The sequence below is a fragment of the Pseudomonas sp. ANT_J28 genome, assembly GCF_008370005.1.
Lineage (GTDB): Bacteria > Pseudomonadota > Gammaproteobacteria > Pseudomonadales > Pseudomonadaceae > Aquipseudomonas > Aquipseudomonas frigoris.
Genome location: NZ_VOBM01000021.1, coordinates 57,158 through 104,996 on the forward strand (window position 1 = coordinate 57,158; position 47,839 = coordinate 104,996).

The window sequence follows — 47,839 nt, forward strand, 5'->3', positions numbered from 1 at the left end:
CAGGTGCGGGAAGCTTGGAGTGCGAATCCGGGTGCGGTAGCTCATGGTGCCGCCATCGCTCGTCAGGTAATAACTGTTGATGCCCTTGGTCGCTTCGATCATCTGGAAGGATTCGTTGGCCGGCATGACCGGGCCCCACGAAACTTGCAGGAAGTGCGTGATCAGGGTCTCGATGTGCTGCAGGGTGCGCTCTTTCGGTGGCGGCGTGGTCAGCGGGTGATCCGCCTTGTACGGGCCTTCCGGCATGTTGCGCATGCACTGCTCGATGATCTTCAGGCTTTGGCGCATTTCTTCGACACGCACGATGCAACGGTCGTAGGCATCGCCATTGGCCGCCAGCGGCACTTCGAATTCGAAGTTCTCGTAACCGGAGTACGGGCGAGCTTTACGCAGGTCGAAATCGCAACCGGTCGAACGCAGGCCGGAACCGGTGACGCCCCATTCCAGGGCTTCTTTGGTGTTGTAGGCGGCGACGCCGATGGTCCGGCCCCGCAGGATGCTGTTGTCCAGTGCGGCTTTCTGGTATTCGTCCAGACGCTTTGGCATCCACTCGATGAAGTCTTTCACCAGTTTTTCCCAGCCGCGCGGCAGGTCGTGAGCGACGCCACCGATGCGGTACCAGGCCGGATGCAGACGGAAGCCGGTAATGGCTTCGATCACCGTGTACGCCTTCTGACGGTCGGTGAACGTGAAGAACACCGGGGTCATGGCGCCGACGTCCTGGATGTAAGTCCCCAGGAACAGCAGGTGGCTGGTGATCCGGAAGAACTCGGCCATCATGATACGGATGACGTCGACCTTCTCAGGCACCTTGATGCCGGCCAGCTTCTCGACCGAGAGCACGTACGGCAGGTTGTTCATCACGCCGCCGAGGTAGTCGATACGGTCGGTGTACGGAATGAAACTGTGCCAGGACTGACGCTCGGCCATCTTCTCGGCACCACGGTGGTGGTAACCGACGTCCGGTACGCAATCGACGATCTCTTCACCATCCAGCTGCAGAATGATGCGGAACGCACCGTGCGCGGAAGGGTGGTTAGGGCCGAGGTTGAGGAACATGTAGTCCTCGTTCGCACCGGAACGCTTCATGCCCCAGTCTTCAGGCTTGAAGCGCGCGGCTTCTTCCTCAAGCTGTTGCTTGGCCAGGGTCAGGCTGAACGGGTCGAACTCGGTGGCGCGGGCGGGGAAGTCCTTGCGCAGCGGGTGACCTTCCCAGGTCGGCGGCATCATGATGCGGGTCAGGTGCGGGTGACCGGCAAAGTTGATGCCGTACATGTCCCACACTTCACGCTCGTACCAGTTGGCGTTCGGCCAGATGCCGGTCACGGTCGGCACGCTGAGGTCGCTCTCGGACAAGGCGACCTTGATCATTACGTCACTATTACGTTCGATCGACATCAAGTGATAGAACACAGTGAAGTCGGCGCCGCTTGGCAGCCCTTGACGCTTGGTGCGCAGACGCTCGTCCACGCCGTGCAGGTCATAGAGCATGACGTACGGCTTGGGCAGGTTACGCAGGAAGGTCAGGACTTCGACGAGTTTGGCACGGGCAACCCAAAGCACCGGCATGCCGGTGCGGGTAGGCTGGGCGGTGAACGCCTCGGGGCCAAAACGGTTGTTCAGTTCGACGACCACATCCTGGTCGTCTGCCTTATAAGGCGGGATGTACAGAGCACTGCCTGTAGTCATGGTTATTTATCGCTTTCGGTCAACGTAAAGAATGAAGCCAGTGTCTCGTTCTATAAAAGAAGCAGATCTGGATCAGACTTCGTCGGGGCTGCGCAGGTTGGTGACTGCGATTCGCTGTTCGCGGCGCTGTTCCTTTTGCGAAGGCATCTCGGCGCGGTATACGCCTTGATCGCCGACGACCCAGGAAAGCGGACGACGCTCCTGTCCAATCGACTCTTGCAAGAGCATCAAGCCTTGCAGAAAAGCTTCAGGGCGGGGCGGGCAGCCAGGCACGTAGACGTCCACGGGCAGGAACTTGTCCACCCCTTGAACGACAGAGTAGATGTCGTACATGCCACCGGAGTTGGCGCACGAACCCATGGAGATAACCCATTTAGGTTCGAGCATTTGCTCGTAGAGACGCTGAATGATCGGCGCCATCTTGATGAAGCAGGTACCGGCGATAACCATGAAATCCGCCTGACGCGGCGATGCCCGGATAACCTCTGCGCCAAAGCGCGCGATGTCATGGGGCGCCGTGAAGGCGGTGGTCATTTCCACGTAGCAGCACGAAAGACCGAAGTTGTACGGCCACAGGGAGTTCTTGCGCCCCCAGTTGATCGTGCCGTTAAGCACGTCTTCGAGCTTGCCCATGAAAATGTTTTTGTGGACTTGATCTTCTAACGGATCGGAAACGGTTTCCCGTTCGCCAATCGGATACTGCTCGTTAGGAGCATCGGGGTCGATCCTGGTGAGATTGTATTGCATTGCCAAAGCCTCATTGTTTCAGCTTCGCCTGCCGCTTGCGACGAGCTTCCGGAGCCCAGTCAAGGGCGCCCACTCGGAACAGGTAGACAAGACCTGCCAACAGAATTGCTATGAAAACGAGAGCTTCGACGAATCCGGTCCAGCCGCTTTCGCGGACGGACACAGACCAGGCAAAGAGAAAGAGGGCTTCGATATCGAAGATCACGAAGAGCATCGCGACCAGATAGAATTTGGCTGAGAGCCGCAAGCGGGCGCCACCTGTAGGCAGCATGCCGGATTCGAACGGTTCGTTTTTGCTGCGGCCCCAGGCTTTTGACCCGAGGAGGCTGGAGACGCCGAGCATGAAGGCGCAGAGGCCGACAACGCCCAGAAGGAAAATGGCAAAGCCCCAGTTGTGGGCCATGAGTCCTGTCGCTTCGGGCATGCTGGTAATCCTTAACAGAGAGCAAAGGTCTCTGAGCTTGAAAAGAAACAAAGCAGTGACGATATGTCGCAGCAATCAATCCCGCTGATTTTATGGCACAACACCGTGCAAGTAAAATTCCAATAGCGAAATTATTTATAGGAATAAGGACATAGCGCACCTCCAAAACCCTGTAGCCCATGCGTTTCGGGCATTTGCCGGCTTTTCATCAATTATGTTTTGTAGGGAATGTAACGAACATAGTTGTGGTCAAATGATAATCAATATTGTTTGAGGTGGTTTTTAAACTGTTTAACGGGTGGGTGGCCAGAAAGTTGTCATATATGCGCGTTACTGCAAGTAGCGCTCGGGGTAGTTTTACCTTCTTTTCCTGATCGAAAAACTGCTCTGGATCAATGATTTTCTCGCGGTTATCTGATCCATGTGGGAGCGAGCTTGCTCGCGATGGCGGCCGTCCAGTCGCAGTTGTACTGACTGACATTCCGCTATCGCGAGCAAGCTCGCTCACACAGGGTTCGGCGGTGGTTGTTGAGTCGCAGGCAAAAAAAACGCCCCGAACCAGTCGGGGCGTCAGATGTGCGGCGTTGCGGTTAGCTTTCTATTCGGTCCGCAACGGCCGTTTGCTCAGGTGAAGCAGATCAGTGGAACTGTTCTTCTTCAGTCGAACCGGTCAGCGCGGTTACCGAAGACGAGCCACCTTGAATCACAGTGGTCATGTCGTCGAAGTAGCCGGTGCCCACTTCCTGCTGGTGAGCCACGAAGGTGTAACCCTTGGCAGCGTCAGCGAACTCTTGCTCTTGCAGCTTCACGTAGGCAGTCATGTCGTTACGGGCGTAGTCGTGCGCCAGGTTGAACATGCTGTGCCACATGTTGTGAATGCCGGCCAGGGTGATGAACTGGTGCTTGTAACCCATGGCGGACAGTTCGCGCTGGAACTTGGCGATGGTTGCGTCGTCCAGGTTTTTCTTCCAGTTGAAAGAAGGCGAGCAGTTGTACGACAGCAGTTGGTCCGGGTATTCCTTTTTGATCGCTTCAGCGAAGCGACGAGCCTCGTCCAGATCCGGCTTGGCAGTTTCGCACCAGATCAGGTCGGCGTACGGCGCGTAAGCCAGGCCGCGAGCGATCGCTTGGTCGAGACCGGCGCGCACTTTGTAGAAGCCTTCCTGGGTACGTTCGCCAGTCACGAACGGCTGGTCGTACGGGTCGCAATCGGAAGTCAGCAGGTCGGCTGCGTTAGCGTCGGTACGGGCCAGGATGATGGTCGGAGTACCGGCAACGTCAGCCGCCAGACGAGCAGCGGTCAGCTTCTGTACAGCTTCCTGGGTAGGAACCAGTACCTTGCCGCCCATGTGGCCGCATTTTTTAACGGAAGCCAGTTGGTCTTCGAAGTGAACGCCGGCGGCGCCTGCTTCGATCATGCTCTTCATCAGCTCGTAAGCGTTCAGTACGCCGCCGAAACCGGCTTCAGCGTCCGCCACGATTGGAGCGAAGTAGTCGATGTAGCCCTCGTCGCCCGGGCCTTTGCCGGCTTTCCACTGGATCTGGTCAGCGCGACGGAACGAGTTGTTGATGCGCTTGACCACGGTTGGAACCGAATCCACCGGGTACAGGGACTGGTCCGGGTACATCGATTCGGCGGAGTTGTTGTCCGCAGCGACTTGCCAGCCCGACAGGTAGATCGCCTGGATACCGGCTTTAACTTGCTGTACAGCCTGGCCGCCGGTCAGGGCGCCCATGCAGTTGACGAAATCTTTCTCAGGACGGAAGGACGGCTTGGCGCCCTGGGTTACCAGGTTCCAAAGCTTCTCGGCGCCCAATTTTGCAAAGGTGTGCTCAGGTTGAACCGAGCCACGCAGGCGGACGACGTCAGCAGCGGAGTAAGCGCGTGTCACGCCTTTCCAGCGTGGGTTTTCAGCCCAATCTTTTTCGAGGGCTGCAATTTGCTGTTCGCGTGTCAGTGCCATGGAGATAAACCTCGTCGCATAGGTCTGGGGTGGAAAATTCCTGCTCCTGCCAATTACGCATTTCAAAGGGGCGTAAAAGGCTGCTCGCTGACCAGAAGCTTAGGTGGTCAAGTCGGATTCGGCGGGGATGGCGACGGGATGAACGATGGGCTCGAGGGGAAGTGAGCAGGTAAGGGCGGACTGGCGAGCGCATTCGGGCGTCGTGGGCCTTGGTACGAACTTCAGTGTGGAGCCGGGTTACCTAATTACGCTTCCGTCCCTCGGGACAACTTCGTTCCAGTCGGCAACCTCGTCAAACACACCTTGTGGGCGGTACAGACACGAAGCGGCTCGCGGGGTAGGTGCGAACGGCGCCTCGAAGGCCCTTGCCAGGACCCCTGATTAGCGGGAGCGAGGCCATCATGCCTTTGCTTTTTTGTATCGTCAAACGTTTTGTAGTGCTTTTTTTTAAGCACTACATCTTTGGTCTAATACGACTAATCAGTCAGTTTTCGGTGGTTTAGTCCAAAGTATCGACTTTCACCCGCAGGGTCATGTCATCGCGGCCCTGAGTCGAGTAGCTGCGGGTCTGGCCCTGTTTGTCGGCCTGAGTCTGGCGGTTCACGCCGGCCAGGGTGATCCATTCGCCCAGTCGCCCCGTGACAGTTGTGTCGGTACTTTGCACATTCACTACATCGGGACGTTCCTGGCTCATGCGGTCACGATTGGTGCTGATCGCAAGGTGAACGATGTCGCCGGTAACGCTGGCCGTGACGTAGAAACCCTGGGTGACGTTGCGGTATTCGGTCTGGCTTCGCAGATCGCCGTAGGAATCGGTCTGAGTGCTGGTGAGCGGAACGCTCTGGCCGACCTGGATCAGTGCCGGAGCCCCTTCGCTGGCCTGGATCTGCTGGATCCCGCCGTCACGGCTGTCGGTGCTGCGGTTGATGATGCGGGTCTGACTTGGATTGGCGCCATTTACCGAGTAACCCTGATCGCCCTGGAAGTTGTTCTCGTTGGTGTCGACAGTGATCAGCAGGCGCTTGGCGGCGACGTCGAGTTGGGAAATCAGGGTCTTAAGTTCGTCGATCTTGCGCTGATCGGCGTTGACGATTAGTTGATTTCCGTAGGCGCTGACCTGGCCGTCCTTGCCGATGAAATTCTGCGCCATCGGCAGCATGTCGTCGCTGGTGCGGTAGTTCAGCGGCACGATCTCGGTGGCGGCGATGACCGAAAAACCACAGGTCAGCAGCAGCGTGGTGAGCAGGGTGCGTAGGGACATATCCGTTATCTCCGACATCTTGAAGTGTTGATATTGCCAGTTTGTCGGCCCGGCGTGGGGCAAGTTGAATCGTAGACAGCAAAACGCCCCGGCATCCGAGGATGGCGGGGCGTTTTGTGGTGTTCTCGAGGTCGCCATCGCGGTGTCAGGCCGAGTGCCTTACCATGTCCACATGCGGAATGCCTGCTTCCAGGAATTCCTCACTGACCAGGCTAAAGCCCAAACGCTCATAGAACGCCGTGGCTTGTACCTGTGCGCTCAGCATCTGCTGCTTCAGCCCGCGCTTATCGGCTTCACCGATCACCGCTTGCATCAGCGCATCGCCTACTTTCAAACCGCGCCAGTCCTTGAGCACCGACACCCGGCCGATGTGTCCATCGGGCAGCAGGCGGGCAGTGCCAATCGGAAAATCGCCTTCGAAAGCGAGGAAATGCACCGCTGTAGCGTCATCGGCATCCCATTCCAGTTCAGGCGGAACGGATTGCTCGGCGATGAACACCGTCTCACGAATGCGCCGTATCTCGGCGATATCCTTCTGCCAGTCTGCGACACGAACGTGGATTTTATTCATCAGCAAACCCCAGGCTGCCTTGTTTGACCAGCTCGCACAGCAAGCCGCGGCCGTCTTCGTCGCTCAACCAGTCACCGAGGTTGTCTGTGTGCAGGGCGTCAGCGGCGCAGATCAGCTTCAGCAGTTCGCGCAGTTTGCCCGGCAGGTAACGGCTCTGGCCGCTGGCGAACAACAGCAAGTCGTCATCGACTTCGGACCAGGCCATGCGTGCGCTAGGGTTGCGGATCAGCACGGCGCCTTGTTCGAGGCTGGCGAGGAAGTCTTCTTCTTCGATTTCTTCCGGGCCGACTACCAGTTCCGGGTAGCGCGGCTCGGTCATGTACTGGCCGAACCAGGTCAGCAGCAGGCGCTCGTCGCTCATGTGCTCGGCCAGCAAAGCTTTCAGGCGATCAAGGGCGTCGTGCTGAATCTGGTGCGGATCGACCGCCGGCAGGGCATCGGCGTCGGTGTAGCGCTCTTCGTCAGTCAGGAACTGGCTGAGGAAGTCGGTGAAGTGAGTCAGCACTTCAGAGGCGCTCGGCGCGCGGAAGCCGACCGAGTAGGTCATGCAGTCATCAATCGCGACGCCGCAATGGGCCAGGCGCGGCGGGAGGTAGAGCATGTCACCCGGTTCCAGAACCCACTCATCGGTGGCTTCGAAGTCGGCGAGGATGCGCAGGTCCGCGTGTGGCAGCAGCTTGCTCTCGGAATCGCACATCTGGCCGATTTTCCAGTTGCGCTTGCCGTGGCCTTGCAGCAGGAACACATCGTAGTTATCGAAGTGCGGGCCGACGCTGCCACCTGGGGCGGCGAAACTGATCATCACGTCATCGACGCGCCAGCTCGGCAGGAAGCGGAAGTTTTCCAGCAGCTCAGCGACTTCCGGCACGAATTGGTCGACCGCTTGAACCAGCAGGGTCCAGTCGCGTTCCGGCAATTTGCTGAATTCGTCTTCGGCGAACGGGCCGCGGCGCAATTCCCAGGGGCGTTCGCCGTGCTCGATCACCAGGCGCGATTCGACTTCTTCTTCCAGCGCCAGGCCGGCCAGTTCGTCGGCGTCGATCGGGCTTTCGAATTCAGGAATCGCCTGACGGATCAGCAGGGGTTTTTTCTGCCAGTAGTCGCGCAGGAATTCGCGCGCCGTGATGCCGCCCAGAAGTTGAAGAGGAATGTCAGGATTCATGTGTAACCTATTGAAAAAATGCACTTTTCAGACGGGAATAAAAACGCCCGGCGCTGCCGGGCGTCTCAAACGGGTAAAGCGGTCGATCAGATGCGCTTGGCTTGCTCTACAGCGTTACCGATGTAGTTCGCCGGGGTGAGCAGTTTCAGCTCGGCCTTCGCGGCGGCTGGCATGTCCAGACCGTCGATGAAAGTTTGCAGTGCTTCAGGGCTGATGCCCTTGCCACGGGTCAACTCTTTCAGTTTTTCGTACGGGTTTTCGATGTTGTAGCGACGCATCACGGTCTGGATTGGCTCGGCCAATACTTCCCAGCACGCGTCCAGGTCGGCAGCAATCTTCTGGGCGTTGAGCTCCAGTTTGCTGATGCCCTTGAGGCTTGCTTCGTACGCGATCACGCTGTGGGCGAAGCCGACACCGAGGTTGCGCAGGACGGTGGAGTCGGTCAGGTCGCGCTGCCAGCGGGAAATTGGCAGCTTGCTCGCCAAGTGCTGGAACAGTGCGTTGGCGATGCCCAGGTTGCCTTCGGAGTTCTCGAAGTCGATCGGGTTGACCTTGTGCGGCATGGTCGACGAACCGATTTCGCCAGCGATGGTGCGCTGTTTGAAATAGCCCAGGGAGATGTAGCCCCAGATGTCGCGGTCGAAGTCGATCAGGATAGTATTGAAGCGTGCGATCGCGTCGAACAGCTCGGCGATGTAGTCGTGCGGTTCGATCTGCGTGGTGTACGGGTTGAAGCCCAGGCCCAGCTCGTCTTCGATGAAGGCGCGGGCGTTCTCTTCCCAATCGATCTCAGGGTAGGCCGACAGGTGAGCGTTGTAGTTGCCGACTGCGCCGTTGATCTTGCCCAGCAGCGGAACGGCAGCGACTTGAGCGATTTGACGCTCCAGACGGTAAACCACGTTCGCCAGCTCTTTGCCCAGGGTGGTCGGCGAAGCCGGTTGACCGTGGGTGCGCGACAGCATCGGCACGTCAGCGAAACGGATGGCCAGTTCGCGGATGGCTTCGGCAGTCTGGCGCATCAGCGGCAGCATCACGTCATCGCGGCCTTCGCGCAGCATCAGGGCGTGGGACAGGTTGTTGATGTCCTCGCTGGTGCAGGCAAAGTGGATGAATTCGCTGACAGCAGCCAGTTCCGGCAGCTTGGCCGCTTGCTCTTTGAGCAGGTATTCGATGGCTTTGACGTCGTGGTTAGTGGTGCGCTCGATCTCTTTGACGCGCTCGGCGTGCTCCAGAGCGAAGTTTTCCGCCAGGGTGTTCAGCACAGCGTTGGCTTCGGCGGAGAACGCCGGCACTTCGCTGATACCAGGGTGAGCGGCCAGGCGCTGGAGCCAGCGCACTTCAACCAGAACGCGAGCACGGATCAGGCCGTATTCGCTGAAAATTGGGCGCAGGGCCTGGGTTTTGCCGGCGTAGCGGCCGTCAACAGGGGAAACCGCAGTGAGCGAAGAAAGCTGCATGGGGTGTTCTCGGACAGTCGGGCAACGAAATGGGGCGCGTATCATACATGAAAAATTCCGCCGGTCCGTTGCCAACTGACCAGCGTCTTACGCGTTACAAATTACAAAAGGTCTTGCGGGCGCGGTTCAGCTGCTGCGCATCAGCGGGTAAAGCTCTTTCAGCAACTTGCGACGGCTGATCACCAGCTGCCAGCGATGACCGCCCAGCTGCCGCCACAGGCGCGCCGATCGAATCCCGGCCAGTAACAGGGCGCGGATTTTCGAAGCGTTGCTCGGTTGCTGCAGGTTGCGCATGTCGCCATGGACCTGAATTCGCTGGCGCAGGGTGCTCAGGGTGTCCTGGTACAGCGCACCGCACGCTGCAATGACGTTTTCGTGAGCCGGACCGAAGTGCTCGACCTGGGACTGAATCTGCGGCAAACGCTTGCCGATCTCGTCCAGCATGTCGTTGCGCTTGGCCAACTGACGCTCCAGGCCGAGCATCGCCAGCGCATAGCGCAGCGGCTCGCGCTGAAGGGTGCTTGGGTCACGTTCCAGGGCGCCGATCAGTGCGCGGTAACCTTCACGCAGATTGATGTCGTCGCCGCCGTAGACTTCCAGGGTGTCCTTGGGGTCGCGAATCAGCAGGCTGCCGAGCATGCACGTCAGGCCGGCTTCGGCGGTCTGGCCGGTCTTGGCGATCTTGTCGACCAGCACGGCGGCGAGGAACACGCCGCCCAGTGCCGTCAGTTGCTCCTGAGTCGGGCTCATTGCTGCTCGCCTTGAGGAGTACCCTTGCTTGTCCACGGTTCGGCAATTTCAATCACGCCGCCGCCGAGGCAGATTTCGCCGTCATAGAACACCACGGACTGGCCAGGGGTAACCGCGCGTTGCGGGTCATCGAAGGTTGCGCGGTAGCCGGTGGCGGTCTTTTCCAGCGTGCAGGGTTGATCGCTCTGGCGATAGCGGACTTTGGCGGTCAATCGGCGTGGTTCGCTCAGGTCGATCGGGTTGACCCAATAGATGTCCGAGGCGAGCAGGGCGCGGGAGAACAAGTACGGGTGATCATTGCCCTGGCCAACGATCAATTCGTTGTGTTCCAGGTCCTTGATCAGCACGTACCACGGCTCGTCACCGGCGTCTTTCAAGCCGCCGATGCCCAGGCCCTGACGCTGGCCGATGGTGTGATACATCAAGCCGTGGTGACGGCCAATGACTTCACCTTCGGTGGTCTTGATCTCGCCTGGCTGGGCCGGCAGGTATTGTTTGAGGAAGTCGCTGAAACGGCGCTCGCCGATAAAGCAGATCCCGGTGGAATCTTTTTTCTTCGCGGTGGCGAGTTCGTGTTTCTCGGCAATCGCGCGCACTTCGGGTTTTTCCAGCTCGCCGACCGGGAACAGGGTCTTGGCAATCTGTTCACCGCCGACGGCGTGCAGGAAGTAGCTCTGGTCCTTGTTCGGGTCCAGGCCCTTGAGCAGTTCGGTGCGGCCATCGATGTCGCGGCGGCGCACGTAGTGACCGGTGGCGATCAGGTCGGCGCCGAGCATCATGGCGTAGTCGAGGAACGCCTTGAACTTGATCTCGCGGTTGCAGAGGATGTCCGGGTTCGGCGTGCGACCGGCCTTGTATTCGGCCAGGAAGTGCTCGAACACGTTGTCCCAGTACTCGGCGGCGAAGTTGGCGGTGTGCAGCTTGATGCCAATCTTGTCGCACACGGCCTGGGCGTCCGCCAGGTCATCCATGGCGGTGCAGTATTGCGTTCCATCGTCTTCTTCCCAGTTCTTCATGAACAGGCCTTCCACCTCATAACCCTGCTCGATCAGCAGGAGAGCGGAAACGGAAGAGTCCACGCCGCCGGACATGCCGACAATGACGCGCTTCTTTTGTGTGTCAGAAGGGGCTGGATCACGCATAGGGATTCAATGAGTGTCTTGAAAAAGGACGCGATTCTAACAGGCCGAAGCCCGCAAGGCTAAAGAGAAGGGCGGATCAGTTCGAGGCCGAAGAGTTTGCCGTCCAGATAATCATCAATACAGCGGATGATCAGCTCACTGCGCCAGTTTGCGCGCTGTGCCAGCAGTTCGTCACGCGTCAGCCATTTTGCGCCGACGATGCCGTCGTCCAGCTGATAGTCGGGGTGATGCTTGAGCGGTTTTGCGGTGAAGCAGACCCGCTGATAAGTCACGCCATTGCTCGGGGCGGTGTAGAGGTAAATGCCCACCACGCCGGTCGGCTCGACGTCCCAGCCGGTTTCCTCGAGGGTTTCGCGCACGGCGGCCTCGATCAGGGTTTCGTCCGGGTCCAGATGGCCGGCGGGCTGGTTGAGCACCGTTCGTCCGCCCTTGGATTCTTCGACCATCAGGAAACGGCCGTTGTCTTCGACGATGGTGGCGACGGTGATGTGGGGTAGCCAATCCATGAAGCTTCCTCGATTTTCTATGTTGGAACAAAGATCAATGTGGGAGCGGTGTTCACATTGGATGTGTGCCAGAAACAGAAACCCCGGCGCAGGGCCGGGGCTTCTTTGCATCCTTACAACCTTAAACCAGCGCAGCGATCGCGGCGTTGAAGGTGTTGCTTGGGCGCATGGCCTTGCTGATCAGCTCGGCATTGGCGTGGTAGTAACCGCCGATGTCCACTGGCTTGCCCTGAACGGCGTTGAGCTCGGCAACGATGGTTGCTTCGTTCTCGGTCAGGGTCTTGGCCAGTTCGCCGAACTGCGCTTGCAGTGCAGTGTCTTCGATCTGGGCCGCCAGGGCCTGAGCCCAGTACAGCGCCAGGTAGAAGTGGCTGCCGCGGTTGTCGATGTTGCCGACTTTGCGCGATGGCGACTTGTTGTTGTCCAGGAACTGGCCGGTGGCCTGATCCAGGGTCTTGGCCAGCACCAGCGCTTTAGGGTTGTTGTATGTAACACCCAGGTGCTCGAGGGAAGCGGCCAGAGCCAGGAACTCACCCAGGGAATCCCAACGCAGGAAGTTCTCTTCCAGCAGTTGCTGAACGTGCTTCGGTGCCGAACCGCCGGCGCCGGTTTCGAACAGACCGCCGCCGTTCATCAGCGGAACGATCGACAGCATCTTGGCGCTGGTGCCCAGTTCCATGATCGGGAACAGGTCGGTCAGGTAGTCGCGCAGTACGTTGCCGGTCACCGAGATGGTGTCCTTGCCTTCGCGAGTGCGACCCAGGGTGAACGCCATCGCGTCGACTGGCGACATGATGCGGATGTCCAGGCCGGACGTGTCGTGATCCTTCAGGTAAGCCTGAACTTTCTCGATCACAACGCCATCGTGAGCGCGCATTGGGTCCAGCCAGAAGATCGCTGGAGTTGCGCTTGCGCGAGCACGGTTGACGGCCAGTTTGACCCAGTCCTGGATCGGCGCGTCTTTGGTCTGGCACATGCGGAAGATGTCGCCGGCTTCAACGGACTGTTCCAGCAGGGTGCGGCCAGCGCCATCGGAAACCCGAACCACGCCGTTGGCCTTGATCTGGAAAGTCTTGTCGTGCGAGCCGTACTCTTCGGCTTTTTTCGCCATCAGGCCAACGTTTGGCACGCTGCCCATGGTGGTAGGGTCGAAGGCGCCGTGCAGCTTGCAGTCTTCGATCACCGCCTGGTAGATGGTGGCGTAGCAGCGATCTGGGATCACAGCCTTGGTGTCGTGCAGCTTACCGTCAGTGCCCCACATTTTGCCGGAGTCACGGATCATCGCTGGCATCGAGGCGTCGACGATAACGTCGCTCGGCACGTGCAGGTTGGTGATGCCTTTATCGGAGTTGACCATGGCCAGCGACGGACGAACGGCGTAGACCGCCTGGATGTCCGCTTCGATCTGCGCTTGCTGCTCAGTCGGCAAAGCCTTGATGCGAGCGTACAGGTCGCCGATGCCGTTGTTCAGGTTGAAGCCGATCTGCGCCAGCACTTCAGCGTGCTTGGCCAGTGCGTCTTTGTAGAACTCGGCAACGATCTGGCCGAACATGATCGGGTCGGAGACCTTCATCATGGTGGCTTTCAGGTGAACCGACAGCAGCACGCCTTTGGCTTTAGCGTCTTCGATCTCGGCAGCGATGAAGCTGCGCAGAGCGTTTTTGCTCATGACCGCGCAATCGAGGATCTCACCGGCTTGTACGGTGGTTTTTTCTTTCAGGACGGTGGTGGTGCCGTCTTGAGCGATCAGTTCGATTTTGACGGCGTCAGCGGCGTCGATCAGGGCAGCTTTTTCGCTACCGTAGAAATCGCCGGTGCTCATGTGCGCGACGTGGGACTTGGAGTCCGCAGCCCAGGCGCCCATTTTGTGCGGGTGCTTGCGCGCGTAGTTCTTGACCGATAGCGGTGCACGACGATCGGAGTTGCCTTCGCGCAGAACCGGGTTTACGGCGCTGCCCTTGATCTTGTCGTAACGCGATTTGGCGAGCTTGTCGGCGTCGCTGTTCACGGTTTCCGGGTAGTCCGGCAGTGCGAAGCCCTGGGCTTGCAGTTCTTTGATCGCGGCGATCAGTTGCGGAACCGAAGCGCTGATGTTCGGCAGTTTGATGATGTTGGCTTCAGGCGTAACGGCCAGGTCGCCCAGTTCGGCGAGGTGGTCGGCTACGGCTTTGTCACCCAATTGCTCGGGGAAGCTGGCCAGGATGCGCCCTGCAAGAGAGATATCGCGGGTTTCCACGGCGATATCAGCGGAGGCGGTGAAGGCCTCTACGATAGGCAACAGTGAATAGGTGGCGAGGGCTGGGGCTTCGTCGGTGAAGGTATAGATGATCTTCGAGCGGGTGGGCATATTCGGATTAACTCTCTCTTCTTTGCTAAAGCGTGCGCAGAAACTCGAGGGGCGCCGGGTAAGCGCGTTCGTTCAAAGCCATCCATGAGCCGAATGTCGAGGTTTGTGCGCGGTGATGTTGGGTGCATCAGTCGAGCGGCAAGCAGGTGGGCTGCGATAACAGCCCGGCTTTTTCAGGCCCAAAGCCTCGTAATAGAGAGGTCGGCCGTCGTGACTCTGTGGTCAGCGGGCGGCATTATACATAGGTAGCTGGCAATCTGCCGATGGTTCATAGGCAACGATTGTCGTCCATTGGTCTAAAGGTCGCAGGGGCGAGTGGGGCGTAGAGTCTTGCACCGTGCTTGAGTTTGGCGCTTTTCCCTTTGCTTTCAGGCTTGTACGCCGCGAACTGTGCAGCTTTGCGGCAGATGGTTGGAACATAGGGTTTGCGTGCCGATTTAACTGGGGTACGCTCGAACGAAGCCAGATGTTCAATCCAAACAATGGAGTTCAGCATGGGATACAAGAAGATTCAGGTTCCAGCAGTCGGCGACAAAATCACCGTCAACGCGGACCATTCTCTCAATGTTCCTAACAACCCGATCATCCCCTTCATCGAAGGCGATGGTATTGGCGTTGATATCAGCCCGGTCATGATCAAGGTTGTCGATGCTGCTGTTAAGAAGGCTTACGGCGGCGAGCGCAAAATTTCCTGGATGGAAGTCTACGCCGGGGAAAAAGCGACTCAGGTTTACGATCAGGACACCTGGCTACCTCAGGAAACCCTGGACGCGGTCAAGGATTACGTGGTTTCCATCAAGGGCCCTCTGACCACCCCGGTCGGTGGCGGCATTCGTTCCCTGAACGTGGCCCTGCGTCAGCAACTCGACCTTTATGTCTGCCTGCGCCCTGTGCGCTGGTTCGAAGGCGTGCCTAGCCCGGTCAAGAAGCCAGGCGACGTCGACATGACGATCTTCCGTGAGAACTCGGAAGACATCTACGCCGGTATCGAGTGGAAAGCCGGCTCGCCGGAAGCGACCAAAGTCATCAAGTTCCTTAAAGATGAAATGGGCGTCACCAAGATCCGTTTCGACGAAAACTGCGGTATCGGCATCAAGCCGGTTTCGCTGCAAGGCACCAAGCGTCTGGCGCGAAAAGCGCTGCAGTATGTGGTCGACAACGACCGTGACTCGCTGACCATCGTGCACAAAGGCAACATCATGAAGTTCACCGAAGGTGCCTTCAAGGAATGGGCCTACGAAGTGGCGGCTGAAGAGTTCGGCGCGACCCTGCTCGATGGCGGTCCTTGGATGCAGTTCAAAAACCCGAAAACCGGCAAGAACGTTATCGTCAAAGACGCCATCGCTGACGCCATGCTCCAGCAGATCCTGCTGCGCCCGGCCGAATACGATGTGATCGCGACCCTGAACCTGAACGGCGACTACCTCTCCGACGCCCTGGCGGCGGAAGTGGGCGGTATCGGTATCGCACCGGGTGCCAACCTGTCTGACACCATTGCGATGTTCGAAGCGACCCACGGTACTGCGCCTAAATACGCTGGCAAGGACCAGGTCAACCCGGGTTCCCTGATCCTGTCCGCAGAGATGATGCTGCGTCACATGGGCTGGACCGAAGCGGCTGACCTGATCATCAAGGGCACCAACGGCGCAATTTCCGCCAAGACCGTGACCTATGACTTCGAACGTCTGATGGAGGGCGCGAAACTGCTGTCTTCGTCCGCGTTTGGTGATGCGCTGATTTCGCACATGTAAGCGAAATCCAGGTAATACGCTCTCAAGCCTAAAAAAAGCCGCCCGACTCAAGTGATTGAGTCGGGCGGCTTTTTTATGACTGGATGGTAAGTACGATCTCAGGCCGTAACGGTCTGTTCACCAGCGGGAGCGGTGACTGCCTGAGCATCAACAGGTGCGCTGATGTTCACGGCATGCAGGCCTTTTGGGCCCTGAATGATCTCAAAGACGACGGCTTGCCCGGCTTTCAGGGTTTTATAGCCGTCCATCTGGATGGCCGAGTAGTGGGCGAACAGATCTTCGCTCTTGCCTTCCTCATTGATGAAGCCGTAACCCTTGGCATTGTTGAACCATTTGACCTTGCCGCTGACCTTGACGCCTGACATACCCATATCCCTCTGCAACAGACTCCATCACTGGAGTATCATCCAGTTCATCCGCAGTCATTTCCTGGAAATAAGATTGACTCCGCGGACCTTTTTTACCCACTGTGGGCTCTATTGGTTGTAACACCGTTTTGCCGATAGTCAAGGTGACCAGGCATTCGGAGTTGAAATCGACGATGGCCGCCCCCACCACTGTATTCGCACAACTGACGAACCTTTCTTTCCATGCATGCAATCAGCCAGATTCGACTAACATTCAATCAGGATCGCCCGACTCTCCAAAAAGATCATCCGGAGGAACACGACGACGATTCCGCAGGCATTGCTGTTCAGGAGGCCAAGCCTGCTTTACAGGCGCCGCCGATGTACAAGGTGGTTTTGTTTAATGATGACTACACACCGATGGATTTCGTCGTCGAAGTGCTCGAGGTGTTTTTTAACCTGAATCGCGAGCTGGCGACCAAGGTCATGCTGGCCGTCCACACAGAAGGACGGGCAGTATGTGGAGTGTTTACCCGCGACATCGCCGAGACTAAGGCCATGCAGGTCAACCAGTACGCCAGGGAAAGCCAGCATCCGCTACTCTGTGAAATCGAGAAGGACGGTTAATCGCCGACCACTTGGGTATGAGGTGAAGCTATGTTAAACCGCGAGCTCGAAGTCACCCTCAATCTTGCCTTCAAGGAGGCTCGATCGAAACGTCATGAATTCATGACCGTCGAACACCTCCTGCTGGCCCTATTGGACAATGAGGCTGCCGCCACCGTTTTGCGTGCCTGCGGCGCAAACCTCGACAAACTCAAGCACGATCTGCAGGAGTTCATCGACTCCACCACGCCATTGATCCCCGTTCATGACGAGGATCGTGAGACCCAGCCAACCCTGGGCTTCCAGCGTGTTCTGCAACGTGCTGTCTTTCACGTACAGAGCTCGGGCAAACGCGAAGTGACTGGCGCCAACGTACTGGTCGCGATCTTCAGTGAGCAAGAGAGTCAGGCAGTGTTCCTGCTGAAACAGCAGAGCGTTGCGCGCATCGATGTCGTCAACTACATCGCACACGGCATTTCCAAAGTGCCGGGGCATGGCGATCACTCTGAAGGTGAGCAAGATATGCAGGACGACGAGGGCGGTGAGTCTTCTTCTTCAGGCAATCCTCTGGATGCTTATGCCAGCAACCTCAACGAGCTCGCGCGCCAGGGTCGTATCGATCCATTGGTAGGCCGTGAGCTGGAAGTCGAGCGCGTCGCGCAGATCCTGGCGCGTCGTCGCAAAAACAATCCGTTGCTGGTGGGTGAGGCAGGCGTGGGTAAAACCGCGATTGCCGAAGGCCTGGCCAAGCGCATTGTCGACAACCAGGTGCCGGACTTGCTGGCCAACAGCGTGGTCTATTCCCTCGATCTGGGGGCCTTGCTGGCCGGTACAAAATACCGCGGCGATTTCGAGAAGCGCTTCAAGGCGTTGCTCAATGAGCTGAAAAAACGTCCGCAGGCGATCCTGTTCATCGACGAAATCCACACCATCATTGGTGCGGGTGCCGCTTCCGGTGGGGTCATGGATGCCTCGAACCTGCTCAAGCCGCTGCTGTCGTCGGGTGATATCCGTTGCATCGGTTCGACCACGTTCCAGGAATTCCGCGGGATCTTCGAGAAGGATCGGGCCCTGGCTCGGCGCTTTCAGAAGGTCGATGTGTCGGAGCCGTCGGTGGAAGACACCATCAGCATCCTGCGCGGCCTGAAAGGGCGTTTCGAAACGCACCACGGCATCGAATACAGCGATGAAGCGTTGCGTGCGGCGGCTGAACTGGCCTCGCGGTACATCAATGACCGGCACATGCCGGACAAAGCCATTGACGTCATCGACGAGGCGGGCGCCTACCAGCGCCTGCAGCCGATCGAGAAACGCGTGAAACGCATCGAAGTGCCTCAGGTCGAGGACATCGTTGCGAAAATCGCGCGGATTCCGCCCAAGCACGTCAATAGCTCTGACAGAGAGTTGCTGCGTAACCTTGAGCGTGACCTGAAGCTGACGGTATTTGGCCAGGATGCCGCGATCGACTCGTTGTCGACCGCGATCAAACTGTCCCGTGCCGGCCTCAAGTCGCCTGACAAGCCAGTCGGATCGTTCCTGTTCGCAGGGCCGACCGGTGTCGGTAAAACCGAAGCGGCGCGTCAGCTGGCCAAGGCATTGGGCATCGAACTGGTTCGTTTCGACATGTCCGAGTACATGGAGCGCCACACTGTATCGCGTCTGATCGGTGCGCCTCCAGGCTATGTCGGCTTCGACCAGGGCGGTCTGCTGACCGAAGCCATCACCAAGCAGCCTCACTGCGTGCTGTTGCTCGATGAGATCGAGAAGGCGCATCCGGAAGTCTTCAACCTGCTGCTGCAGGTCATGGACCACGGTACGCTGACCGATAACAATGGGCGCAAGGCGGACTTCCGTAACGTGATCGTCATCATGACGACCAACGCCGGTGCCGAAACGGCCGCTCGCGCTTCGATCGGTTTCACCCATCAGGACCACTCGTCCGATGCGATGGAGGTGATCAAGAAGAGCTTCACGCCAGAGTTCCGCAACCGTCTGGACACCATTATCCAGTTTGGTCGCCTCAGTCATGAGGTCATCAAAAGCGTGGTGGACAAGTTCCTTACCGAGCTTCAGGCGCAGCTGGAAGACAAACGCGTGCAGCTGGAAGTGACGGACGCGGCGCGCAGCTGGCTGGCAGCGGGAGGCTACGACACGGCAATGGGTGCTCGACCAATGGCGCGTTTGATTCAGGACAAGATCAAGCGTCCGCTGGCGGAAGAGATTCTCTTTGGCGAACTGGCCGACCATGGTGGTGTGGTTCACATCGATCTCAAGGACGGCGAGCTGACCTTCGACTTCGAGACCACGGCTGAAATGGCCTGACGGTTGTTGCTGTAAAGCAAAAGGCGCCTTCGGGCGCCTTTTTTATGCTTGAGATTTAGGTGTATATCCGTTGCTGCGGTAACGGCTACTTAGGGTTTCGCCCTGGGGGCATCGCCTCCGGTTGGCTTCGCTTCAACCTCCTCTCGATGTGTTCGACTGCGTCGAACGGCGCTGCGCACCTGCCCCCCCAGATGAATACCTCCACTCAGCCTCCCGATATAGGGCGGGCAAAGCAAGATCAAGAGCTGCAGGCGAGCTGACGCTCGGCCTGTTGAGTGGTGGAGGGCGGGTGTACACCCATCCCCTGTAGGAGCTGTCGAGTGAAACGAGGCTGCGATCTTTTGATCTTGCTGTGGCTGTGGCTTTAGATCTTGATTCTGCTTTTGATCTCTCGCCCCTTCGGCAGGCCGAGCGTAGGTGTTCATCAGGGGGTTAGGCGCGTAGCGCCGTTCGGCGAAGCCGAACACATCGAGAGGAAGTCGTCGCGAAGCAGACCGTAGGCGATGTCCCCTGATGGATACTGTAGCGAGGGAGCGCGGAGCTTTAGCGAGGCGCCGTACGCCGGGGCGAAGTCTTTTGCTTGCTTTTCGGCGTCTGGAAAAGTGAGTCGCTGTAAGAGCGAAGCCGCCAGAAGCCCTAACCGCAGCAACGGATATACACCATAAACTAAAGAGCCCCACCAAATCGCAGACAAACAAAAACGCCCGGCATAAACCGGGCGTTTTGTATTGACTTGATTAGCGAGCGCGGTAAGTGATGCGCCCTTTGCTCAAGTCATAGGGCGTCAGCTCGACGCGCACTTTGTCGCCGGTAAGAATACGAATGTAGTTCTTGCGCATCTTGCCGGAGATATGCGCGGTTACGACGTGCCCATTTTCCAACTCCACACGAAACATGGTGTTGGGCAGGGTGTCGACGACAGTGCCTTCCATTTCGAAGCTGTCTTCTTTCGACATGCAGTAAAGCCCTCGGTGTCCAATGAATGGCCCGGTGCAACTGCGCCAGGCAAAAGCGGCGTGCATTGTGCCCGAAAAATGGGGTTTAAGCCAAGGGGTTTACGGCTTGCTCTAGTTCAGGATGACCCAGCGCTGATTAATCAGCAGTTCGATAGGGCGATATTGAGTCTTGTAGCTCATCTTTTTGCAGTTTTTGATCCAATAGCCCAGATAGACGGCTTCCAGCCCCAGACGCTGAGCCTCGGCGATTTGCCAGAGAATCGCATAACGCCCCAGGCTGCGGCGTTCTTCGGTGGGCTCGTAGAAGGTGTAAACCGCCGACAGGCCGTTCGGCAGCAAGTCGGTGACGGCCACCGCCACCAGTCGTCCTTCGAGGCGGAATTCGTAGAAACGGGAAAACGGCAGGTCACGCACCAGGAACGTCGCAAACTGATCGCGACTCGGCGGGTACATATCGCCATCGGCGTGACGCTGTTCGATATACCGCTGATAAAGGTCGAAATACTCTTCGCTGAATTGCGGCCTGCCAGGGCGCACCTGCAGGTCGACGTTGCGTTTGAAGATGCGTTTCTGCTGGCGGTTGGGCGAAAATTGCGCCACAGGGATGCGCGCCGGTACGCACGCATTGCAATTCTGGCAATGAGGCCGGTAAAGATGATCGCCGCTACGACGGAAACCCATTTCAGACAGGTCTGCATAGACATGCACATCCATGGGCTGACTAGGGTCGAGGAACAAGGTCGTGGCCTGCTCCTCGGGCAGATAACTGCAAGAGTGGGGCTGAGTGGCATAAAACTTCAAACGCGCCAACTCGGTCATGATCAACCCTCGGGATAAGCTTTTGAATTAAGTGTAAGCCACACGGGCAAAAGTCGCTCAGCAAACCCAGGTTGCCCGGCTGGGTTGATCCAGATGCTGCGCAAGGTAGTCGGCAAACTCGCTGCGAGGAATCGCTCGGGCGCCGAGGCTGTGCAGATGGTCGGTAGGCATCTGGCAGTCGATCAGCACAAAGCCTGAGTCTTTCAGATGTCGGACCAGTGTGGCAAAGCCATATTTTGAGGCGTTATCGGCGCGGCTGAACATGGACTCGCCGAAAAACAGCTGACCCATCGCCAGGCCATAGAGCCCGCCGATCAGTTCGCCTTGGTCCCAGACTTCCACCGAATGGGCGTAGCCGCGCCTGTGCAGCTCGAGGTAGGCGTTCTGCATGGCTTCTGTGATCCAGGTGCCATCGGCGTAATCCCGAGGTGCGGCGCAAGCGCAGATGACCGCGGCAAAATCCTGATCAAAGGTCACTTGATAGCGTTGCTGGCGCAGCAATTTGTTCAGGCTGCGCGAGACATGCAGTTCGTCGGGAAACAGTACGGTGCGTGGATCCGGCGACCACCAGAGAATCGGCTGGCCTTCCGAGAACCACGGAAAACAGCCGTGGCGATAGGCCTGAATCAGACGATCGGCGGACAGATCGCCGCCCGCGGCTAACAGCCCGTTGGGATCGCGCATGGCTTTTTCCAGGGGCGGGAAGGTCAGGGTGTTGCGTTGTAACCAAGTCAGCATGGCATCCGGGCTTGCAGAAGGGGAGGGCGGTGGTGGGCGGGTGGGCCCACCGTGAAGTGTGCCGTCAAACGACTGGAATGTCGTCGAGATACTTCTCGGCGTCCAGCGCGGCCATGCAGCCGGCCCCGGCAGAAGTCACGGCCTGGCGGTAAACGTGATCGGCCACGTCACCGGCGGCAAACACGCCTGCAATTTCGGTGCTGGTAGCATCGCCTTCACTGCCACCCTTGACCAGCAGATAGCCGTCACGCATTTTCAGCTGACCCTCGAACAGATCGGTGTTGGGTTTGTGGCCAATAGCGATGAACACGCCGGTCAGCGACAATTCACTGGTTTCGCCAGTGTGGCTGTCCCGCAGGCGGGCGCCGGTCACACCACGGGCATCACCCAGCACTTCATCCAGATTCTGGTTCCAGTGCAGGCGGATATTGCCTTTGGCGGCTTTTTCGAAGAGCTTGTCCTGAAGAATCTTCTCCGAGCGCAACTTGTCGCGCCTGTGAATCAGGTGAACTTCCTTGGCGATGTTTGACAGGTACAGCGCTTCTTCAACTGCCGTGTTGCCGCCGCCAACGACTGCGACCACCTGATTGCGGTAGAAGAAACCGTCGCACGTCGCGCAGGCCGATACCCCTTTGCCGGCAAATGTCTCTTCCGATGGCAGTCCCAGGTATTGCGCCGAGGCGCCGGTGGCGATAATCAGCGCATCACAGGTGTAAGTGCCGCTGTCGCCGATGAGTTCGAACGGGCGCTGTTGCAACTTGGCAGTGTGGATGTGGTCGTAGACGATCACTGTGTGAAAACGCTCGGCGTGTTTTTGCATGCGTTCCATCAGCACCGGGCCGGTGAGACCTTCGACATCACCGGGCCAGTTGTCGACTTCGACCGTGGTGGTGAGCTGGCCACCTGCCTGTATGCCGGTAATGACAACGGGATTGAGGTTGGCGCGGGCGGCATAAACGGCTGCGCTGTAACCGGCAGGGCCGGAACCCAGAATGATCAGGCGGGAATGCTTCGCTTCGCTCATAAAAACACCTCATAAGCCTTTGTCACAAAAGAGAATGCATGCTCAAATTGAACCGCTGTTGGCTATGCTACACCTTGGGTTTCAAGCATGGCATCGGACGAACAAACCCGTACAATGCCTGCCTGTTACAGTGCTTGTAATAAAATAAGCGGTGCGCGCCGTGTTTATAAAAACCGGAGCGTAGTGTTAAAAGTAGTCCCAGTTACACCTGTTATCTTTTTTACCTGCCTGGATTGGGCAGTTTTTTATAGTCATTCAACAGATGGACGCGCCATTGGCGCAGGAAAAGAAGCGTTTTGAAGAAATCCACCGCAGCACCAAAAACAGTCGTTCCGCTCTGGCGCCAGCAATTGCACTACCGGCTCAAGGAAGGTGCATTGATCGCCATCGGCGGCTTGTGCCTGTTCCTGATGATGGCCTTGTTGACCTACGGCAAGGACGATCCGGGCTGGAGCCATAACAGCAAGATCGACGATGTGCAGAACTTCGGCGGACCGGTCGGCTCCTACAGCGCCGATATCCTGTTCATGGTGTTGGGTTACTTCGCCTACATCTTCCCGCTGTTGCTGGCGATCAAGGCATATCAAATCTTCCGTCAACGCCACGAGCAGTGGGAGTGGAGCGGCTGGCTGTTCTCCTGGCGCCTGATCGGCCTGGTGTTTCTGGTGCTGTCGGGCGCGGCACTGGCCCATATCCATTTCCACGCCGCGACCGGTCTGCCGGCCGGCGCTGGCGGCGCTTTGGGCGAAAGCCTCGGTGATCTGGCCAGGAACGCCCTGAATATCCAGGGCAGTACGCTGGTGTTCATCGCGTTGTTCCTGTTTGGCCTGACGGTGTTCACCGACCTGTCGTGGTTCAAAGTGATGGACCTCACCGGCAAGATCACTCTCGACCTGTTCGAACTGTTCCAGGGCGCGGCCAACCGCTGGTGGGCCGCCCGCACCGAACGCAAGCAACTGGTCGCCCAACTGCGTGAAGTCGACGACCGCGTCCATGACGTGGTGGCGCCGACCGTCACCGACAAACGCGAGCAGGCCAAGGTCAAGGAACGCCTGATCGAACGTGAGCAGGCCCTGAGCAAACACATGTCGGACCGCGAGAAGCAGGTGCCGCCGGTGATTGCCCCAGCGCCGCCCAAGCCGTCGGCGCCCAGCAAGCGCGTGGAAAAAGAGAAACAGGCGCCGCTGTTCGTCGACAGTGCCGTCGAAGGCACCTTGCCGCCGATCTCGATTCTCGACCCGGCAGAAAAGAAACAGCTCAATTACTCGCCTGAATCCCTGGCGGCGGTTGGCCACTTGCTGGAAATCAAGCTCAAGGAATTTGGCGTCGAAGTCTCGGTGGACTCGATTCACCCGGGCCCGGTGATTACCCGATACGAAATCCAGCCAGCGGCCGGCGTCAAGGTCAGCCGCATCTCCAACCTGGCGAAAGACCTGGCACGTTCCCTGGCCGTGACCAGCGTGCGTGTGGTGGAAGTGATTCCGGGCAAGACCACCGTCGGTATCGAGATCCCCAACGAAGACCGCCAGATCGTGCGCTTCTCCGAAGTGCTGTCGACCCCCGAGTACGACAACTTCAAGTCGCCGGTTACTTTGGCCCTGGGGCACGACATTGGGGGCAAGCCGGTCATCACTGACCTGGCGAAAATGCCTCACTTGCTGGTAGCCGGTACGACCGGTTCCGGTAAATCGGTGGGCGTGAACGCGATGATCCTGTCAATCCTGTTCAAGTCCGGCCCGGAAGACGCCAAGCTGATCATGATTGACCCGAAAATGCTTGAGCTGTCGATCTACGAAGGCATTCCGCACCTGTTGTGCCCGGTCGTGACCGACATGAAGGACGCCGCCAACGCCCTGCGCTGGAGCGTGGCGGAGATGGAACGTCGCTACAAACTGATGGCGAAAATGGGCGTGCGAAACCTGTCGGGCTTCAATGCCAAGGTCAAGGAAGCCCAGGACGCCGGTACGCCGTTGACCGATCCGTTGTACAAGCGCGAAAGCATTCACGACGAAGCGCCGCTGCTGACCAAGCTGCCGACGATTGTCGTGGTGGTGGACGAATTCGCCGACATGATGATGATCGTCGGCAAGAAGGTTGAAGAACTGATCGCCCGTATCGCCCAGAAGGCCCGTGCTGCCGGTATCCACTTGATCCTCGCGACCCAGCGGCCGTCGGTTGATGTGATCACCGGTCTGATCAAGGCCAACATTCCGACGCGTATGGCGTTCCAGGTGTCGAGCAAGATCGACTCGCGGACCATCATCGACCAGGGCGGCGCCGAACAACTGCTGGGCCACGGTGACATGCTTTACATGCCGCCGGGCACCAGTCTGCCGATTCGTGTCCACGGTGCCTTTGTGTCCGATGACGAAGTTCACCGGGTGGTCGAAGCCTGGAAACTGCGTGGTGCACCGGAATACAACGACGAGATTCTCGCCGGTGTCGAAGAGCCGGGTAGTGGCTTTGACGGTGGCAGCGGTGGCGACGAAGACAGTGAATCCGATGCGCTCTACGACGAAGCGGTGCAGTTCGTACTGGAAAGCCGTCGAGCGTCCATCTCTGCGGTTCAGCGCAAGCTGAAAATCGGCTACAACCGCGCCGCGCGCATGATCGAGGCCATGGAAATGGCCGGGGTCGTGACGTCCATGAACACCAACGGTTCGCGTGAAGTCCTGGCTCCGGGCCCGGTACGCGACTGAATTGATTGAAACGCGGTGGCGTAATGACGTGCCATCGCACCCCCACGAATGTTATGAGGACTCCCATGCGTCTTATCCGCATGCTGTTGCTGCCGGTTTTGGCTTTGACCACGCTCTCGGCCCACGCCGATGACAAGGACGTGGCGCGTCTGACCCAACTGCTGGAAAAATCCCAGACCCTGACCGCGCGTTTCTCCCAGCTGACCCTCGACGGCAGCGGCACCCGGTTGCAGGAAACCACGGGTGAAATGTCCTTGCAGCGTCCTGGCTTGTTTTACTGGCACACCAACGCGCCGGCCGAACAAACGATGGTCTCCGATGGCAAGAAGGTGACGTTGTGGGATCCGGACCTGGAGCAGGCCACCATCAAGAACCTCGATCAGCGCCTGACCCAGACCCCGGCGTTGCTGCTGTCCGGTGACGTGTCCAAGATCAGCCAGAGCTTCGACATCAGCGCCAAGGAAGCCGGGGGCGTGATCGACTTCACCTTGAAGCCGAAAACCAAGGACACTCTGTTCGACAGCCTGCGTCTATCGTTCCGTAACGGCCTGGTCAATGACATGCAAATGATCGACAGCGTCGGTCAGCGCACCAACATCCTGTTCACCGGCGTCAAGGCCAACGAGCCGATCCCGGCGTCCAAGTTCAAGTTCGACATCCCCAAGGGTGCCGACGTGATTCAGGAATAAAAGCAGACACAAAACCTGTGGGAGCGGGCTTGCTCGCGAAAGCGGAGTATCAGACAACAATGATGTCGACTGACACGGCCTCTTCGCGAGCAAGCCCGCTCCCACAGGGAATGTGGTGTTTAGTAATTTGAATGACCGGCATCAGGACCCAGTGAGGTTTCATAAGTAGTGATGGACCTGTTTCGCAGTGCCCCGATTGCTCAGCCCTTGGCCGCCCGTTTGCGTGCGGCCAATCTGGACGAGTACGTCGGTCAGGAACACGTGCTCGCTCGCGGCAAGCCTTTGCGCGAAGCCCTGGAGCAGGGTGCCCTGCATTCGATGGTTTTCTGGGGCCCGCCAGGTGTGGGCAAGACCACCCTGGCGCGGCTGCTGGCGGAAGTCTCGGATGCGCACTTCGAAACGGTTTCGGCGGTGCTGGCCGGCGTTAAGGAAATCCGTCAGGCGGTGGAAATCGCCAAGCAGCAGGCCGGGCAATACGGCAAGCGGACCATCCTGTTCGTCGATGAAGTGCACCGCTTCAACAAGTCCCAGCAGGACGCGTTCCTGCCGTACGTTGAAGATGGCACGCTGATTTTCATTGGTGCAACCACTGAAAATCCCTCCTTCGAACTCAATAACGCATTGCTCTCCCGAGCACGGGTCTACGTGCTCAAAAGCCTCGATGAAGCGGCCCTGCGCAAGTTGGTGCATCGCGCGCTGACCGAAGAGCGTGGCCTGGGCAAGCGGCAACTGACCCTTAGCGACGAAGGCTTCCAGATGCTGCTGTCGGCCGCCGATGGCGATGGCCGGCGTCTGCTTAACCTGCTGGAAAATGCCTCGGACCTGGCTGAAGACAACAGCGAGATCGGTATCGACTTGCTGCAAAGCCTGCTCGGTGATACCCGCCGGCGTTTCGACAAGGGCGGTGAAGCGTTTTACGACCAGATTTCTGCGCTGCATAAATCCGTACGCGGCTCTAACCCGGACGGTGCGCTGTATTGGTTCGCGCGGATGATCGACGGCGGTTGCGATCCGTTGTATCTGGCCCGGCGCGTGGTGCGCATGGCCAGCGAAGACATCGGCAACGCCGATCCCCGCGCTTTGAGCTTGTGCCTGGCGGCGTGGGAAGTGCAGGAGCGCCTCGGCAGCCCGGAAGGCGAATTGGCGGTGGCCCAGGCCATTACCTATCTGGCCTGCGCGCCGAAAAGCAACGCGGTGTACATGGGTTTCAAAGCCGCGATGCGCAGCGCCACCGAACACGGTTCGCTGGAAGTGCCGCTGCACCTGCGCAACGCGCCGACCAAATTGATGAAGCAACTGGGTTATGGCGACGAATACCGTTACGCCCACGATGAGCCGGACGCTTACGCCGCTGGCGAAGACTATTTTCCGGAGGAGCTCGAGCCACAACCGTTCTATCAGCCGGTGCCGCGTGGCCTGGAGCTGAAGATCGGCGAGAAGCTCAATCACCTTGCGCAACTTGACCGCCTCAGCCCCCGGCAGCGGAGAAAATAGTGATTCCTTTGATCGTTGCCGTTTCCGTGGGCGGTATCGCCGGAACGCTTCTACGCTTTGCTACCGGTAACTGGATCAACGCTAATTGGCCGCGGCACTTCTATACCGCGACGCTGGCCGTTAATATCGCGGGCTGTTTGCTGATCGGCGTTCTATACGGTCTGTTTTTAGTACGCCCGGAGGTGCCGATTGAGGTGCGCGCCGGGTTGATGGTCGGCTTCCTCGGGGGGCTGACGACTTTTTCATCTTTTTCACTGGATACGGTGCGTCTGTTGGAAACCGGGCAAATGCCGCTGGCTTTTGTCTATGCTGCCATCAGCGTATTCGGCGGGCTGCTCGCGACCTGGGCTGGCCTGTCCTTGACCAAACTTTGATAACGAGAGACCGACATGCTCGATTCCAAACTGTTACGTAGCAACCTTCAGGACGTAGCGGACCGCCTGGCATCCCGGGGCTACACGCTGGATGTTGCGCGCATCGAAGCGCTGGAAGAACAGCGCAAGACCGTCCAGACCCGCACCGAAGCACTGCAGGCAGACCGTAATGCGCGCTCCAAATCCATCGGCCAGGCCAAGCAGCGCGGCGAAGACATCGCACCACTGATGGCCGACGTCGAGCGCATGGCGAATGAGTTGAGTGACGGTAAAGTCGAGCTGGACGGGATTCAGACCGATCTGGATTCGATCCTGCTCGGCATCCCGAACCTGCCGCACGAATCCGTGCCGATCGGTGATGACGAAGACGGCAACGTCGAAGTGCGCCGCTGGGGCACCCCGACCGCGTTCGATTTCCCGGTTCAGGATCACGTCGCCCTGGGCGAGAAATTCGGCTGGCTGGACTTCGAAACCGCCGCCAAGCTGTCCGGCGCCCGTTTCGCCCTGTTGCGTGGTCCGATTGCTCGTATGCACCGCGCTCTGGCGCAGTTCATGATCAACCTGCACACCAGCGAACACGGTTACGAAGAGGCCTACACGCCTTATCTGGTTCAAGCGCCGGCGTTGCAAGGCACGGGTCAGCTGCCGAAGTTCGAAGAAGACCTGTTCAAGATCTCTCGCGAAGGCGAAGCCGATCTGTACCTGATCCCGACCGCCGAAGTGTCGCTGACCAACATCGTCGCTGGCGAAATCGTCGATTCGAAACTGCTGCCGATCAAGTTCGTCGCCCACACCCCATGCTTCCGCAGTGAAGCCGGTGCGTCGGGTCGCGATACGCGCGGCATGATCCGTCAGCACCAGTTCGACAAGGTTGAAATGGTCCAGATCGTTGAGCCGTCGACCTCGATGGAAGCGCTGGAAGGCCTGACGGCCAACGCCGAAAAAGTCCTGCAGTTGCTCGAGCTGCCTTATCGCACCATTGCGCTGTGCACCGGCGACATGGGCTTCAGCGCGGTCAAGACCTATGACCTGGAAGTGTGGATCCCGAGCCAGGACAAATACCGCGAGATTTCGTCGTGCTCCAACTGCGGTGATTTCCAGGCCCGTCGCATGCAAGCGCGTTTCCGTAACCCGGAAACCGGCAAGCCTGAACTGGTTCACACCTTGAACGGTTCCGGCCTGGCGGTCGGTCGTACCCTGGTAGCGGTGCTGGAAAACTACCAGCAAGCCGACGGTTCGATCCGTGTGCCGGACGTACTGAAACCGTACATGGGTGGCCTTGAGGTCATCGGCTAAATGGACTATCTGCCGCTGTTCCATAACCTTCGCGGCAGTCGTGTCTTGGTCGTCGGCGGGGGGGAGATTGCCTTGCGCAAATCCCGCCTGCTGGCCGAAGCCGGTGCGCTGCTGCGGGTGGTCGCACCTGAAATCGAACCGCAACTGCGCGAACTGGTTACCGGCAGTGGTGGCGAGTGTTTGGTGCGAGGCTACGTTGAATCGGACCTGGACGGTTGCGGCCTGATCATCGCCGCTACCGACGACGAACCGCTGAACGCACAAGTCTCCGCTGATGCCCATCGGCGTTGTGTGCCGGTCAATGTGGTGGACGCGCCAGCCTTGTGCAGCGTGATCTTCCCGGCGATCGTCGACCGTTCTCCTTTGATCGTAGCGGTCTCCAGCGGCGGCGACGCGCCAGTGCTGGCGCGGTTGATCCGCGCCAAACTGGAAACTTGGATTCCTTCCACCTACGGTCAACTGGCCGGCCTGGCAGCGCGTTTTCGCAGCCAGGTCAAACGCCTGTTCCCGGATGTGCAGCAGCGTCGGGCGTTCTGGGAAGACGTGTTTCAGGGCCCGATTGCCGACCGGCAATTGGCCGGGCAGGGCGCCGAAGCCGAGCGCTTGATGCTGGCGAAAATTGCCGGTGAAGCGCCGAATGCAACGGGCGAAGTCTACTTGGTGGGCGCCGGCCCGGGTGATCCCGACCTGCTGACCTTCCGTGCTTTGCGTCTGATGCAGCAAGCCGATGTGGTGCTGTATGACCGCTTGGTGGCGCCAGCGATTCTGGATTTGTGCCGTCGCGATGCCGAGCGGATTTACGTCGGCAAGCGTCGCGCCGATCACGCCGTGCCGCAGGATCAGATCAACCAGCAATTGGTGGATTTGGCCAAGCAAGGCAAGCGAGTCGTGCGGTTGAAGGGCGGTGATCCGTTCATCTTCGGTCGCGGCGGTGAAGAGATTGAAGAACTGGCGGCCCATGGCATCCCGTTCCAGGTCGTGCCGGGTATCACGGCCGCCAGCGGCTGCTCGGCGTATGCCGGGATTCCGCTGACGCACCGCGACTACGCGCAGTCTGTGCGTTTTATCACCGGGCACTTGAAGGACGGTTCCACCGATTTGCCGTGGGCCGACCTGGTCGCGCCGGCGCAAACCCTGGTGTTTTACATGGGGCTGGTAGGCTTGCCGATCATCTGCGAACAACTGATCAAGCATGGTCGCGCGGCGGATACGCCAGCGGCGTTGATCCAGCAGGGCACCACGGTCAATCAGCGGGTGTTTACCGGCACCTTGGCCGATTTGCCAAGTCTGGTGGCGGAGCATGAAGTGCATGCGCCGACGCTGGTGATCGTTGGGGAAGTGGTGCAATTGCGCGAGAAACTGGCGTGGTTTGAAGGGGCTCAGGAGCAAGTCTGAACACCGAGTCGCTCCATTCGACTTGCTCGCGAAGGGGCCCTCAAAACCGCCCAGTATTTCAGATCAGGCCTGGCTCTTAAGCCAAACCTCTTTCCCACTCAACCGCTCGCGATCATGCGGCGCTGTGAATTCCTGCGCCGGCCCTTTAGGCACGATCCCGGTTGGATTGATGGTCTTGTGGCTGCCGTAGTAGTGATTCTTGATGTGCTCGAAATCCACCGTCTTGGCAATCCCCGGCCACTGATAAATCTCCCGCAGCCAGTTCGACAGGTTCGGATAATCGGCAATCCGTCGCAGGTTGCACTTGAAGTGACCGTAATACACCGCGTCAAAGCGAATCAACGTGGTGAACAGCCGAATATCAGCTTCAGTCAGGTATTCGCCGGTTAGGTAACGATTCGCGCCCAATAGCTGTTCCAGCCGATCAAGCTCCTCGAATAACCCGTCGAACGCCTCTTCATACGCCTTCTGCGACGTGGCAAACCCTGCGCGATAAACGCCGTTGTTCACTGCCGGGTAAATCCGCTCATTCAACGCATCGATCTCGCCCCGCAGCGGCGCCGGGTAGAAATCCAGGTCATTACCCGTCAAATCATCGAAGGCGCCATTGAACATGCGGATGATCTCTGCCGATTCATTGTTGACGATGCGATTTTGCTGTTTGTCCCAGAGCACAGGCACGGTGACGCGACCGGTGTAGTCGGCGGTATCGGCGGTGTAGCGCTGGTGCATGAAATTGAAATGATCGAGCTTGTCCCCGGTCGATCCGAGGTTCTGGTCGAAGGTCCAGCCGTTTTCCAGCATAAGCCAACTGACCACCGAGACGTCGATCAGGCTTTCGAGGCCTTTTAGTTTGCGCAGGATTAGCGTGCGGTGAGCCCATGGACAGGCGAGGGACACGTAGAGGTGATAACGACCGGCCTCGGCCGCAAAGCCTCCGACACCTGTCGGGCCGGGTTTGCCGTCGGCGGTCAGCCAGTTACGACGCTGCGCCTGTTCACGCTGGAACGCGCCGTCCTTGCCGCTTTCGTACCACTGGTCCTGCCAGCGACCTTCAACTAACAAACCCATGTTCAAGACTCCTCAACCAATAAGCGTTGGAGAGGAGTCTATTCGCATAGGTTCGATAAAAAAGCGCAAAGGTTGAGCGCTTATGATCGGTTAAATCGATTTGTTCCGAGCGTCCCAATACTGCTGGGCGGTTTCGAAGGCGTGTTCGCGGGTCTGGCCGAGGCCGCGCAAGGCCAGGGCCATGGTCGAAATCAGCGCCATTTGCGGGTAGCTGTCGACCACGTCGCCACGCCATACGGCCTTCAAATGCTCGGGATCTAGGGTGGCCGGTTTGACGTGGCGCTGGCTCGACAGCTGTGGCCATTCCTCGTCCCAGCTTTCGCCGCCAGTGGTGCCATACAGGTGACTGTCGGCGTCCGGGTTGATCTCGATTTCGCCGCCGTCGCCTTTGATCACGATTGCGGTGTCCCCGAGCAACCCGCTGGCATCGCGATGCACAGCCTGGTAGCCGGGGTGGAAAATGCTTTGCAGGCCACAGCGAGCGCCCAACGGATTGAGAATCCGCGTCAGGGAATGGATTGGCGAACGCAGGCCCAATGTATTGCGCAGGTCGATCATGCGCTGAAGTTGGGGCGCCCAATCGACTAAAGGCATGAACGCCAGGCCGCCGTTATTCAGTGCGTCGCCGACCTGCTGCCAGTCGCGGCACAACGGAATCTTCAACTCATCCAGCAATTGCTCGCTGTACAGCCGACCGGCCGTGTGCGCGCCGCCGCCATGCATGAAAATGCGCAGACCATTTTGCCCAAGGCATTTTGCCGCCAGCAGAAACCATGGCAGATGGCGTTTCTTGCCGGCATACGTCGGCCAGTCCAGATCGACGGCCAGTGCTGGCGGATTCAGACGTTCGCGCAACGCTTCGGTGAACCCGGCCATTTCCTCAGCGCTTTCTTCCTTGTGCCGTAGCAGCATTAAAAACGCGCCGAGCTGGGTGTCCTCGACCTTGTCGTCGAGCACCATGCCCATGGCGACCCGGGCTTCGACCCGGGTAAGGTCGCGGGCGCCGCGTTTGCCCTTGCCGAGGATGCGCACGAACTGGGCGAACGGGTGTTCGGCGGGTGTTTCGAGGGTCAGCGCTGGGTAGTCGGTCATAAGCAATTCGTCGGTTTGGGCAGGCCCGCCAGTTTCGCGGCGAGTTTGGCAGGGGTGCCTTTGAACAGTCGGTTCAGGTGCAGGCTGTTGCCCTTGTCCGGGCCCAGCTTCAGCGCGGTGTATTTGATCAGCGGACGAGTGGCCGGCGACAACTGGAATTCGGCATAGAAACTGCGCAGCAGTTCGAGGATTTCCCAGTGTTCGGGGCTCAACTCGATGTCTTCGGCGGCGGCCAGGGCGCTGGCCACGTCGGAGGACCAGTCGCTCAGTTCGACCAGGAAACCGTCCTTGTCCAACTCGATGGCGCGTGCGCCGACCGTCAGGGCGTTCATAGCCAACTGTTGACCTTGTCGTAATGAATCGACAGCTCGACAAAGGCCGGGTAATCGATGGCCTTGGCCGTGTCAGGAATCTCCAGCGCGCGAGCCTGGGCGTCTTCGGCCAATACGAACAGTTTCAGATTGCGGGCGTTCAGCGCATTGAAAGGCGCGGTGCCTGGTTGCAGCGCATAGGCCGCGTCGCCAGTCAGCAGCAGCGCATCGTCAGCGCCCATCAAGCGCAGGCAGCTGATCAGGCGATCGTCGCCGAACGGGGAATGAGACAACACATGCAAAGTCGACATCAGAGGGTGATCACCTGGTCGTAACGGTCAATAAGTGCGGTGATTTCGTGGGCGGCCAGCACCTGCGCTTCTTCCAGCGACAATCCGGCCGGGTTCAGACCCCGTTCGGCAACGCTGTCGCCACAGACAAACAGCTCGTCGACACCGAACATCGGCAAGGCTTGCAGGTTGGCGCTCAGGTCCTTCTGCTGGAGGGCCTTGGCATTCTGTTTCGCGGCGAGCTGGAACACCCCGTCATCGAGAAACAGCAGGCCGATCGGCAGATCAAAGGCACCGCCGGCCAGCACGATGTCCAGCGCTTCCCGCGCACTCGGCCCGGACCAGGGCGCCTGACGGCTGATAATCAGCAAGGATTTAGCCATCTCACGCGCCTCCGAAACAGATCAGGCGGTCGGCGTCCTGCACCGCGTCATGCAACTGGCCCAGACCAGACAGTTCCCACGGCGCGCTCACTGCAACGGCTTCACGTTGATAGCGCCCGGCTTCTTCTTCGTTCAACACGCCACGACGCAGGGCGGCCGCGATACACACGACACCGTCCAGCTGATGCTCGGTGACGAAGCTGCGCCATTGCTTGGGCAAATCCTGCTCATCCTGCGGCGTGACCACGCTGCCGGAGGCGTTGTAGACGCCGTCCTGGTAGAAAAACAGCCGGACAATCTCATGCCCACCGGCCAGCGCGGCCTGGGCGAACAGCAGGGCGCGGCGCGAGGAGGGCGCATGGGCGGCGGAAAACAGCGCGATGGCGAACTTCATGACGGACTCGATGAGTAAAACTGCGGCCATGATAAAGCTTTATCGCCGGGGCGGCTAAATCGATGTTGTTTGTGCTGGCCCCATCGCGGGCAAGCACAGGCCACACAAGATTCAGCGCGGCATATAACCCAACTGCCAGCGCCGCGGAATTTTCAGCGACAGCAGCGCGACCGCGCCGGCCAGCAGACCGCTGACAAACAACGCCTTGAGCCCCAGGTGATGTTCCAGCACGGCGCCGAGTACCGCGCCGGCAAACATTCCCGTCCAGGGGATCAGTTGCACGCGCCAACCGTTGCGCCGTTCGCCAAGCATCCAGCGTCCCAGCCCACGGCCAAAGCGCGACAAGGCACCAGTGACGTAAGTCAGGCCGACCGGCAGGCCGTTCACCTCTTCCACGGCAGCATTGAGCATGCCCATGGCGATGATCGCCGCCAGTAGCGCTGGCAATTGTTCGTCGTAGGGCCAGGCAGCGGCGCCGCAGAGCAGCGTGGCGATGCACAGCAGCAAGGGCAGCGCGCGGCGACCGCCGAGGCGGCTGACGACAATGCCCAAGGCGTTGCCGACGATGAAGGTGCCGACGAGGATCACCAGGCGCAAGGTCAGGCCCAGGTCGCCGTCGCTGATGGCGACGGCGAGGCGGGTGGTGTTGCCGCTCATGAACGAGACGAAATCGCCGCTGGCCATGAAGCCGATGGCGTCGGTCATGCCCGCGAGCACCGAGAGGCTGGCCACCAGCGACATGCCGATGCGTCCGCGCCATTTGCGGGTATGCAGATGGCCTGGGCTCGCGCGGTCAGTGGAGAGGGATGGCAACATCAGCGAAGGTCGTCCTCAGGCAGCGACCGAAATGGTCACTTACTCAAACCATATAACTCGCAATACTCCAACCAGTCCATGCCGGCCATCTCGGCCACTTCCTTGTGCACTTCCATGCGCTGTGCCTGATAGTCCTCGGACGTCGCCGCAGTCAGTTGCAGCGTCAGCTCCCAGGCATACAATCCCAGGCGCTCGGCCTCGGCTTCGAAAGCTTCATGCAAGCGCTCGTCGCGGTACTGCGCCGCGGTCTCGCCCTTGGCCTGAGCCAACAAAGGGTTGAGGTTGTCGAGTTCGACGCGCAGTTCAGGGCGCTCATCGAGAAACCTCTTCAACGCTTGCTCGTGTTGCTGTTCGGTTGCCGCCATGGTCGCTCCTTGAGGCTGGGTTACGAAGACTGCTTCTTGCTTGCCTTGGCCGCTGCTGCCAGGCACTCGAGGGCAAACTGCTCGGGATACGTCATTTGAATCGGCGTGGTTTCACCTTTGACGGTTCTTTCGCCGTCGAGGATGTAACGAATCCGCTTGTCGGTGACGCCAATTCGCTTGGCAATCCAGGATGGCGTCTGACCGATCTGGCTGATCAGCTTGTCGGCATATTCAGCGGTCGGTTTGTAATATTCGGCGTTGGGTGTCATGACCTTTCCAGAAAATAAGCCCGGAAAAACGGGCGATGCGGTGTTAATGGCGCGACAGGGTGCGCGAATCGTCACTCGGTGTCGCGGTATAAATGAAGTAAAGCAGAACGATACGCCGTGCCGCGGTGATACAGTCCGCTTTTTCTTGATGAGCGAACGCAATGCGAATTCTGATGGTGGCGCTGGCCGTAACGTTGCTGGCCGGTTGCGCGGGCTCGGCGATGAACGACGCCCGCACTGGAACCCCTTACAAAACCCTGACGTCGGACAAACCGGAAAAAGTCGTCGCCCAGTGTGTGCAATTTTCCTGGCAGGACGAGGCGGTGTTCGGGGTCGATGCAGGCGCGTATTTGCAGCCTGGCGAGAAGGGCGGCACTACCGTTTATACGCGCTCGGCGGAATCCTTTGTGGACGTGAAGACTGACGCATCCGGTACGGTGTTGAGTTATTACGCGCAGCATGACGACTTTGTCGCCAAGCGCCGACTGGCGGCGTTGGCGACCTGCCTGTAAGTCGTTCAGCTGTTGATCAGGCGCTTCTGGAAAAAGAAGCGCTTGTGGCCCGGCGGGTAGTCAGCGATCCGGCCTAACTCGCTGTAGCCGAGCTTCTTGTAGAACTCCGGCGCCTGGAAGTCGAAGGTGTCGAGCCAGATTCCGATGCATTCCTTTTCCCGTGCCAGGTCTTCAGCCATCTGCATCAGCTTCGAGCCCATGCCCTGTCCTCGGGCCTGTTCAGGCACCGACAGCAATTCGATGAATAACCATTGGTAAAACACCCGGCCATAGAGTCCGCCGAGGATCTCGTCCTTATCGTCGCGTACCAGCAAGGCAATCGGCTGCGAGTTCGCCTCTCCCGCCTGCGCGGCGTTATAGGCGCGCAACGGCGTGAGGATCGCCTCACGGTCTTCATTCGTGGGGTTTTGCGTCAACTCGATTCGCAGGGTCATGGCTATATCCTTATGGCGGTGAAGTGGCAGCCTATCTTGGTTGCAAGCCTTGTTCTATCCCCTGAGAACAAGTGGAACCGTCGTCATCGCGCAGATGTCTAGCCTAAACAGCGTCATTCCTGAACGCGGCCTATGAGGACAATTCCGTGAATATTTTCGAAGCCTTGCGCGAAAGCCACGACCGCCAACGCACGTACGCCGATGCGCTGATCCAGACCAGCGGTGACGCCCCTGAGCGGGTCGAGGCTTACAAGCAGCTCAAGTCCGAACTTCAGGCCCACGAAACTGCAGAAGAGCGGCATTTCTACATCCCGCTGATGGAGTTCGATAACGGCGTCGACCTCAGCCGCCATGCCATTTCAGAACATCACGAGATGGACGAAATGATGGAGGAACTGGACGAGACCGAGATGTCCAGCCCGGCCTGGCTGGCGACCGCGAAGAAGCTCGCCGAGAAGGTCAATCACCACCTGGAAGAGGAAGAGCAGAAGTTCTTCCAGATGGCCGGCAAGCTACTCGACGACAAACAGAAAGAGACGCTGGCGGGTCAGTATGAGAGGGAATACCAGGCTCAGCTGTCTTAGCGCCAGGCTTTCGTTTTCGCCTAAGATGTGCGCCTTCTGACGAAAAAAGGGAAGCATTGGCATGTCGAACACAGCCGAGCGGGTCAACCTCATCGAGTCTCAGGTGTTGTCCCACGACTGGTACCTGCTCAAGAAAATCACCTTCGATTACCTGCGCAACAATGGCGAATGGCAACGCCAGACCCGCGAGGTCTATGACCGTGGCAACGGTGCGGCGATTCTGCTGTTCAACCGTGACAAGAAAACCGTGGTGTTGACCCGGCAATTCCGATTGCCGGTGTTCGTCAACGGCCACGATGGTCTGTTGATCGAAGTGGCGGCGGGGCTGCTCGAAGGTGCGGCGCCTGAAGAGCGCATCCGCGAAGAAGCCGAGGAAGAAACCGGTTATCGCGTGCACCATGTGCACAAGGTGTTTGAGGCCTACATGAGCCCCGGCTCGGTGACCGAAAAGCTGCACTTCTTCATCGCTGAGTACGATGCCGCTTCCAAGGTCAGCGATGGCGGCGGACTGGAGGAGGAGACCGAGGAGCTGGAAGTGCTGGAATGGAAATTCGACCACGCACTTGAGGCGTTTTATCGCGGGGAGATCTGCGATGCGAAGACCATCATGTTGCTGCAGTATGCGGCGATGAAGGACATCTTCGGACCGGTTTGAGCAGGCTGAATGGGCATCTGAATCGAGAGAGCGTTTCGGCACACTGGTCGAGCATTTCGGCACAGTAATCACCCTGTGCACTCTCTAGACTCGTGCTTCACGCCAAGACTCAGATGAGGTCACGATGAACATCAGAACAATCCTATCCGCATTGTCCATGGGGGTCGTCCTTACGGGACACGCTGCCGACTTCTCGCTGACGAGCCAGGATATTGCTGAAAACCGCCCGCTGACCAGTCGCGAGGTGTTCCAGGGTTTCGGTTGCGAAGGGGGTAATACTTCTCCCGAACTGACCTGGGCCAACGCTCCGGCGGGTACTAAAAGTTACGCGATCACGGTCTACGATCCTGATGCGCCGACCGGCAGCGGCTGGTGGCATTGGACGGTGGTCAACTTGCCCGCTTCAACCCACAGTGTGCCAAGAGGGGTAGGCTCGAACTTGCCTGCCGGTGCAGTACAAGGTCGAACCGATTATGGCCAGCCGGAATTTGGCGGGGCTTGCCCGCCTGTAGGGAATAAGCCCCATCGCTATCAATTCACCGTATGGGCGTTGAAAGTCGATAAGCTACCCCTCGACAACCAGGCCAGCGGCGCTTTGGTGGGTTATATGCTCAATGCCAACGCCTTGGCTAAAGCGACCATCACTTCAACTTACGGACGTTAAGAATGATGCGCCCTTGTGACGGCATACAGCACCGGGAAAACATTATCGATGCGTGTGTCATACGGGCGCGACAGCCCCATACATTGCAACGGGTGCCGGTATTCGTGACCACCTTGTGTCGAGTCAGGCAAGGGGAAAAACTGCTGCAATGGGATGACCGGGAGATGCGTGCAGGGCCGCAACACCTGATTCTGATGCCGGCCGGGCGCGAGCTTGGCATTTCAAACTTCCCCGGCCTTCACGGTCACTACATCGCCGATGCGGTGACCTTTCCCGTTTCGACATTGCGTCACTTCAGCACCCGATATAGCCAGCAGATCATGAGTCGTCGCGGTGCACTGAAGACCGATCTATGCGTCCCTCTGGACAGGCACACAACCCAGGCATGGGATCAATTGTTGGCCTCCATCAATGGGGACGCTCCGCAGGCATTACGCACACATTACGGGGAAGCGGTTCTTCTGAGCCTGTGCCTTGGCGGCCAGGCCGGACCTCTGCTGATGGATCGCAACGATCCACTGTGCGAACGTGTGCAGCAGCTGGTCATGGGCAGCCCGCAGAGAGACTGGACGGTTGCGGACGTCGCACAACACCTGAACCTGGGGGAATCGACGTTGCGTCGCCAACTGGCCAATGAGGGGGACAGTTTCAGGAATATTCTGGAAAGCGTTCGGCTGGCAACGGCGCTGCAATGGTTGCAAACCACGTCTCGCCCCATCGGTGAAATTGCCGGTGCCAGCGGTTACGCCTCGGCCTCACGTTTTGCCGTGCGCTTTCGCTCACACTATGGCCTGTCGCCACGGGAATTGCGGGCGACGATATAGGCGTTCCGTTACATCAAAACAAATCATCCATCCTGCTGGCCCCTGACCACTCGCAGCCCTCTAGTGTCAGCAGCCGCTCCTTCGCCTCAAGCCCACCGGCAAACCCGGTGAGTTTCCCCGAAGCGCCAATCACCCGATGACACGGCGCAACAATCGAAATCGGGTTCTTGCCATTCGCAGCGCCCACAGCCCGAACCGCACTGGGATTGCCGATCTGCCGGGCTATCTCGCCATAGCTGCGGGTCTCGCCAAACGGAATGGTCAGTAACGCCGTCCAGACCTTCTTCTGAAATTCCGTCCCGGCAAAATCCAGTTCCAGGTCGAAACGACTGCGCGTGCCCGCAAAGTATTCCCGCAGTTGCTGAGCGGTGCGCATCAGGATCGGATTATCCGGCGCCTCGCGCATCAACCCAAGCCGCACCCTGTCGGGTTTGTCGTTTTCCCAGAGGATGGCTGCCAGTCGTGAGCCATTCGCGACCAGCTTCAACTCGCCCACCGGAGATGCGAGGGTGATGAAGGTGTAACTCATGCCGGTGGACTCCGTAAAAGTGCTGAGCAGAGGCCAAGCATACTGCCTCGACGGGGAGGCGTAATACGCAATCCCAGCCATACTTGCTTCTGCTCTTGAAGCCTTCCCTCTGTTTTTTTACAGAACCTAAAAACAAAAAGAGACCGACTCATGAAGTTCGAACCTTTTGCCAAATCGTTGATTGCGACCTCCTTGGCGCTCAGCTGCCTCAGTGCTTACGCGGCCTCCGTGGCGCCGGTTGCGGCCGAAAACGGCATGGTCGTCACCGCCCAGCATCTGGCCAGTCATGTGGGCGTCGATGTGCTCAAGAATGGTGGCAACGCCGTCGATGCCGCGGTAGCGGTCGGTTACGCGCTGGCGGTGGTTTATCCTGCGGCGGGCAACCTGGGCGGCGGCGGTTTCATGACCATTCAGTTGGCGGACGGGCGCAAGACGTTCCTCGACTTCCGTGAAAAAGCACCGCTGGCCGCCACCGCCGACATGTACCTCGACAAGGAGGGCAACGTCGTCCCTGACCTGAGCACCCGTGGTCACTTGGCCGTTGGCGTGCCGGGCACGGTGTCGGGTATGGAACTGGCGCTGAAGAAATACGGCACCAAACACCGCAATGAAGTCATCGCCCCGGCCATCAAGCTCGCCGAAGACGGTTTTGTGCTGGAGCAGGGCGATGTCGAATTGCTGGAATACGCCACTGATGTGTTCAAGAAGGACATCAAGGATTCCGGTGCGATCTTCCTGAGCAACGGCGAGCCGATGCAAGTCGGTCAGAAACTGGTGCAAAAAGACCTCGGCAAGACCCTGCGGGAAATCTCCGAGAAGGGCGCCGACGGCTTCTATAAAGGTTGGGTGGCCGATGCCATCGTCACCTCCAGCCAGGCCAACAAGGGCATCATCACCCAGGCCGACCTCGACAAATACAAGACCCGCGAACTGGCCCCGATTGAATGCGATTACCGTGGCTACCATGTGGTCTCGGCACCGCCGCCGAGCTCTGGCGGCGTGGTGATTTGCGAGATCATGAACATCCTCGACGGCTACCCGATGAAAGACTTGGGTTACCACTCGGCCCAGGGCATGCACTACCAGATCGAAGCGATGCGCCACGCTTATGTGGATCGCAACAGCTACCTGGGCGACCCGGATTTCGTGAAGAACCCGATCGACCATCTGCTGGATAAAAATTACGCCACCAAAATCCGCACCGCCATCGATCCGCAAAAGGCCGCTGTGTCCCGCGAGCTCAAACCCGGCGTAGCGCCCCATGAAGGCAGCAACACCACTCATTACTCCATCGTCGATAAATGGGGCAACGCGGTCTCGGTGACGTACACCCTGAACGACTGGTTCGGCGCCGGCGTCATGGCGAGCAAAACCGGGGTCATCCTCAACGACGAAATGGATGACTTTACCTCGAAGATCGGCGTGCCGAACATGTACGGTCTGGTGCAAGGGGAGGCCAACGCCATCGCGCCCGGCAAGGCACCGCTGTCGTCCATGAGCCCGACCATCGTCACCAAGGACGGCAAAGTGGTGATGGTGGTCGGCACCCCTGGTGGCAGTCGCATCATCACCGCGACCTTGCTGACCATGCTCAACGTGATCGACTATGGGATGAATATCCAGGAAGCGGTCGATGCACCGCGTTTCCACCAGCAGTGGTTGCCGGAAGAGACCAACCTTGAGACCTTCACTACCAGTCCCGATACGGTGAAGATGCTCGAAAGTTGGGGGCACAAGTTTGCCGGGCCGCAGGACGCCAACCATGTGGCGGCGATTCTGGTCGGCGCACCGTCGCTGGAAGGCAAACCGGTGGGCAAAAACCGCTTCTATGGGGCGAACGATCCACGTCGTAACACTGGGTTGTCGCTCGGTTATTGAGGCAGATCTGAGGCCATCCCGATCCTTGAGGGTGGCCCCCGATCCCGTAGCAGCTGTCGAGCCTGCGAGGCTGCGTTCGACTGCGTAGCAGTCGTAAATCGGTTGACCGTGTTCATTCAGGTAGAGCACATTCGCTGGATTACGACCGCTTCGCAGTCGAACGCAGCCTCGCAGGCTCGGCAGCTGCTACACGTTAAAAGGGGAGCGGATTCTAAATCCGTTGCCGATTCACCGACCCATCAAGGACGGGAACTCATGGCTACTGCACTGCTGATCATCGACGTCCAGCGCACCCTGTGCACTGGCGAGTACGCATGTTTTGAGATCAAGCGCGTTATCGAGAACATCAACGACCTCAGTGCCAAGGCTCGCGAAGCAGGCATCCCGGTCATCCTCATCCAGCACGAAGAAAAGGGCGACCTGCTGCAACACGGTTCCGAAGGCTGGCAACTGGCCGAAAGCCTGAGGACTTCGCCGCAAGACCTTCGCGTGCGAAAAACCAATCGAGACTCGTTCTACCAGACCCACCTGCAATCATTGCTGCAAGACCAGGGCACTGATCGACTGATCATCTGCGGCCTGCAAACCGACTATTGCGTCAACGCCACCGTCCGCCAGGCCCTGAACCTGGGCTATGACGTGGTACTCGCCGCCGACGCGCATTCCACCGTCGACAACGGCAACCTTGCCGCCGAAGACATCATCACCGAGCACAACGCAGACCTGGCGCACTTGACAGGGCCCGTGGCGCGGATCGACGTTATCCCGACCAGCGAAATCCGGATCTGAAACGGGTGAGGGGCTTGCTCCCGTTGACGCTTACACGGCCCCGAAAATGTCGATCAACTCAGTCAGAAAAGCACTGACCACATCCCGCTGACGCGCCGAATGCCGGACCGCCGCATGAAAGCCGACCTCATAGCGCAACAGCTTGGGATTCAGCGGATGCAACTGCCCCAGTTGTTCATGCTTCGCCGCATAGTGCTGCGGCAGAAACCCCAAATGCTGGCCCGACAGGATGAGCAGGGCGGCGCCGTCCATGCTGTCCGTGAGCACCGTCAGGCGTTCTATCGAGGTGGGCGCCGGCATTTCCGGCAAAGGATGGCTGGGCCATACCCAATCGTAATCGCTGACGTCATTCCGGGTCAGCTCGCCCACTTGCTCGAACAGCGGATGAGTAGGGCCGCAGTAGGCGATCTGGGTTTCCTGGAATAACGCAAAGTAATCAATGTTGGGCAGGCGGTGCCAGAAATAGCCGATCGCCAGATCGATATGGCCGTTGATGATTTTCTCTTCCAGCAGTGACGACGACAGCTCTGTGAAATGGAAATACAGCCCTTCATGCCGGGACCGTAACCGCGCAATGGCCAAGGCGATTTTCTTGTTGGCAACCGGATCGATCTGACCGAGCAGGCCGATGTTGATGTTGCCCGACACCTTGCGATTGATGTGCTGGACTTCAACCCGGAACCCCTCGGCAGCCGCCAGTAACCGACGGGCCGCCTCGACAAACTGGCTGCCTTTGGGTGTCACCGAAAATCCGCCGCGCCCGCGTTCGCAAAGGCGAAACCCCACCCGCGCTTCCAGCGTCGCCAATTGCGCACTGATGGTGGGTTGAGTGGTATTGAGCGCCGTTTGCGCGGCTGAAATCCCGCCCGCTTCAACGACGGTCAGAAACACCCGGATCAAACGCAGATCCAGCTCCGATACAGTTCCCAGCATGCGTGCCCCCGATATTCACTCACATAGACGTGGATCTATGTAAACAGTGTGCCTGCGATATTTTACTGCCCTGACCAACGCCCTACATTGCAATGAAGCCGGCCCCTTGCCCATAAAAACAACAATCACCAGCATAGGAACACTCATATGTCAGGGTCCTCTCAATCTGCGCACGCCATCGAGGCGAGCAGCGGGTTGGCCATCGAAGGCCACTCGATCGATTACATTCCGGAAAACGAACGTCACGCCAAGCTCAGCAGCCAGGGCCCTTTCTGGTTTCTAGGCAACTTCCACTTCTTCACCATCTCCATCGGTTTTGTCGGCCCAAGCCTTGGCTTGTCGGCGCTGTGGACGATGTTGGCCGGTGCGCTGGGCATCATGTTCGGCACCATATTCATGGCGTTTCATGGCTCGCAAGGTCCGGAAATGGGTCTGCCGCAAATGATCCAGTCGCGTGCGCAGTTTGGTTATCGAGGGGTGATCCTGGCTTTGATGGCGACGATGTTTGTGTTCGTCGGCTTCAACGTGGTGAACATCTCGCTGATCATGAACGGCCTCGAGCACGTGTTTGGCATCGACCCGACCATCGTCGCCATTGCGGTAGTGCTGATCGGCGCGCTGCTGTCGATTTACGGGCACGACCTGATGCACAAAGCCTTCAAGTGGGCGTTGCTCGCAACGTTGCCGCTGTATGCGCTGGTCACCATCGCCTTGATGTTCGGCGCAGGCCAGGAGGGCGTCACCCCGGCGACCGATCTGGGTTTCAGCTGGGTGGCCTTTGCTATGCTGTTTGCGATTGGCGCGAGCTACAACATTTCCTATGCGCCTTATGTCTCTGACTATTCCCGTTACCTGCCGAAAAACACCAGCCGGCCGAAGCTGATCGCCGCCGTATTCATCGGCGCCTCGTTGTCGGGCGGCTGGATGATCGGCCTCGGGGCCTGGCTTGCGCAGCAGCTCAAAGCGGCGGATGCGCTGGTGGCGCTGAATCAGGTTGGCTCTTCGATGATTCCAGGCCTGGGTAATGTGTTGGTGATCGTCTCGGTGGCGGGCTTTCTGCCGATCATCGCGCTCAACACCTACAGCGCCATGCTGACATTGCTGACAGGTGTGGATTCGATCAAAAAAATCACACCGACACCTCGTGCCCGAGTGATGTCGATCTCCGCGATTAGCGTCATTCTGTTGACCTGTGTGCTGTCGATCAAAGGCGATGGCATCGGCCTGTTGAACACCTTCCTCGTGCTGCTCCTGTACTTCCTCGTACCGTGGACCGCGGTCAATCTGGTGGACTACTTCTTCGTGCGCAAAGGCCGCTACGCGATCCCGCATTTCTTCACGCCGAAGGGCATTTACGGCGCCTGGCAATTTCGCGGCATCGTCTCTTATCTGATTGGCTTCGCCGCCATGGTGCCGTTCTTCTACATCTTTGATGCGGCGGCCGGCAAAGAGGTGTTCGTCGGGCCATTGGCGCGGATGCTTGAGGGCGTGGACATCGCCTGGCTGGTTGGCCTGGTGGTCTCGGGCCTGACGTATTACCTCCTTAGCCGTTCGATAGACCTTGAGTACGAACGCCGGATCATCGATTCGATTACCGAGAGCGACATTGTTTCCATGGCTCATCAGTCTGTGGAGGAGGGGCGTTGAACAGCACCAAAAGTACCGTGGTCGCTTGCTGCCAACTGGCGCCGAAAATAGGCGACCTCGCTTACAACCGGAAGCTGACCGAACGGGCGATTCGTTCGGCCGCTTACCAGGGCGCCCAGGTGGTGGTGCTACCTGAGCTGGTCCAGAGCGGCTACTTGTTTGCCGACCACAGCGAAGCCCTGTCCCTGGCGGAAACCGTCGAAGGGCCGACCTTGCTTCTGTGGACGGCGCTGGCCCGGGAATTGAACATCGTCGTGGTGGGTGGATTCTGCGAGCGGTTAGCCGGCGATGAACTGGCCAACAGTGCGGCAATGATCGATGCCCAAGGCCTGCGCGCCGTGTACCGCAAGGCGCACCTCTGGGATGGCGAGAACGAAATTTTCAGCGCCGGAAACGACGCGCCGCCGGTTGTAGAAACCGTTCACGGACGGATCGGCATGCTGATTTGCTACGACCTGGAATTCCCCGAGTGGGTGCGACTCCCGGCGCTGGGCGGTGCGGACTTGCTCTGCGCACCGGTCAATTGGCCCGATGGGCCACGGCCGCAAACCGAGCGTGCGGCCGAAGTTGTGCGAGTCCAGGCCAACGCCTCGGTCAACCGAATGTTCATCGCCGCGTGTGATCGGCATGGTCATGAACGTGGGGTCAGTTGGGTGCAAGGCTCGGTGATCGTCGATGCCGATGGCTACCCTGTGGCAGGGCCGGCGGAGCAGGGTGGTGAGCAGATTTTGTTGGCGACGCTGAACCTTGCCGAGGCGCGGAATAAGCGAATCAGTGCGCGTAATGATTTGCATCGGGATCGGCGGTCGCAGTTGTATGGGTTGAATAGTTTGGTTGATTAATCACACGCAGTGATCGGGGCCAGCCTGGACGTCGACACTGCGCAGCTAAAAGTGCGCAGTGTTTGCACCGACGACTGGCAGGCTTGTCGACAGGGGGACGCTCTGTGTGACTTTGGCCATCTGGGTGATTTCCACCTGCAAACTATCCTTGCCAAGCAGGTAGTCGGCCAGCTTCTGCGAAAACGGCCAGTAGTTCAGTTCGGCAGTCAAGGTGAGCGGCCCGACGGCGTCGGCCGGCACCAGGAAAGAGAACACCCCAGTATCGTAGCCCTTGGGCAGAATGCGGTTGTCCGAGAGAATTTGTGTGGCATTCCAGACCTCGACGTCCAACGGATTGCCGTCCTTGTCGCCTATGTGCACTTTGAAATTTCGCGTGTTGTCCTCAGTCTTGCCGTCCTTGATCGAGCCCAACCGATAGAGCTCGCGACCACGGGCATCCAGCACCCGGAAATCGATCCACATCTCCCGTCCCTCCGGAAAGCCGGTCGGCAGCTTGTGCCCGGCGCCGACATTGGCAACTTTCACTGCTACCGAGGTGTATTGCCCGGGAATGATGGTTGCCGGCAGTTGCTGGAACGTTATTTCCCCCGCGCGCGAGAGCATGTCGCGCCCGCGTTGCGCGCCTGCTTCCTGACCGAGATGCTGGAGCATCATCGCGTTGGCTCCGCTGAACCAATGCGAGGCGACCTGCTCGCGGTCTGGCCCCATAATCGCGGCCTTACCCGCGAAACCCGGCATATGGCAGCTCTGGCAGGTTACATCGTTAAGGCTGTAGGTGCTTTCCTGCCATTCGTCATAGGTTCGCTCGACCGCCACACCGCTGAACGGGTGCGTGACGTTGTGGCAGGTGCCGCAAAAGTCCGAGCGCGTGTGCAGAGCGGAATATACGGTGTCGTGATAGGGCGAAACGGCATCTTTACGCGGGCCGAATTTAGTCGGTTTACCGTGCGCTCGAGGGCTCAGGACATAGGCGCCGTTATCGAGGCCCGTGCGGGCACTGATGTTGTGGCAGGTCTCGCAATCGACCCCGGGCATCGGATGATTTTTCGTGCTGTCTTCAATCGAGGAGCGGTTGATTTCCGAATTGATCTGCCCGGTCGTGAGACCGATCGGGGTATGGCAGCCGGCGCAGAAGTTATCGACCTTCCCCTCGGTGGCCGAACTCGCACGCTTGAGCAAGGCCCGATAGATGGGTTCATCCCAGGCTTGGGACATCATCGACGAGCGCCACTGCTTGTAGATCTCCGTATGGCAAGCACCACATACCTGGGCATTGTCGAAGTCTTTTACATTCAAAACCAGGTTGCCGGGGGTATTGGCCCGATGCGGAAAGAACGGCATCCCGCCAATCACATGCATGAGCTTGGAGCGTGCCGGCTCCAGCCACTTCTCATTACCCTGATTGTCATTGCCCTGAGGTTCGTCGGCCGCCACCAGCGTTACCGTCAGCAGGCAGGCTAGAAAGCATAAAAAACGGCGAACGAAAGGTCTGATCGCCAGGTAGACCAGGTTGTGGACAAAGGCTGCCAGTAATTCACCCGGCCTGGGTGCGTGTTTGCATGTGGGGTGGTTCATAAGCGTTTCCCCAAGACGGTTGCAGAGGATGAATGCAGCACTTCCATTGAGTTGACAGGGGTACTTCATGCTGCAAGCCAATGGCTAGATGTACGGCTCCTCGACTCTCCACCTTTAATGAACGGGAGAAGCTCACTCGGTCATTACTTTGCAAGGACTGTGACAAAAGATGTGCAATGACCTGAAGGTCCAGCACACATTGGTCGGAGGCTGAAAATTTGTGCTAGTCGAGGCGCGAATACTGCTGGGAACCGCACCCATTAGTGGGGGAGTTCACTCCGGAATCGGGGGGCGGCAATGCCGATCAGTTAAGCCGTAACACGATCTGTAATTGGATGGACTCGCCCAAGCCGAGGCGTCAATGCGCCACGGTGGCAGTCTAAACAGCCAACGACAGCGAGGGCGAGTCCATGAAAAATCATAGTTCGATTGATCAATCCCTGTCTTCTTCC

At 58.8% G+C, this 47,839-nt stretch carries 49 protein-coding genes (1 of these 49 only partly in view); 19 read left to right on the forward strand and 30 right to left on the reverse strand.

Annotated elements, in window-relative coordinates:
- The 12 genes from nuoC to FQ187_RS16410 all read right to left on the reverse strand — a co-directional run.
- Positions 1-1,689, reverse strand: partial view of an NADH-quinone oxidoreductase subunit C/D gene (gene nuoC, locus FQ187_RS16350; protein ID WP_008146037.1) — the 5' portion only. 96 nt of this gene lie to the left of the window's left edge; only the first 1,689 of its 1,785 coding nucleotides appear in the window; the start codon lies at positions 1,687-1,689; the stop codon falls past the left edge of the window.
- Between the two features lie 72 nt (positions 1,690-1,761).
- Positions 1,762-2,436, reverse strand: a complete 675-nt coding sequence (locus tag FQ187_RS16355; RefSeq protein WP_008146035.1) for an NADH-quinone oxidoreductase subunit B family protein — start codon at positions 2,434-2,436, stop codon at positions 1,762-1,764.
- A 10-nt stretch (positions 2,437-2,446) separates the two neighbouring features.
- Complete coding sequence (locus tag FQ187_RS16360; protein WP_003223812.1) at positions 2,447-2,860, reverse strand: NADH-quinone oxidoreductase subunit A; 414 nt, start codon at positions 2,858-2,860, stop codon at positions 2,447-2,449.
- Between the two features lie 638 nt (positions 2,861-3,498).
- A complete protein-coding gene (aceA, locus tag FQ187_RS16365) occupies positions 3,499-4,824 on the reverse strand; it encodes an isocitrate lyase (protein WP_008032724.1) in 1,326 nt (441 codons plus the stop codon).
- Between the two features lie 499 nt (positions 4,825-5,323).
- Positions 5,324-6,085 carry a secretin N-terminal domain-containing protein gene (locus FQ187_RS16375; protein WP_149630297.1) on the reverse strand — a complete coding sequence of 254 codons (762 nt, stop codon included), beginning with the start codon at positions 6,083-6,085 and terminating at the stop codon, positions 5,324-5,326.
- Positions 6,086-6,230: 145 nt separating this feature from the next.
- Positions 6,231-6,656 carry a GNAT family N-acetyltransferase gene (locus FQ187_RS16380; RefSeq protein WP_149630298.1) on the reverse strand — a complete coding sequence of 142 codons (426 nt, stop codon included), beginning with the start codon at positions 6,654-6,656 and terminating at the stop codon, positions 6,231-6,233.
- Positions 6,649-7,818, reverse strand: coding sequence for a cupin domain-containing protein (locus tag FQ187_RS16385; RefSeq protein ID WP_149630299.1), 1,170 nt, complete (start codon positions 7,816-7,818; stop codon positions 6,649-6,651). The genes FQ187_RS16380 and FQ187_RS16385 overlap by 8 nt, the downstream gene beginning before the upstream one ends.
- Before the next feature lie 86 nt (positions 7,819-7,904).
- Positions 7,905-9,275: an adenylosuccinate lyase gene (gene purB / locus FQ187_RS16390; protein ID WP_027925117.1), complete on the reverse strand. Its 1,371-nt coding sequence runs from the start codon at positions 9,273-9,275 to the stop codon at positions 7,905-7,907.
- A 126-nt stretch (positions 9,276-9,401) separates the two neighbouring features.
- Positions 9,402-10,025: a high frequency lysogenization protein HflD gene (gene hflD / locus FQ187_RS16395; protein WP_008146025.1), complete on the reverse strand. Its 624-nt coding sequence runs from the start codon at positions 10,023-10,025 to the stop codon at positions 9,402-9,404.
- Positions 10,022-11,167, reverse strand: a complete 1,146-nt coding sequence (gene mnmA, locus FQ187_RS16400) for a tRNA 2-thiouridine(34) synthase MnmA (RefSeq protein ID WP_149630300.1) — start codon at positions 11,165-11,167, stop codon at positions 10,022-10,024. The genes hflD and mnmA overlap by 4 nt, the downstream gene beginning before the upstream one ends.
- A 59-nt stretch (positions 11,168-11,226) precedes the next feature.
- Positions 11,227-11,673, reverse strand: a complete 447-nt coding sequence (locus FQ187_RS16405; protein ID WP_149630301.1) for an NUDIX hydrolase — start codon at positions 11,671-11,673, stop codon at positions 11,227-11,229.
- Between the two features lie 121 nt (positions 11,674-11,794).
- Entirely contained in the window at positions 11,795-14,020 is a 2,226-nt protein-coding gene (locus FQ187_RS16410) for an NADP-dependent isocitrate dehydrogenase (protein ID WP_149630302.1), read from the reverse strand.
- A 494-nt stretch (positions 14,021-14,514) separates the two neighbouring features.
- Here FQ187_RS16410 and icd point away from each other — a divergent pair, with 494 nt between their 5' ends.
- Positions 14,515-15,771 carry an NADP-dependent isocitrate dehydrogenase gene (gene icd / locus FQ187_RS16420; protein WP_008146904.1) on the forward strand — a complete coding sequence of 419 codons (1,257 nt, stop codon included), beginning with the start codon at positions 14,515-14,517 and terminating at the stop codon, positions 15,769-15,771.
- A gap of 98 nt (positions 15,772-15,869) precedes the next feature.
- On the opposite strand, the gene cspD is transcribed toward icd, so the two are convergent.
- A complete protein-coding gene (cspD, locus tag FQ187_RS16425; RefSeq protein WP_149630304.1) occupies positions 15,870-16,136 on the reverse strand; it encodes a cold shock domain-containing protein CspD in 267 nt (88 codons plus the stop codon).
- 225 nt (positions 16,137-16,361) lie between these two features.
- Between cspD and clpS the strand changes: the two genes are divergently transcribed.
- Positions 16,362-16,745: an ATP-dependent Clp protease adapter ClpS gene (gene clpS / locus FQ187_RS16430; RefSeq protein ID WP_034146919.1), complete on the forward strand. Its 384-nt coding sequence runs from the start codon at positions 16,362-16,364 to the stop codon at positions 16,743-16,745.
- A gap of 30 nt (positions 16,746-16,775) precedes the next feature.
- Entirely contained in the window at positions 16,776-19,046 is a 2,271-nt protein-coding gene (clpA, locus tag FQ187_RS16435) for an ATP-dependent Clp protease ATP-binding subunit ClpA (protein ID WP_129436903.1), read from the forward strand.
- A gap of 737 nt (positions 19,047-19,783) precedes the next feature.
- Here clpA and infA read toward each other — a convergent pair.
- From infA to trxB, 4 genes are all read right to left on the reverse strand, one after another.
- Positions 19,784-20,002: a translation initiation factor IF-1 gene (gene infA / locus FQ187_RS16440; protein WP_002553999.1), complete on the reverse strand. Its 219-nt coding sequence runs from the start codon at positions 20,000-20,002 to the stop codon at positions 19,784-19,786.
- A 111-nt stretch (positions 20,003-20,113) separates the two neighbouring features.
- A complete protein-coding gene (locus tag FQ187_RS16445) occupies positions 20,114-20,821 on the reverse strand; it encodes an arginyltransferase (protein ID WP_149630305.1) in 708 nt (235 codons plus the stop codon).
- 57 nt (positions 20,822-20,878) lie between these two features.
- Positions 20,879-21,559 (reverse strand): leucyl/phenylalanyl-tRNA--protein transferase, encoded by a 681-nt coding sequence (gene aat / locus FQ187_RS16450; RefSeq protein WP_149630306.1) that lies wholly within the window; start codon positions 21,557-21,559, stop codon positions 20,879-20,881.
- A gap of 64 nt (positions 21,560-21,623) precedes the next feature.
- Positions 21,624-22,583, reverse strand: a complete 960-nt coding sequence (gene trxB, locus FQ187_RS16455; RefSeq protein ID WP_149630307.1) for a thioredoxin-disulfide reductase — start codon at positions 22,581-22,583, stop codon at positions 21,624-21,626.
- Between the two features lie 87 nt (positions 22,584-22,670).
- Between trxB and FQ187_RS29980 the strand changes: the two genes are divergently transcribed.
- The 7 genes from FQ187_RS29980 (at position 22,671) to cysG (ending at position 30,530) form a co-directional block, all read left to right on the forward strand.
- Positions 22,671-22,883 carry a hypothetical protein gene (locus tag FQ187_RS29980; RefSeq protein WP_178122730.1) on the forward strand — a complete coding sequence of 71 codons (213 nt, stop codon included), beginning with the start codon at positions 22,671-22,673 and terminating at the stop codon, positions 22,881-22,883.
- The gene (gene ftsK, locus FQ187_RS16460) at positions 22,880-25,282 is read left to right on the forward strand and encodes a DNA translocase FtsK (protein ID WP_149630308.1); all 2,403 of its coding nucleotides are present in this window, start codon (positions 22,880-22,882) and stop codon (positions 25,280-25,282) included. The genes FQ187_RS29980 and ftsK overlap by 4 nt, the downstream gene beginning before the upstream one ends.
- A gap of 65 nt (positions 25,283-25,347) precedes the next feature.
- Positions 25,348-25,971, forward strand: coding sequence for an outer membrane lipoprotein chaperone LolA (lolA, locus tag FQ187_RS16465; protein ID WP_149630309.1), 624 nt, complete (start codon positions 25,348-25,350; stop codon positions 25,969-25,971).
- Positions 25,972-26,142: 171 nt separating this feature from the next.
- Positions 26,143-27,465 carry a replication-associated recombination protein A gene (locus tag FQ187_RS16475; protein ID WP_149630310.1) on the forward strand — a complete coding sequence of 441 codons (1,323 nt, stop codon included), beginning with the start codon at positions 26,143-26,145 and terminating at the stop codon, positions 27,463-27,465.
- Positions 27,465-27,839, forward strand: a complete 375-nt coding sequence (gene crcB / locus FQ187_RS16480; protein ID WP_149630311.1) for a fluoride efflux transporter CrcB — start codon at positions 27,465-27,467, stop codon at positions 27,837-27,839. Before FQ187_RS16475 ends, crcB begins: the two co-directional genes overlap by 1 nt.
- Positions 27,840-27,854: 15 nt before the next feature.
- Entirely contained in the window at positions 27,855-29,135 is a 1,281-nt protein-coding gene (gene serS / locus FQ187_RS16485) for a serine--tRNA ligase (protein WP_149630312.1), read from the forward strand.
- Complete coding sequence (gene cysG / locus FQ187_RS16490; protein WP_149630313.1) at positions 29,136-30,530, forward strand: siroheme synthase CysG; 1,395 nt, start codon at positions 29,136-29,138, stop codon at positions 30,528-30,530.
- 63 nt (positions 30,531-30,593) lie between these two features.
- On the opposite strand, the gene FQ187_RS16495 is transcribed toward cysG, so the two are convergent.
- The 9 genes from FQ187_RS16495 to FQ187_RS16535 form a co-directional block, all read right to left on the reverse strand.
- A complete protein-coding gene (locus tag FQ187_RS16495; protein ID WP_149630314.1) occupies positions 30,594-31,601 on the reverse strand; it encodes a glutathione S-transferase family protein in 1,008 nt (335 codons plus the stop codon).
- 90 nt (positions 31,602-31,691) lie between these two features.
- Entirely contained in the window at positions 31,692-32,693 is a 1,002-nt protein-coding gene (locus FQ187_RS16500; protein ID WP_149630315.1) for a glycosyl transferase family protein, read from the reverse strand.
- Positions 32,690-33,025: a TusE/DsrC/DsvC family sulfur relay protein gene (locus FQ187_RS16505; RefSeq protein WP_149630316.1), complete on the reverse strand. Its 336-nt coding sequence runs from the start codon at positions 33,023-33,025 to the stop codon at positions 32,690-32,692. The genes FQ187_RS16500 and FQ187_RS16505 overlap by 4 nt, the downstream gene beginning before the upstream one ends.
- Positions 33,022-33,315, reverse strand: coding sequence for a sulfurtransferase complex subunit TusB (gene tusB, locus FQ187_RS16510; protein ID WP_149630317.1), 294 nt, complete (start codon positions 33,313-33,315; stop codon positions 33,022-33,024). The genes FQ187_RS16505 and tusB overlap by 4 nt, the downstream gene beginning before the upstream one ends.
- Positions 33,315-33,677, reverse strand: coding sequence for a sulfurtransferase complex subunit TusC (gene tusC, locus FQ187_RS16515; protein WP_149630318.1), 363 nt, complete (start codon positions 33,675-33,677; stop codon positions 33,315-33,317). The genes tusB and tusC overlap by 1 nt, the downstream gene beginning before the upstream one ends.
- Before the next feature lies 1 nt (position 33,678).
- Complete coding sequence (tusD, locus tag FQ187_RS16520) at positions 33,679-34,071, reverse strand: sulfurtransferase complex subunit TusD (RefSeq protein WP_149630319.1); 393 nt, start codon at positions 34,069-34,071, stop codon at positions 33,679-33,681.
- A 111-nt stretch (positions 34,072-34,182) separates the two neighbouring features.
- The gene (locus FQ187_RS16525; RefSeq protein WP_134422614.1) at positions 34,183-34,887 is read right to left on the reverse strand and encodes a YoaK family protein; all 705 of its coding nucleotides are present in this window, start codon (positions 34,885-34,887) and stop codon (positions 34,183-34,185) included.
- Between the two features lie 35 nt (positions 34,888-34,922).
- Complete coding sequence (locus FQ187_RS16530; RefSeq protein ID WP_149630320.1) at positions 34,923-35,252, reverse strand: DUF6388 family protein; 330 nt, start codon at positions 35,250-35,252, stop codon at positions 34,923-34,925.
- A gap of 20 nt (positions 35,253-35,272) precedes the next feature.
- On the reverse strand, positions 35,273-35,521 hold the full coding sequence (locus tag FQ187_RS16535; protein ID WP_008154823.1) for a hypothetical protein: 249 nt from the start codon (positions 35,519-35,521) through the stop codon (positions 35,273-35,275).
- 161 nt (positions 35,522-35,682) lie between these two features.
- Between FQ187_RS16535 and FQ187_RS16545 the strand changes: the two genes are divergently transcribed.
- Positions 35,683-36,033 carry a hypothetical protein gene (locus tag FQ187_RS16545; RefSeq protein WP_149630322.1) on the forward strand — a complete coding sequence of 117 codons (351 nt, stop codon included), beginning with the start codon at positions 35,683-35,685 and terminating at the stop codon, positions 36,031-36,033.
- A gap of 5 nt (positions 36,034-36,038) precedes the next feature.
- On the opposite strand, the gene FQ187_RS16550 is transcribed toward FQ187_RS16545, so the two are convergent.
- Positions 36,039-36,467 carry a GNAT family N-acetyltransferase gene (locus tag FQ187_RS16550; protein ID WP_149630323.1) on the reverse strand — a complete coding sequence of 143 codons (429 nt, stop codon included), beginning with the start codon at positions 36,465-36,467 and terminating at the stop codon, positions 36,039-36,041.
- A 146-nt stretch (positions 36,468-36,613) separates the two neighbouring features.
- On the opposite strand from FQ187_RS16550, the gene FQ187_RS16555 reads away from it, so the two are divergent.
- From FQ187_RS16555 to FQ187_RS16570, 4 genes are all read left to right on the forward strand, one after another.
- Positions 36,614-37,051, forward strand: coding sequence for a hemerythrin domain-containing protein (locus FQ187_RS16555; protein WP_149630324.1), 438 nt, complete (start codon positions 36,614-36,616; stop codon positions 37,049-37,051).
- 61 nt (positions 37,052-37,112) lie between these two features.
- Positions 37,113-37,706: an NUDIX domain-containing protein gene (locus tag FQ187_RS16560; protein ID WP_149630325.1), complete on the forward strand. Its 594-nt coding sequence runs from the start codon at positions 37,113-37,115 to the stop codon at positions 37,704-37,706.
- Between the two features lie 124 nt (positions 37,707-37,830).
- Positions 37,831-38,370, forward strand: a complete 540-nt coding sequence (locus tag FQ187_RS16565; protein WP_149630326.1) for a kinase inhibitor — start codon at positions 37,831-37,833, stop codon at positions 38,368-38,370.
- 5 nt (positions 38,371-38,375) lie between these two features.
- Positions 38,376-39,194, forward strand: a complete 819-nt coding sequence (locus FQ187_RS16570; protein WP_129445049.1) for a helix-turn-helix transcriptional regulator — start codon at positions 38,376-38,378, stop codon at positions 39,192-39,194.
- A 13-nt stretch (positions 39,195-39,207) separates the two neighbouring features.
- Here FQ187_RS16570 and FQ187_RS16575 read toward each other — a convergent pair whose 3' ends face one another.
- Positions 39,208-39,723 (reverse strand): methylated-DNA--[protein]-cysteine S-methyltransferase, encoded by a 516-nt coding sequence (locus FQ187_RS16575; protein WP_149630327.1) that lies wholly within the window; start codon positions 39,721-39,723, stop codon positions 39,208-39,210.
- Positions 39,724-39,873: 150 nt separating this feature from the next.
- On the opposite strand from FQ187_RS16575, the gene ggt reads away from it, so the two are divergent.
- Both ggt and FQ187_RS16585 read left to right on the forward strand, forming a co-directional pair.
- The gene (gene ggt / locus FQ187_RS16580) at positions 39,874-41,601 is read left to right on the forward strand and encodes a gamma-glutamyltransferase (protein WP_149630328.1); all 1,728 of its coding nucleotides are present in this window, start codon (positions 39,874-39,876) and stop codon (positions 41,599-41,601) included.
- Between the two features lie 255 nt (positions 41,602-41,856).
- Positions 41,857-42,390 (forward strand): cysteine hydrolase family protein, encoded by a 534-nt coding sequence (locus FQ187_RS16585; RefSeq protein ID WP_149630329.1) that lies wholly within the window; start codon positions 41,857-41,859, stop codon positions 42,388-42,390.
- A 30-nt stretch (positions 42,391-42,420) separates the two neighbouring features.
- Here FQ187_RS16585 and FQ187_RS16590 read toward each other — a convergent pair whose 3' ends face one another.
- Positions 42,421-43,323 (reverse strand): LysR family transcriptional regulator, encoded by a 903-nt coding sequence (locus FQ187_RS16590; RefSeq protein ID WP_149630330.1) that lies wholly within the window; start codon positions 43,321-43,323, stop codon positions 42,421-42,423.
- A 147-nt stretch (positions 43,324-43,470) separates the two neighbouring features.
- Here FQ187_RS16590 and FQ187_RS16595 point away from each other — a divergent pair, with 147 nt between their 5' ends.
- Both FQ187_RS16595 and FQ187_RS16600 read left to right on the forward strand, forming a co-directional pair.
- Positions 43,471-44,970 (forward strand): cytosine permease, encoded by a 1,500-nt coding sequence (locus FQ187_RS16595; RefSeq protein ID WP_149630331.1) that lies wholly within the window; start codon positions 43,471-43,473, stop codon positions 44,968-44,970.
- Positions 44,967-45,812: a nitrilase family protein gene (locus tag FQ187_RS16600; protein WP_149630332.1), complete on the forward strand. Its 846-nt coding sequence runs from the start codon at positions 44,967-44,969 to the stop codon at positions 45,810-45,812. The genes FQ187_RS16595 and FQ187_RS16600 overlap by 4 nt, the downstream gene beginning before the upstream one ends.
- A 45-nt stretch (positions 45,813-45,857) precedes the next feature.
- Here FQ187_RS16600 and FQ187_RS16605 read toward each other — a convergent pair whose 3' ends face one another.
- On the reverse strand, positions 45,858-47,387 hold the full coding sequence (locus FQ187_RS16605) for a multiheme c-type cytochrome (protein WP_256667332.1): 1,530 nt from the start codon (positions 47,385-47,387) through the stop codon (positions 45,858-45,860).
- Positions 47,388-47,839 lie beyond the last annotated feature (452 nt).

Excerpts from the sequence above, each read along its gene's own strand:
- FQ187_RS16355 (WP_008146035.1), bottom strand. The coding sequence starts at position 2,436 with ATGCAATACAATCTCACCAGGATCGACCCCGATGCTCCTAACGAGCAG.
- FQ187_RS16360 (WP_003223812.1), bottom strand. The coding sequence starts at position 2,860 with ATGCCCGAAGCGACAGGACTCATGGCCCACAACTGGGGCTTTGCCATT.
- aceA (WP_008032724.1), bottom strand. The coding sequence starts at position 4,824 with ATGGCACTGACACGCGAACAGCAAATTGCAGCCCTCGAAAAAGATTGG.
- FQ187_RS16375 (WP_149630297.1), bottom strand. The coding sequence starts at position 6,085 with ATGTCCCTACGCACCCTGCTCACCACGCTGCTGCTGACCTGTGGTTTT.
- FQ187_RS16380 (WP_149630298.1), bottom strand. The coding sequence starts at position 6,656 with ATGAATAAAATCCACGTTCGTGTCGCAGACTGGCAGAAGGATATCGCC.
- FQ187_RS16385 (WP_149630299.1), bottom strand. The coding sequence starts at position 7,818 with ATGAATCCTGACATTCCTCTTCAACTTCTGGGCGGCATCACGGCGCGC.
- purB (WP_027925117.1), bottom strand. The coding sequence starts at position 9,275 with ATGCAGCTTTCTTCGCTCACTGCGGTTTCCCCTGTTGACGGCCGCTAC.
- hflD (WP_008146025.1), bottom strand. The coding sequence starts at position 10,025 with ATGAGCCCGACTCAGGAGCAACTGACGGCACTGGGCGGCGTGTTCCTC.
- mnmA (WP_149630300.1), bottom strand. The coding sequence starts at position 11,167 with ATGCGTGATCCAGCCCCTTCTGACACACAAAAGAAGCGCGTCATTGTC.
- FQ187_RS16405 (WP_149630301.1), bottom strand. The coding sequence starts at position 11,673 with ATGGATTGGCTACCCCACATCACCGTCGCCACCATCGTCGAAGACAAC.
- FQ187_RS16410 (WP_149630302.1), bottom strand. The coding sequence starts at position 14,020 with ATGCCCACCCGCTCGAAGATCATCTATACCTTCACCGACGAAGCCCCA.
- icd (WP_008146904.1), top strand. The coding sequence starts at position 14,515 with ATGGGATACAAGAAGATTCAGGTTCCAGCAGTCGGCGACAAAATCACC.
- cspD (WP_149630304.1), bottom strand. The coding sequence starts at position 16,136 with ATGTCAGGCGTCAAGGTCAGCGGCAAGGTCAAATGGTTCAACAATGCC.
- clpS (WP_034146919.1), top strand. The coding sequence starts at position 16,362 with ATGCATGCAATCAGCCAGATTCGACTAACATTCAATCAGGATCGCCCG.
- clpA (WP_129436903.1), top strand. The coding sequence starts at position 16,776 with ATGTTAAACCGCGAGCTCGAAGTCACCCTCAATCTTGCCTTCAAGGAG.
- infA (WP_002553999.1), bottom strand. The coding sequence starts at position 20,002 with ATGTCGAAAGAAGACAGCTTCGAAATGGAAGGCACTGTCGTCGACACC.
- FQ187_RS16445 (WP_149630305.1), bottom strand. The coding sequence starts at position 20,821 with ATGACCGAGTTGGCGCGTTTGAAGTTTTATGCCACTCAGCCCCACTCT.
- aat (WP_149630306.1), bottom strand. The coding sequence starts at position 21,559 with ATGCTGACTTGGTTACAACGCAACACCCTGACCTTCCCGCCCCTGGAA.
- trxB (WP_149630307.1), bottom strand. The coding sequence starts at position 22,583 with ATGAGCGAAGCGAAGCATTCCCGCCTGATCATTCTGGGTTCCGGCCCT.
- FQ187_RS29980 (WP_178122730.1), top strand. The coding sequence starts at position 22,671 with ATGGCATCGGACGAACAAACCCGTACAATGCCTGCCTGTTACAGTGCT.
- lolA (WP_149630309.1), top strand. The coding sequence starts at position 25,348 with ATGCGTCTTATCCGCATGCTGTTGCTGCCGGTTTTGGCTTTGACCACG.
- FQ187_RS16475 (WP_149630310.1), top strand. The coding sequence starts at position 26,143 with ATGGACCTGTTTCGCAGTGCCCCGATTGCTCAGCCCTTGGCCGCCCGT.
- serS (WP_149630312.1), top strand. The coding sequence starts at position 27,855 with ATGCTCGATTCCAAACTGTTACGTAGCAACCTTCAGGACGTAGCGGAC.
- cysG (WP_149630313.1), top strand. The coding sequence starts at position 29,136 with ATGGACTATCTGCCGCTGTTCCATAACCTTCGCGGCAGTCGTGTCTTG.
- FQ187_RS16495 (WP_149630314.1), bottom strand. The coding sequence starts at position 31,601 with ATGGGTTTGTTAGTTGAAGGTCGCTGGCAGGACCAGTGGTACGAAAGC.
- FQ187_RS16500 (WP_149630315.1), bottom strand. The coding sequence starts at position 32,693 with ATGACCGACTACCCAGCGCTGACCCTCGAAACACCCGCCGAACACCCG.
- FQ187_RS16505 (WP_149630316.1), bottom strand. The coding sequence starts at position 33,025 with ATGAACGCCCTGACGGTCGGCGCACGCGCCATCGAGTTGGACAAGGAC.
- tusB (WP_149630317.1), bottom strand. The coding sequence starts at position 33,315 with ATGTCGACTTTGCATGTGTTGTCTCATTCCCCGTTCGGCGACGATCGC.
- tusC (WP_149630318.1), bottom strand. The coding sequence starts at position 33,677 with ATGGCTAAATCCTTGCTGATTATCAGCCGTCAGGCGCCCTGGTCCGGG.
- tusD (WP_149630319.1), bottom strand. The coding sequence starts at position 34,071 with ATGAAGTTCGCCATCGCGCTGTTTTCCGCCGCCCATGCGCCCTCCTCG.
- FQ187_RS16525 (WP_134422614.1), bottom strand. The coding sequence starts at position 34,887 with ATGTTGCCATCCCTCTCCACTGACCGCGCGAGCCCAGGCCATCTGCAT.
- FQ187_RS16530 (WP_149630320.1), bottom strand. The coding sequence starts at position 35,252 with ATGGCGGCAACCGAACAGCAACACGAGCAAGCGTTGAAGAGGTTTCTC.
- FQ187_RS16535 (WP_008154823.1), bottom strand. The coding sequence starts at position 35,521 with ATGACACCCAACGCCGAATATTACAAACCGACCGCTGAATATGCCGAC.
- FQ187_RS16545 (WP_149630322.1), top strand. The coding sequence starts at position 35,683 with ATGCGAATTCTGATGGTGGCGCTGGCCGTAACGTTGCTGGCCGGTTGC.
- FQ187_RS16550 (WP_149630323.1), bottom strand. The coding sequence starts at position 36,467 with ATGACCCTGCGAATCGAGTTGACGCAAAACCCCACGAATGAAGACCGT.
- FQ187_RS16560 (WP_149630325.1), top strand. The coding sequence starts at position 37,113 with ATGTCGAACACAGCCGAGCGGGTCAACCTCATCGAGTCTCAGGTGTTG.
- FQ187_RS16565 (WP_149630326.1), top strand. The coding sequence starts at position 37,831 with ATGAACATCAGAACAATCCTATCCGCATTGTCCATGGGGGTCGTCCTT.
- FQ187_RS16570 (WP_129445049.1), top strand. The coding sequence starts at position 38,376 with ATGCGCCCTTGTGACGGCATACAGCACCGGGAAAACATTATCGATGCG.
- FQ187_RS16575 (WP_149630327.1), bottom strand. The coding sequence starts at position 39,723 with ATGAGTTACACCTTCATCACCCTCGCATCTCCGGTGGGCGAGTTGAAG.
- ggt (WP_149630328.1), top strand. The coding sequence starts at position 39,874 with ATGAAGTTCGAACCTTTTGCCAAATCGTTGATTGCGACCTCCTTGGCG.
- FQ187_RS16585 (WP_149630329.1), top strand. The coding sequence starts at position 41,857 with ATGGCTACTGCACTGCTGATCATCGACGTCCAGCGCACCCTGTGCACT.
- FQ187_RS16590 (WP_149630330.1), bottom strand. The coding sequence starts at position 43,323 with ATGCTGGGAACTGTATCGGAGCTGGATCTGCGTTTGATCCGGGTGTTT.
- FQ187_RS16595 (WP_149630331.1), top strand. The coding sequence starts at position 43,471 with ATGTCAGGGTCCTCTCAATCTGCGCACGCCATCGAGGCGAGCAGCGGG.
- FQ187_RS16605 (WP_256667332.1), bottom strand. The coding sequence starts at position 47,387 with ATGAACCACCCCACATGCAAACACGCACCCAGGCCGGGTGAATTACTG.